This is a genomic window from Streptomyces sp. NPDC055140 (assembly GCF_053607285.1).
The window spans coordinates 168,268-223,352 of the sequence record NZ_JBSGTG010000010.1; the positions used below are offsets into that span (position 1 = coordinate 168,268).

Below are 55,085 nucleotides of genomic sequence, written 5' to 3' on the forward strand. Positions count from 1 at the left end.
TCCGGTCGCCGTGGACCGGGCCCCTGCTGGTGTGGACCGTGCCCTCTTCGACGCCGTTGACGTTCGTGCCCCACACCACGGTGACGTTGGGCTGTATGGACAGCCATGCGGCCAGGTCCGGGGCGGCCTCTCGGGGGTTGACGCGCAGGTCGTCCGGAAGGAAGGCGCCGCCCACGATGTCGCTGGCGTCGGCGCCCCGGCCCAGTTCTCCCGCGACCTCCTCGCGGGTCCGCAGCCGGACGGTGTCCGCGCCGCGCTCCTCGCGCAGCTCCTCCAGGACCGCCAGTTCCGCCTCCGACCTCGCCACCACGAGGGCGCCGGCCTCCTTGGCCCACAGGCCGGAGCTCTTCGCGGCCTCCAACCACCCAGCCCGCGAGCGGTAGGCGAGTTCCAGCAGGTCGCCGCGCTGTGCCGTGATGCAGCAGTGCCCGAAGTTGCGTACCGAAGCGCCTACGGGCTGCCAGTCGCGCTCGATGACCGTGACGGTCAGGCCGCGTCGGGTGGCCTCGAAGGCGTGGGCGAGGCCGACGACCCCGGCACCGACGATGACCAGGTCGCTGCGGCCGCTGGGCAGGTCGGCGGCGGGCGAAGGGGCGGACGAGGGCGCTGTTGTGATGCTCATGGATTGCAGCGTGCGAGGCTTCGGGCGCATGGGGCAAGACTTGTGTGTACAAGTTTTCCGTCTGTTTACCTTCCGTGCCCCGGAGCGGGGGTGGGCGACCGCGAAACGTCATCACGCGGCCCCGTGCTGGACACGTGCGGGCCTTGAGGAGAGATGGGTCGAGCTGCGATAGTCATCTTGTGAAGACAAGTAAGGGTGTGCCGCTCCATGAGCAGCTCGGCGCCGAGTTCCTGCGGCGTATCGAGTCGGGTGAGTGGCCGGAGGGCGAGCCGGTACCGAGCGAATCCCAGCTCTGCGAAGAGTTCGGGACCTCCCGGGGGCCGGTCAGGCAGGCCTTGTCGATACTGCGGTCGGACGGGCATCTCGTGGGCGGCCGGGGCAAGCCGCCCGTCGCCAGAAGGGCGGCCCCGTCGCAGCCCTTCGCGTCGCTCATGTCGTTCACCCAGTGGGCCAGGTCCATCGGCCGCGAACCCGGTCAGCTGACCGTCGAGGTGGCCCGCCGCCGGGCCTCCCCGGAGGCCGCCGCGCGGCTCGGCCTCGACGAGGGCGAACCCGTGGTCGACCTGGTCCGGCTGCGCCACCTGGACGGTGTGCCGGTCATGGTCGAGCGCTCCACGTTCGTCCTCCACGTCGGCCGGCACCTGTTCGACATGGACCCCGACGCGGGCTCGATCTACGAGGCCCTGTGCGCGCGCGATGTGGACCTGCACCACGCCCGCCACACCATCGACGCCATCGCCGCCGACACGCAGGACTCGGCGCTCCTCGGCATCGAGCCGGGTGAACCCCTGCTGCGCGTAAGGCGGTTGGCGTTCTCGCGGGACGGCGTGCCCCTGGAGTACGCCGACGACCGCTATCTGCCCACACTCGCCAACTTCACCATCGAGAACACCGCCGAGGGACGCACCGTCGTCGGCCGGTACCGCACTGACGAGGAGAACCCCAGTGATTGAACTCGCCGTCTTCGACATGGCAGGCACCACGATCGAGGAGTACGGCGCGGTGTACGAGGCGCTGCGCCACGCCGTCGAGTCGACCGGCGTGACGGTCGACGCGCAGGACCTCCAGACGTGGATGGGCACGGACAAGCGCGAGGCCATCGACGCGCTGGTCCGCCTGGGCGGCGGCACCCCCGACGCGGAGCTGGTCGAGCGGCAGTACGGGGTTTTCCGAACGTTCCTGAAGGAGCGCTACGAAGAGGTCCCGCCGCAGCCCATAGCCCAGGCCGACAAGGCCCTCGCCGAGCTGCGCGCCCGGGGCATCAAGGTCGCCCTGACCACCGGTTTCAGCGCTGACGTCGCCCTGCCGCTGCTCGCGTCGCTCGGCTGGTCCACGGATGAGGGCGGCAACCTCGACGCGGTCGTCACCGCCGACGAGGTGGTCCGCGGCCGCCCCGCCCCGTACATGATCCACCGGGCGATGGAGAAGACCGGCGTCGTGGACGTCCGCAAGGTGCTCGTCGCGGGCGACACCGCGGTCGACCTCCAGGCGGGGCACCACGCGGGCGCGGGTGTCGTCGTGGGCGTGCTCACCGGCCAGCTCCCGCGCACAGAGCTCGAACTGCACCCGCACACCTACGTGTTGGACAGCGTCGCCGAGGTCCCGGGCCTCGTGGAGGCGACGGCCGCGGAGTAGTCGGACGGCGAAGAACGTGGGCGGCAGTGCTGGGGCGAGGGTCCCGCGCGCTGCCGCCCACGTCCCGTCAGTCCTCCGCGAGCGCCGCGTCCACGATCGACTGCGCCTCCGTCTGCACCTGGGCCAGGTGGTCAGGGCCGCGGAACGACTCGGCGTAGATCTTGTACACGTCCTCCGTGCCGCTCGGCCGCGCGGCGAACCAGGCGTTCTCCGTGGTGACCTTCACGCCGCCGATCGCGGCGCCGTTGCCCGGCGCGTGGCTGAGCCGTCCGGTGATGGTCTCGCCCGCGAGGGTGTCCGCGGTGATCGCGTCGCCGCTGAGCTCGGCGAGACGGGCCTTCTGCTGCTTGGTCGCCTTCGCGTCGACGCGCGCGTACGAGGACGAGCCGTGCTCCGCGGCGAGTTCGGCGTAGTACTGCGACGGGGTCTTCCCGGTCACCGCGGTGATCTCGGCCGCGAGCAGCGCGAGCAGAATGCCGTCCTTGTCGGTCGTCCAGACGCCGCCGTCCTTGCGCACGAAGCTCGCGCCCGCGCTCTCCTCGCCACCGAAGGCGACCGACCCGTCGACGAGCCCCGGCACGAACCACTTGAACCCGACAGGGACTTCGAGCAGCTCGCGGCCGAGCGACGCGACGATCCGGTCGATGACGGCGCTCGACACCAGCGTCTTGCCGATCGCGGCGTCGGACCGCCAGCCGGTGCGGTGCGTCGCCAGGTAGTGGATCGCGACGGCCAGATAGTGGTTCGGGTTCATGAGCCCGGCGTCGGGCGTGACGATGCCGTGCCGGTCGGCGTCCGCGTCGTTCCCCGTCAGCAGGTCGTAGTCGTGCCGCTTCGCGAGGACGGACGCCATCGCGGGGGCCGACGAGGGATCCATCCGGATCTTGCCGTCCCAGTCGAGCGTCATGAACCGCCAGGTCGGGTCCACCTCGGGGTTGACCACCGTCAGGTCGAGTCCGTACATCTCCGCGATCCGTGCCCAGTAGTGCACACTCGCCCCGCCGAGCGGGTCCGCGCCGATGCGCAGCCCCGACGCCCGGATGACGTCGGTGTCGATGACGGTGCTCAGCTCCTCGACGTACCGCTCACGGAAGTCGTACGTCTCCGGAGCCACGTCCTTCGTGGTGCGCACCTCCCGATTGCCGTCGGCGAGCAGCTCGTTGGCGCGGCGCGCGATCCAGGACGTCGCCGTGGAGTCGGCGGGGCCGCCGTGCGGCGGGTTGTATTTGAAGCCGCCGTCGCGCGGCGGGTTGTGGCTCGGCGTGATGACGATGCCGTCCGCCTGGCCGAGCTCGTCGGACGCGGTGCTGTTCCAGCGCAGGATGGCGTGGCTGAGCGCGGGGGTCGGCACGTAGCCGTCGTGGACGTCGGCGAAGACGCGTACGCCGTTCGCCGCGAGGACGCCGAGTGCCGTGTCGAGCGCTGGGCGCGAGAGGGCGTGGGTGTCGGGCCCGATGAACAGCGGGCCCGTGATGCCCTCGGCCGTGCGGTACTCGACGATGGCCTGCGTGATCGCCGCGATGTGCCGTTCGTTGAACGCGCCGTCCAGGCTGGAGCCTCGGTGCCCGCTCGTGCCGAAGACGACGCGCTGCTCGGGTCGGTCCACGTCGGGGACCTTGGTGAAATACGCGTCGACGAGTTCATCGATGTCGACGAGGTCCTCCGGCCGGGCCTGGGTTCCTGCGCGCTCAGTCATGGGGGGCATTCTCCCATCAGGGCCGCGCGCGACGCAGGACCGCAAAGGTGTCCCGAAGCGCCGCGAGCACTCCGGGACACCCGATCGGCAGACGGCCCGTCAGGACTGTCGCTTCGCCCGCTCCTTGACGATCGCGGCCAGCGTGTCCGCGATGTGCGCCTCGGACGCGGCCTTGTCGATACCCGACTCGGTGAGGGTGCCCGAGCCGTTCTCCTGCTCCAGCAGGGCCAGCAGGATGTGCTCCGTACCGATGTAGTTGTGGCCCAGGCGCAGCGCCTCGCGGAAGGTCAGCTCCAGGGCCTTCTTCGCGTTCGCGTCGAACTTGACGAGGCCGGGCACGTCGGAGACGGCCGGGGGCAGCGTGGCCGTCGCGTTCTGCCGGACGGTGTCGAGGAGCACGCCCTGCGCCCGGATGGCCTGCGCGCCGAGCCCCTCGGGCTCGGCGAGGAGGCCGAGGACGAGGTGTTCGGGCCTGATCTCGTCGTTGCCGGCGGCCTGGGCCTCGTTCTGTGCGGACATCACGACGTTGCGCGCCCGGGGGGTGTAGCGGCCGAAGCCCGAGCTGGGATCGAGTTCACCGACCTCGCCGGAGGCCTTGGGCACGAACCGCTTCTGGGCGGCCTGCCGGGTGACCCCCATGCTCCTGCCGATGTCGGTCCAGGACGCCCCGGAGCGGCGTGCCTGGTCCACGAAGTGGCCGATCAGATGGTCCGCGACGTCGCCGAGGTGGTCCGCGGCGATCACGGCGTCGGAGAGCTGGTCGAGTGCGTCGGTGTGGACCTTCTTGATGGCGTCGATCAGGTCGTCGAGGCGTACAGGTGTGGTCATGCCTACTGGCTTCGCAGATTCCGTCATGTGACAACCGTAGGTTGACAGTGCAGTGGGTGTCAACCTTCAGTTGACAGTCGTTGGGGATGCCCTCGCGCACGCCGTAGGCTGCGAAGTCCACGACGTACCAACCGCCGAAAGAGGAGAGCCATGCCGTCGGGCCGAGTGTCACTTGCGGACGTGCTGCGCACCGCGGACGAGTCCCGGACGGGCGCCCTGTGGAAGCTCGACGGCGCGGCACGGCAGCTCGACGCGAACCTCGTCCGGCTGCGGCCGGGCACCGTCGTCGCCGAGCACGTCGAGCCGGACCTCGACGTCCTGCTCGTCGTCCTCGAAGGCGGTGGGTCGCTCCGGCGCGCCGACGAAGAGGAGCAACTCACGCCCGGCGCCCTGGTGTTCATCGCGCGCGGTGAACGACGCTCCGTGACGGCCGGCGCCGACGGTCTCGCCTACCTCACCGCCCACCGCAGACGCCCCGGCCTGACCATCGCGCGGCCCCCGGCCCGCGAGGGCGGTGAACCGGCCTGCCTGCTCGGCCGGATCTGTCCCGCCTGCGACCGGGTCTCCGAGGATTCCGCGGCGGCCTACTGCGCCCGCTGCGGCGGACGCCTGCCCACTCCCTGACGCGACCGAGCGGGCGTTCATGCCCGCCCGACGGTCCGGCCTGCGCCGCCCCGCGCCCCCTCGCCCGTACGGTGCCGGGGACGAGCAGGACCGGGCGACCGCAGCGAGGGAGAACCACCCGACATGGCCGACTACCGCATCGAGACCGTCCGCAACGGCTTCCGCGACTGGACCGCACGCAACGACCGCGGCGCCGAGGTCCGCATCGGCGCCGCCGAAGACCCTGACGTGCAGCCGTCGTTCACCCCGGTCGAGCTGCTCCTCGCCGCCCTCGGCGGCTGCGGCGGCCTCGTCACCGACCGCACGGCCCGCACCGTCGAACACGACGGACTGCGCATCGTCGTGGAGTCCGTGTCACGCCCCGAGGACGACGGCCGCGTCGGCGCGGTCCGCGTCAGCTACGAACTGGAGCTGCCCGAGGGCGACGAGCGGGCGGACGACGCCTTCGCCCGCGGTGTGCGTCTGACCCACGAGAAGTACTGCACCGTCAGCCGGACCGTGGAACACGGCGCCCGGATCGAGGCGCGGCTCCCGGACGGCACGCTCGTCTTCATGGCGGGCTGACTCGCCTGCGTGGTGGCGGGGTGGCGAGTCTTCGCGGCGGGGTGTGGCGTCTCCGCGGCAAGGTGTCGCGCCTTCATGACGGGTGAACAGCGCGGTGGCTGGATGTCGCCACTGCAGCCGAAGATCACCGTAGTCTCCCTGAGTGTCCGCGTGATCACTGTGCGCATGCGGACCTGACGATCCGTCGAAGCATCGAGGAGACGACCGCGTGAAGTCCCTACGTCTGGTCCTGGCCGCCCTGGGAGCGGTGGTGGCGCTCACCGCGCCGCCGTCCGCAGCGGCAGCGGAGCCCGTGCCCGCGGCCGCCGCGCACGAGCCCTGCACGGGTGAGTTCCAAGGCGACGCCCGGCTCGGCCCGAAGTACCTGCCCAAGAAGTGGCAGGCCCCGGTCGGCCCGCTTCTGAAGGCCTACCACCGCACCGGCTCCCTCGGCCCGAAGGCGTTCCTGAAGAAGTACTGGGAGGGGGCGGCCGACTCCGGCAAGTGGAAGTACCCGCCGAACGACGGATTCACCGAGACCAACGGCCAGGTCGACCGCCGCCCCACCGAGCTGCGGCCCGGACAGACCCTCGACCGGTTCGGCTCGGAGTACGGCTCCTACCTGGCGCCCGCCGGGGACGCGTACGAGAAGCGAGCGCTGCCCCCGCAGAACCTCAACACCCGTGAGCCCGCCTACGCGTGCGACTATCACGTCTACGAGGTCGCCAAGTCGTTCTTCGTGTGGCAGGGCCCGATCGCTCCCTGGTTCGAGCAGCCCGGCGGGGGCCGTCAGATCAAGCTCGACCAGGTGTTCCTCAACCCCGGTGAGGGCCAGCGCCTCAACGTGAAGTGGCTCCTGGAACACGACTACCTCGAGCCCGCGTAAGCGAGATCGGGACAGGAGGACGGTTTCGTGGACCGGAACGCACTGGAGCGCGCTCTGCGGCAGGCCGCCGTGCCCCCGACCCACTACTGGATCGAGGGCGTCCACGAACCGTCCCCCACCCCCACCGACTTCCTCTATGTGCGCGAGGACCCCGGCGGAGGGTGGGAGACCGGAGCGTACGAGCGCGGCACCCACGAGACGATCGCGCGGCATCCCACGGAGGACGCCGCCTGCGCCCACCTGTGGCAGCTGCTGAACTGAGTGCCGCCGTGCACACCGCAGGGCGCTTACGGGAGTGAATGCACCTTGGGGCCAACGCTGTTCGACCAGGCGTTGCCCGCCGTCGCGTCCCAGTTCGTGGACCAGGTCATCGCGCCCCGCAGGCCCGGATAGGTCCTCGCGGGCTTGAAGGAGCCGCAGCCGGTGCCGCGCGTCAGGCAGTCGAGCGCGTTGTTGACGACCGACGGGTCCACGTAGCCACTGCCCGCTCCGCGCGTCGACGCCGGGACGCCGAGGCCGACCTGCGACGGGTCGAGACCGCCCTCCAGCTGGATGCAGGCGAGCGCGGTCAGGAAGTCGACCGAGCCCTGGCTGTACACCTTGCCGTCGCAGCCGAGCATCGAACCGCTGTTGTAGTACTGCATGTTGACGACCGTGAGGATGTCCTTCACGTTCAGCGCCGTCTTGAAGTACTCGCCGGACGTCGACTGCATGTCGATGGTCTGCGGCGCCATCGTGAGGACCAGCTTCGCGCCGGCCTTCGCGGAGAGCTGGTGCAGGGCCTTCGACATATAGGTGGAGTTGAGGCCGTTCTCGAGGTCGATGTCGACGCCGTCGAACCCGTACTGCTGCATCAGGGAGTAGGCGCTGTCGGCGAACGCGGTGGCCGACGCGTCACTGTTGACGGACACGCTGCCCTTCTCGCCGCCGACCGAGAGGATCACGGACTTGCCCGCGGCCTGCTTCACGGCGATGTCGGCCTTGAAGTCGGCGGCCGACGCGTATCCGACGGCGGGGTCGAGCGTGAAGGAGATCTGGCCCGGCGTGCTGGTGGCGTCGGCGAAGGACACCGCGATGATGTCGTACTGGGAGGGCACGTCCCGCAGCTTCTGTACGGTCGCGCCGTTGTTGAAGTTCTGCCAGTAGCCGGTCACCGCGTGCTTGGGCACGGTGCCGCCGCCACCGCTCCCGGAGGTCGCGGTCCTGGCGGTGACGGCCGCCGACTTCGCGGACTCACCGGCCGAGTTGGTCGCGCTGACCTGGAAGCTGTACGAGGTGGCGGCGGCGAGTCCGGTGACGGTGGCGGACGCGCCGCTGACGGAGGCGACCTTCGAGCCGTCGCGGTACACGTTGTAGCCGGTGGCGTTGGAGACCGGGTTCCAGGAGAGGTCGACCGAGGAGGACGTCGCGGTGCCCGCCGCGAGTCCCGCGGGGACCGCCGGAATGACGACGGGATCGCCGCCGCCACCGCCGCCGTCGGGACCGAGCACGCTCACGTCGTCGGCGTAGTACGCGCTCTGCCCGTACCAGCCGTGGGTGTAGACGGTCACGGACGTCGTGTTCGCGCCGGTCGTGAACGTGGTGCTCAGCTGTTGCCAGCCGGAGGATCCCGGTGTCCACGTCGACACGTCGGTGGTGCCCGTGCCGCTCGCGCCGAGGTACACGTAACTGCCCTGGACCCAGGAGCTCAGCGTGTACGTCGAGTTGGGCTTGACCGCGACGGCCTGGGAACACTGGGCGGTGTCCTGCGCGGTCGGTGTGCCCTTGAGCGCCTTGGCGCCGCCGTGCACGGGGGAGCCGACCACGGAACCGGTGCCGGCGGAGCACGTCCAGTTGCTCAGGTCCGATTCGAACCCGGCGTTCTTCGCGACGTTGATGTCGGCGGCCTGCGCCGTGGTCGCCAGAGCGGTGACGCCGAGCGTTGCGGCCGCGGTGACGGCCAGTGCGCCCTTGATCCATCTGCGTGCACGGTCCACTTACTGCCTCCGGTGGGGAGTGAAGGGGGCGGGAGTGAACGGTGGCCACCGCTGTAGGGCCCAAAGCTGGTCCAGACCAATCGAGTTGTCAAGACCTCAACCACGCCGGGGAGGGCCGGCGGAGCGCTCCGGGTGCGATGAGTTCCGCGCGCGCGGCAGGTCTTCAGTGATGACGGGGAACCCCCGAGGAGGCAGAGATGAGTACGTCCAGCACCCTGAACGAGGAGTTCGGCGCCGTCCTGGAGAGGAGTCCGAACGAAGGTGGTTGGACCTATGTCGTATGGCCCGAATCGGCCGCCTTCTTCGGGACGCGCGGCCTGGTCAAGGTCAGGGGCACGGTCGACGGCCATCCGTTCCGGAGCTCGTTCATGGCTCTTGGGGACGGGCGGCACAAGCTGCCCGTCAAGGCCGACGTACGTAAGGCGATCGGCAAGGAGGCGGGGGACCGCGTCACGATCCGGCTCGAGGAGCGGCTCGGGAGCTGACGCCGGGGAGTGGGTGAACGGGGCCGCCGGCCTGGGCGTGGGTAGGGAGTGGCCGGCAGCCCCTCCGCGCAGGAGCCGTCGATCCTGTGCGGGGTTCCCCTCGTAGTGGACTGCGTCGTTCCGATGGCTGGAAGCGTGCGAACGCAGTGACTGGGTGCGCCCGATTCACACGGGGCGCGCGCCCGGCCTCAGAGGCGCTCGAGAATCCCGCGCACATAGGCGGCCTGCCCCGAGTGCTGGAGATCGTCCGAGATGACGCTCACCAGCCGCACGCCCAGCGTGACCGCCGGCGACCAGGTGTCGTCGATCACCTGGTCCAGGTCCGCGTCGGTCAGTTCTGCCATGTGGGCGAGGGTGCGCTCGTGCACGGCGTCGAAGTAGCCGAGCAGCAGATCGGCCGACGGGACCTGCACCTTGGCCACCTGTTTGCCGCTGTGGCCGTACCCCGTGTCGGAGGGTGGCAGGGCGAGATCGAGGCGGTCGGCCCAGCCGTCGGCGAGCCAGACCTGATCGGTGTGGAAGGCGTCGGAGATGTGATCGTCCTGCACGCGTGTGAGGTGCCAGATCAGCCACGCGATCGAGTTCGAGTCGTCATTGAGCCGGGTGTTGAGTTCCTCGGCGGAAAGATCTTCCACCACCGAGTGAACCGTTTCGTGGATCCGTCCGAACGCGTCGGTGAGAACGTCCTTGGAGTGCATGACGTGCTGCTTCCTCGATGGCGGGGATTTCACACCCGCGCACCCGTTCCATTCCGGCCATTCGACGCCCTGAATATGCCAGGAGACTGGCCAGAAAGGCATGGTGACAGCGCGTCGGAAGAGTCGATACTCGTCTTCTGAGGAAGTTGAATGATGCCCATCCAATAGATCATTTCGCCGGTCCGACCCGGCGCACCCGCACGGATCACGCACATCGCACGGAATGAAAGTGAGGCCCGCAGGGCGGCGAACGACGCGACGGGGGAGAACGTGCACGAGGAATTCCTGTGCCATGTCACCGCGTACGGAATCTGCGGCGGTCAGCGCGTCGGCGTACCGCTCGGAACGTACCGCGCGCCCACTCTGCCGCTCGCGATGTGGTGGCTGCGCGACCGAGCTTCCTGGATAGCCGAACGGCTCGATCCGCGCCCCGGCAATCCGCATTTCCCCGAACACGCCATTGCCCCGGTCGCCGACACCGTCCCCGATGTGCCGGGCGCGCTGCGCGACTGGTGCGGCGATATCGAGCGGCAGGAACAAGCGGCCGAGGAACTCGCGGACGGGAAACTCGTCCGGCTGATCACTCGCGACGACACCACGGAATACGAGTTCCTCGCCGAATCGGTCGACGCCCTGCGGATGCAGCGCACCCGCGCGTCCAAGGCCGCGCTCGTTCCCCACCCGTGATCGACGCGGCGCCGATATGACTAGTAGCCGGTACGGGTGGCGCCGCGCTTACCTGCATAAACGCCGGGGGAGTGTGGTCAAGCACAGCGCCGTCACCACACTTTCGGAGCCGCTCGAATGCACCGCAGCACCGCCTTGCTCACCACCGCTCTCGCCGGCGTCGCCGCCGCGCTGACCCTCGCCGCCCCGACCGCCGTCGCCACCGCGCCGGCCGGTTCCGCGCGCGCTGCGGGCCCCGGCCAGGTCTGCTTCTGGACCGAGCCGGGCCAGCACGGCCAGGCCTGGTGTTACGCGCCACCCGGCTACGCCGAGGCGGAGAACGGTACCCAGCGCCATGCCTACTCCTTCGACTCCCGCGTCGACGGCACCGTCTATGCGATCAGCTACGGACCGGGAAACAGCTGCCTCTACCGGGAGATCCGCAAGGACGACTACGACGAGAACTGGGAGGCGTGGGCCACCAAGCTCGACGGCGTCAGCGACAACAAGATGGGATGCGAAGCGGGCTGATCCGCCGATGACGCACCGACCGCGCCCCTGGGCACGGCCTTTCCTGGCGCTCGCCGTGCTCGGCCCGCTGTCCCTGGCCGGGCTGCTCGTCACCGGCTGCGCGGCCCCGGACCCCGGGCCCGCACTCTCCCCGGACGACACCGTCAAGGCCGCCACCCAGCTCCTGACCGACCGCTGCCTCACCGCGCAGGGACTCACGCCGCCGCGCCCCGGCAGGCGGCCCGGTACGCAGGCCCAGGAGGAACGCCTGTCCGACGCCCTGTTCGGCGCCGGGCGCACGGAACTCTCCCTGAGGCTGCCGACCGGATACTCCGTGCGCGCCCACACCGACGGCTGCCTGGCCTCGGCGCAGCGCGCGCTCTACGGCGACCAGCGCCGCTGGTTCCAGGTCTCGACCGTCGTCAACAACCTCAAGCCGGAAGCGGCCTACCGCAAGACCAGCCTCGCCTCGGTACGGGCCGGACACCGCGCCGACGTCACGGACTGGCAGCGCCTTCGGGAACGCGCCCTGAACCGCGCGAGGGACCTCCTCACCCAGCAGAAGCAGCAGAAACAGCAACAGCCGATTCAGCAGCAAGAGAAAGAGACGCAGTGATCATCAAGAACTCCGCCGCGCTCCTCGCGGCCGTCGCCCTCGCCTTCGGCGGCGCCGTCGCCACTTCGTCCTCCGCCTTCGGCGCCTCGTGCCCCAGCGGCCAGTTCTGTGCCTGGACGGACGCGAACTTCGGCGGTCAGCGCACCAACTGGTCGGGCGACGACCACGACTGGGAGGACCCCATCCAGGACCAGGACTCCTCCTGGGCGAACCATGGCATTTCGGGCCCCGGCATCAAGGACCACGTACAGGTCTACGAGAACCCGGGCCTCGTCGGTCTCGGCACTGTCTGCCTCGCCCCGGGGCAGGAGATCGCCTCCGACAGCTGGGGCAACGACAGCGGCGACTCCCATACGTGGAAAATGAGCTGCTGACCTCGCGCACCGCGTGGCCGGACCGGAACGGGCGGCATTCCCTGCCGCCCGTTCCGGCCGGTTATGACTGCCGCACGCGCCACTGGGTATCAGGAGGTCTGCAGGGGAGTTACTGTGCCGATCGATCCCATTGAGAGAACCGCATGACCGAGTACCTGGACGGAGCTTTGATGCCGACCGGTGCTGCCGACCCCGCCGAGCCGCTGCGCCGGGCGACGCAGTACACCGGCGAGCCGGGCTGCATCGCAGACGCGCGCGCCTTCGCCGAGGTGTTCCTCGAGCAGCTGCGGGCCGAGTGGTGCGCCCTGATCGACGCCAGGTCCCGCGGTGATCTGCTGCTCCTGGTCAGCGAGCTCGTCACCAACGCGGACCGCCACAGCCATGGTCCGTACGTACTCGATCTCGAGGGATCGAAGGACGAGGTGGCCGTCACCGTCTACGACAGCAGCGCCGCCGTGCCCCGCCTCTTCGTCAAGGACCCCGCGCGCATCGGCGGGCACGGCCTCGAGATAGTCCACGCCCTCGCCACCGAGGTCATAGTGGAGCGGGTACCGGTCGGGAAGTGGATCAAGGCCGTCTTTAGACTGCGACCGTAATCGAACGGTTCTCGCCCGAGGAGACGACGACATCGACACGGCACCCGACCGCGAGCTCCTGAACGACCTGGCCGAGGCGCTGCCGGGCCTCACCCTGATCGAGGACGGCGACGTGCTGTCCGGGCTCAGCCACGACGACGCGGAATGGGCGCCGGTGGGCCGGGCGCTCGCGGCGGTCCGGGTGGCGGACGCCGGCGAAGTGCAGCAGGTGGTGCGCGCCTGTGCCGCGCTGTCCGTACCCGTCGTGACCCGTGGCGCCGGCACCGGGCTCTCGGGCGGCGCGAACGCCACCGACGGCTGCCTGGTCCTCGACCTCTCGCGGATGAACCGCATCCTGGAGATCGACACCGAGAACCTGCTCGCCGTCGTACAGCCCGGCGTCGTCAACAACGACCTGAAGGCGGCCGTCGCCGAGCACGGCCTCTGGTACCCGCCGGACCCGGCCAGCGCCCCCTGGTCGACCATCGGCGGCAACGTCTCCACGAACGCCGGCGGCCTGTGCTGCCTCAAGTACGGCGTCACCCGTGACTACGTCCTCGGCCTCGAAGCCGTGATGGGCGGGCCCGCGGGCGAGTACGGCAGCCGCGTCCGGTTCGGCCGGCGCACCACGAAGGGCGTCAGCGGCTACGACCTGACCGGCCTGTTCGTCGGCTCGGAAGGCACCTTCGGAGTGATCACCGAGATCACGCTGCGCCTCCGTCCCGCGCCCGCCGCCGAACCCCGCACCGTCGTCGGCGCCTTCGACGGGCTCGTCGCAGCGGGCGCCGCCGTCGCGCTGTGCACCCGGCGCGGCCTCCAGCCCGCCGCCCTGGAACTCCTCGACCGGCACTGCATGCAGGCGGTCGAGGACTGGAAGCACCTCGGGATCGAACCCGGCGCCGCCGCGCTGCTCCTGGCGCGGATCGACGCGCCGGGCGACGCGGGCGCGGCGGAGGCGGCGGCGGTCGCCGAGGCGTTCACGGACGCCGGAGCGCTCTGGGCCGAACAGTCCACCGACGCCGTCGAGGCAGAGGCCCTGTTCGACGTCCGCAGGCTCGCCTACCCGGCCCTCGAACGTCTGGGCCCCGTGCTGACCGAGGACATCTGCGTACCCCGCTCGGCCGTGCCCGCCATGCTCGCCACCGTCGAGGAGATCGGGCAGCGGCACGGAGTGCGGATCGCGACCATCGCGCACGCGGGGGACGGCAACCTCCACCCGCTCCTGATCACCCCGCCGGGCGACGCCGGGGCGCGCCGCGCGGCGCAGGCCGCGTTCGAAGAGCTGCTCGGCGCCGCGGTCGCCGCGGGCGGCACGGTCACCGGGGAGCACGGCGTCGGCCTGCTCAAGCGGGGCGGCATGCGGCAGGAACTCGGCCCCGAGGTCTGCGCGGTGCAGCGCGCGGTGAAGAACACCCTTGACCCGCTGGACCTGTTCAACCCGGGGAAGGTCGTCGGCGACCCCGACGCGAGCTGACCCGACATCGGTACCCCCTCCCGGCCTGCGGGCTCCGGCCCGGCCGGCGCTTTACGCAGCGCTTTGTCCGCCACGCCGACCCAAATGCACTATTTGTATGCTTATCCGACTTACGGTGCGTGTGTTGTCTGGGGGGTTGCGCAACGCGTCCCTCGCGGACGCGGGTTGGGATGCCGATGAGTGAGATCACCCGCAGAGGAGCCGTGGGACTGGGACTCGGGATCGGTCTGGGCGCCGCTGCCGCGGGCCTTGCCGGATGCGGAACGGGCAACGACGAGGCCCGCCCGCCCGGGGGCCCCGGCCGCTACCCCGACCAGGGCGCCCACTCAGGCAGGAAGGCTGCGCCCCAGCTGATCGGTGACGGCTCGACGGCGTACACCGGCAGGCAGCCGAACCAGCCCACGGCGCCCGTCCCCCTCGAACCAGGCCAGACGCCGCCGCAGTTCGTGATCTTCTCCTGGGACGGCGCGGGCGAGATCGGCAAAGGCTACTTCCCACGCTTCCTCGAACTGGCCGCGAACCACGGCGCCCGCATGACGTTCTTCCTGTCGGGTCTCTATCTGCTGCCCGAGTCGAAGAAGCGTCTCTACGACCCGCCGAACAACCCCGTCGGCGCCTCCGACGTCGGGTACCTCACCGACGCGCACCTCAAGGAGACGCTGAAGTACACCCGGCAGGCCTGGCTCGACGGCCACGAGATCGGCACGCACTTCAACGGCCACTTCTGCGCCGGCTCGGGTTCCGTCGCCAACTGGACGCCCGCGCAGTGGCGCAGCGAGATCGAGCAGGCGCGTTCCTTCGTCAAGACCTGGCGTACGAACACGGGTTGGCACCAGGACGACCCCCTGCCGTTCGACTACGACCAGGAACTCATCGGCGGCCGCACACCCTGTCTGCTCGGCCGGGACAACCTGCTGCCCACCGCCCGCGAGCTGGGCTGGCGCTACGACGCCTCGTCGCCCGGCGGTGTCCAGCGCTGGCCCGAGAAGCGACAGGGGCTGTGGGACCTGCCGCTCCAGGCCATCCCGTTCCCCGGCCACAAGTTCGAGGTCCTCTCGATGGACTACAACATCCTGGCCAACCAGTCGAAGAACTCCACGCGAGGGCCGTCCTACAACTACGCGGCCTGGCGCCAACAGGCCACCGAGTCCTACGTCGCGGGTTTCAACAGGACGTACGAGACGAACCGGGCGCCGTTCTTCATCGGCAACCACTTCGAGGACTGGAACGGCGGGATCTACATGGACGCCGTCGAGGCCGCGTTCAAGGAGATCGCCGGCAAGAAGGACGTACGTCTCGTCTCCTTCCGGCAGTTCGTCGACTGGCTGGACGCCCAGGACCCGAACGTGCTCGACCGGCTCCGCTCGCTGGAAGTCGGAGAGGCACCCAAGGGTGGCTGGTCGCAGTTCCTCGGCGACGTGGTCGCGGAACCCACCAACGCCGCACGCAGCCGCGCCTAGGGTGCTCTGACGTGTTGCCTGCCTCGCTGACGCACACTGGTCGGGACCTGATCAGTGACGGAGAGGCAGGCGCATGGACCGCTGGATCACCGCGGGAGTGGACGGATCGCCGGAGAGCTCGGCCGCTGCGGCGTGGGCGGCGCGCGAAGCGGTCCGCCGTGGGTACGGGCTGCGCCTGCTGCACGCCTGGTCCCCGCTGCCGGACGTGGCGGCGTCCGCGCCCGATGCCGCGGCGCAGGCCGATTGGGCCAGAAGTGTGGCCGATGAGGCCGCGCGCGCCGTGGCGAGCGGTCACCCCCGGCTGCCGGTGTCGGTCGAGTCCCCGTCCGACGCAGCCGTTCCCGCGCTCCTCGACGCCGCCGCAGACGCGGAGTTCCTGGTCCTCGGCTCGCGGGGACACGGCGCGCTCGTCGGCTTCCTCGTCGGGTCGGTCGGGCAGCAGGTCATCGCCGAGTCGGCGCGGCCCGTCGTCCTGGTGAGGGCCGACGACCGCGCCGAACCGGAGGCGGCGGGCCGCGAGATCGTCGTCGGCCAGGAGGGCGCGCCCGAGGACAGCAGGGCGGTCCTCGAGTTCGCCTTCGCCATCGCGTCCGCACGCGGCGCGACCCTCAAGGTCGTCCGCGCGTGGACTCTGCCGCCCCTGTACGCGTACAGCCCCGCCTCACTGAAGTTGCTCGACGAGGCCGGCGGCATGGAGCCGTACGAGAGGAAGGCGCTCGGCGAGGCGCTCGAACCGCTGCGCGCGCGGTATCCCGACGTGCCGGTGGTCGAGCACGTCGAGATCGGCAGCGCCGGCCAGGTCCTTCTCGCGTCGGGTGCGGGGGCCCAGCTGGTGGTCGTGGGCCGCCGCGCCCGCCGCTCGGCCGTAGGGTCCCGCATCGGGTCCGTCGCGCACGCCGTGATGCACCACGCGCCGTGCCCGGTGGCCGTCGTACCGCCTGCCTGAGCAGGGGACCTCAGCTGTCGGCGACGGTGATGGCCCGCACCGGACAGGCGCGGGCCGCCTCCCGCGCCAGCGGGTCGCCGGCGCCGTCTTCGCGGCCCTCCAGCACCTCGCTGAAGCCGTCGTCGTCCTGCGTGAACACGTTCGGCGCCGTCAGTGCGCACATGCCCGCACCCACACAGCTGTCCTTGTCGATCCGGATCTGCACGGTCTGCGCCTCTCTCACGGCTCGGGTTGGGTTCTCAGAGGTCGGTTCTCGGGTGTCGGTTGTGAACGCCCGGGATCGGTTCTGACGGCTCGGGCACTCACCAGGTGATCGGGAGTTCGAGCATGCCCTGGATCGTGTCGCCCGGCTTGAACGGGATCTCCTCGGCGGGCGCCGCGAGGCGCAGCCCCGGCAGTCGCGCGAACAGCGACCGCAGCGCGATCTCCATCTCGGCCCGTGCCAGGTTCTGCCCCAGGCACTGGTGCACTCCGTAGCCGAACGCGAGGTGGTGGCGCGTGGGGCGGTGCCAGTCGAGGGAGTCGGGGGCCGTGAAGCTGTCGTCGTCGCGGTTGATGAGCGAGGTGGAGAAGACGACCCCGTCGTCCGCCCGGATGGTCTCGCCCGCGACCTCGATGTCCTCGGTGGCGACGCGCAGGATGCCGTCCGCGATGGACAGGAAGCGCAGCAGCTCCTCGACCGCGGCGGGCAGCAGCGAGTCGGCGGAGCGCAGCTCCTCCAGCCGGTCCGGATGGCGGAGCAGGGTGAACGTGCCGAGCGAGATCATGTTCGCCGTGGTCTCGTGCCCCGCGATCAGCAGGATCGTGGCGAGGCTGATCAGTTCCTCGCGGTCGATCTCCTTCTCGTCCGGCCTGCGGTGGATGAGGTCGTCGAGGAGTCCGTCGCCCGGCTCACGCCGCTTGCGGTCGATCAACGAGCCCAAGTACGCGTCGAGCTGCTCGCGCGCGGCCTCCGTGTCCGTCACGTCCGGCCCGCGCAGCAGCCGCCGTGACTGCTCCTCGAAGAAGTCGTGATCGGCGTAGGGCACCCCGAGCAGTGAGCAGATCACGATCGATGGCACGGGCAGCGCGAACGCGCTCACCAGGTCGGCCGGCGGGCCCTGCTCGACCATCGCGTCGAGGAGCCGGTCGACGGTCTCCTGGATGCGGGGCCGCAGTGCCGTGATCCGCTTGAGGGTGAAGCTCGGGATCAGCATGCGGCGCTGGGCGTTGTGCTCGGGGTCGTCGACTCCGAGGAGGGCGATGCGCCGTTTGCGTGAGAGGGCGAAGCGCTCCGTGGGCATCGGGAAGGCGCGGTTCTCCCGGTCGGTGGACAGGCGCGGGTCGATGAGCAGGTCGCGCGCGACCGACTGGCCGGTGACCACCCACACGGTCCGCCCGTCGAAGAGCGAGACACGGGAGAGGGGCCGGGCCGAGCGCAGCGGATCGTAGGAGGCCGGCGGGTGGTAGGGACACGTGCGGTCCTGGGGGAAGGCGACGGTGTCCGGCGTGGGGGGTGTCACGGTCATGGTGACCTCGCAGGCGGTGAGTCTTCCTCGGTGATCTTCATTAGATGCCTCGGGCATCCAGTCGTCCACGCGAGGATCGGCCAGTCCGCCCATCAGGGACATCTGGCCGAACCCTGTTGTTCGGGTCCGGTCGAGGGTGCGTTCTGTCTGGTCGGGGCCTGTGGTCGGACCGGCGAGGCGGACGGGGCACGTGCCGTACGGCCGGAGCCGGTGGGGTGCCCTCGGGCGTGGCGCGGCTTGTTCGCGCCCCGTAGACCGCACGGGTGACGACTGCGTCCACGGGGAAATGCGGATGCTTGTGCGAGCGGTGGTGGGTATCGTCGCCGCACGTGGAACCACTGAACGAGAAACAGATCCGGGCGTCCTTCGTGAACTGCACGAAGGGTGAGGCCGCCCGGATGAAGCTCCCCCTCGACTTCGCCGAGCTCCCCTGGGAGGACCTGGACTTCCTCGGCTGGATCGACCCGGGAGCGCCGCTGCGGGCCCACCTCGTGCGCCCCGGCCCCGACGGGCCGCTCGGCATCACCCTGCGGGTCCCCTCGGTGAGCCGGACCAGCGCCGTGAAGTCCAGCATCTGCCAGGTGTGCCTGACCGGGCACGCCTCCTCCGGTGTCGCCCTCCTCGCGGCGCCCCTGGCCGGAGCGCGCGGGCGGGAGGGCAACACCGTCGGCATCTACCTCTGCGCCGACCTCGCCTGCTCGCTCTATCTGCGCGGCAAGCGGCAGCCCAAGCTGAGGGCGGGCCGTTACGAGGAGTCACTCTCGCTCGACGAGCGGATCGCCCGCGCCATGAGCAACCTGGACGCCTTCACAGGGAGGGTCACCGAGGTCGCCTGACCGGTCTTCGGGCGGGGCGCCTTGTCGTGACCGGGTTGCGGCAGGACGCCTTGTCGTGACCGGCTTCGCGGCACGGGGCCTTGACGTGACGGGGTTCGGGGCAGGACGCCCTACATCGCTGCCGCGTCGAGGAGGGGGATGAGCTGTTCCTCCTCGTGGAGCAGGTGCCTCTCCAGTTCGTCCGTGAGCCGTTCCACCTCGGGGAGCACCAGGCCGGGGTCAGCGCCGTCGGTGGAGACCGTCTCCTGCAATCGTGCGAGGAGTGCGGCGATCCGCTCGTGCTCCTCGCGCATCAGCTCCAGGACCGCGCCGAGCTCGGGGTGGCGCGAACCGATGAACGGGAACAGGGCGGCGTCCTCTCCGGCGTGATGGTTGTGCAGTCCCTTGCAGAGCGTGAGGCAGTTGATACGGAGCTGGGCGCCGAGGCCGGGGCCCGACTCCGCGATCTCCTTGCGGATCAGGCCCAGTTCACGCCGGATGCCGTCGTGGACGGCCTTGAGCCCGTCACCCCAAGATGTCGCTCCCGTCACGTTCGGCGGGCCGCTGTCGATCGCGCGCAGGGCGACCACGGGGATGACGCGGGACGTCTTCGCCTGGTACTCGGCCCAGCCCGGATCGCGCTCGACGGCCCGGGCGAACGCGGCGTCGCGCTCCGCGCCCGCCAGGACCTCGGCCTCCGCCGCGTAGGTGAACACGCCGTCCTCGACGGTGACGCGCGGGGTGGCCGCGAGATTGTGGAACCAGTCCGGGTGGCCGGGCGCTCCGCCGGCCGAGGCGATCACCAGGACGCGCTCGCCGCCGTCAGGGAGGAAGCCGATGGGGGTGGTGTGTGCGGCGCCCGAGCGGGCTCCCGTGGTGGTGAGGAGGAGGATCCGGCCACCTTCGAAGGGGCCTGAGAGCCGGCCGCGATTGGCTCGGAACTCGTCGATGACGTGCTGATTGAAATCGTTGGGCATTCTCTTCTTTCGTCTCCGGGACTTACGAGAAATCTGGATCGCGGAAGCAAAAGAAGATCGGCGGGCCTCGCGCCCGCCTCGGCCTCACTCGGAGGCCGGGTGCCCTACTCGTTGATGGCCCAAGGCCGACCCGGCAGTCACGGGGCGAGACCTTAGTTCATCCGGACGGGGGGCGGCAATGCGTTTTCGGGTGCGGGTTCGGTGCGGGCTGCTCAGGTTCGTTTTCGGGTGCCGGCTCGGGGGCGTTGCTCAGGTGCGTTTTTCTGGGTGCGGGGCCTCGGGGGCATGTACGTGCTCGCTGTTCTATGGGCCACCGTCAGCTAGCTGATTGCCTGTACGTGGTGCTGGTGGCTGCGCGCGCACATGCCCCCACGTCCCCTTCCGTTTCGTACGCGGCTGATCGCCGGTGGGGCTTCTACTGGACCTTCGCCTGGATCGCCGAGATGCAGGAGGCGATGGCCTGCTGGAGGTCTTCGAGCCGCTTGAGCATGTCGTCCTCGTAGACGTCGTCCTCGGCGTCGTCGAGGGTGAGCTCCTCGAAGACCTTCGTCGCCTTCTGCAGGCTGTTGTAGAACTTCGCCCTGCGCTCCTTCACCCGGAGGTCGGGGTCGCTCTCGACGGTCTTGGTGACGAGCTCGCGGACGCTGTCGTACGCCTCACGCGCCCACTCGCCGGCCTCCTCGCCGTCGTCCAGCTCGTCGATCAGGGAGAGATGGCGTTCGGCCTCCTCGCGCAGTTCGCGCGGCGCTTCGATCTTCTGACCGGCCGGTGTCTTGATCTGGCCGTTCTCCGCGATCTGACGCACGTACTCGACCCGGTCGCCGGCCTTCGCCTCGGCGGCGACGGCCTTCTTGAGGTCGTCTGCCCGGACGATGTCCCTGACCAGCTCGGTGCGCAGGGCGGGGTCCTCCTCCAGGCGGTCCATCAGGGCCTTCCTGGCCGCCTCGGCGGTGCCGGGGTCGGCGAGGATCGCGGCGCGCAGCGCGGTCGGGTTCTCGGCGACCTCCAGGGCCTTGGTCGGGCGGATGCCCTCGGCCTCGGCTGCCGCCGAGATCGCGTGACCGCGTGGCGACACGGCGATGGAGCGCGACGCGTAGTACGACAACCAGACGTCGGAGTCCGGGAGTTCGACGTCCTGGCCCGGGGCGAGCGCCTCGAAGTGCGGCACGAGTCCGTCGTCGGCGGCCTTGTCCCAGGCCTTGTAGTAGCGCATGACGCGCTCGGCCGAGCAGCCCGCCAGTTCGCTGAACCGGCGGGCCGAGATCTTGGGCGTCTCACCCACGGCCTGCCCGCCGGGACGCACACTGCGCGCCACCATGAGGGCGAACGCCCAGCCGCCGGTCCGGGCGTAGACACCGAAGGCGCGCGCGTCCTCGGCGATCGGCTCGGAGACCTCCGCCGTGTCCTCCGATGTGCCCTCCGGCGTCTCGTCCGTCATCTCGTCCGGGGTACCGCCCGGCACCCAGATGTTCGCCTCGGCCTCGACGGGCCCGGCCTGCGCCGGGACGGCCTCTTCGGAGGTGACGTCCGTTGCGGCGGATTCGGTCGATTCGGTCGGGGCGATCGCTGAGGTCACGTAGGTTCTCCTGAGGCGTCTCGGGCGGACGAAGGTTGACGCGCTACTTTATCCCTCCTAATCGACCCTTTTGTGTGCGGGTTCGTGTGGGGGTTCTCAGGCGCGGTGCTCGATCTTGCCGGCCACGACGACGGTCTCCGCCACGGTGTCCGGGATGTCCTCGGGCGCGGCGCTCAGGATGTCGCGGGACAGGACCACGAAGTCCGCAACCTTGCCCACGCTCAGTGAACCCCGCTCGTGCTCCAGGAAGTTGGCGTACGCGGAGCCCATGGTGTACCCGTACACCGCGGTCTCCACGTCCACGGTCTCGCCGGGCATCCAGGGCTCGCCGCCGGCCAGCGGGCGGCGCGTGACAGCCGTGTAGATGCCGACCATGGGGTCCATCTCGGCCACGTTCCAGTCGCTGGAGAAGGCGAGGACCGCGCCCGACTCGTGGAGGCTGCGCATGGGCCAGGCCTTGTGCCAGCGGTCGGTGCCGACGTTCTCGGCCCAGTCCTTGCCGGGGCCGGCGACCTCGGGCGCGCAGTGCCTCGGCTGCATGCAGGCGACCACGCCGAGTGCGGCGAAGCGCGCGGTGTCGGCCGGGTCGAGGCATTCGACGTGGACGACCTGGTGGCGGGCGTCCCGCTGACCGTTGACCGTACGGGCGTGCTCGACCGCGTCGAGGACCGTGCGGATGCCGCGGTCACCGGTCGCGTGGACGAAGCACTGGAAGCCGCGCGCGTCGAGCTTGGCGAGGAGGTCCGCGAACTCCTCCGGCGGGTAGAAGGTCTCGCCGCGGTGGTGGCCGCACCCCGTGTACGGCTCCAGGAGTGCGGCGGTGCGCGGCTCGACGACGTCGTCGATGTAGAGCTTCAGCGGTCCGACGCGCAGCCGGTCGTCGGCGTGGCGGTCCGCGGCGGCGGCGAAGTCGTCGAGGTCGGCGTCGGTGGTGCCGCGCGGGTGGAAGAGCGCGGCGACGATCCGCGAGCGGAGCCGGCCCTCGGCGCGGGCGCGCTCGAACAGGGCGAGGTCGTCGATGGAGTTCTGCGGTTCGACGACGGTCGTGATGCCGAAACGGATCGCGTCGTCGAGCGACTTGGCGAGGCGCCCGTACTGGCGGTCGGCCGAGGCCCACGGCACGCCGAGCTGCCCGAGCGCGCGGTGCCCGTCGCGCGACAGGCCCTTGACGGCGAAGTCCTTGATGAATCCGGTGGGTTCACCGGTTTCCGGGTCAGTGGCGGCCTCGCCGAACGGCAGGCTCGTACGGTCCTTGTCGATGCCGAGGCGGCGCAGCGCGGCCGTGTTCAGCCACGCGGTGTGGACGTCGTAGCTGAGGACGAACGCGGGGGTGTCGCCGGTCACCGGGTCGAGGTCGGCGGCGGTGGGCATCCGGCCGCCGGGGATCGCCGAGTAGTCGAACGCCTCCGCCTCGATCCAGGCGGCCCCGGGGTGCGCCGCCCGCCACACGCGGATCCGGTCGTGGATCTCGTCGAGCGTGTCCGCGCCGGACAGCTGGACGCAGGCGTCGTCGGAGCCGAGCCGTACGTGGTTGTGCGCGTCGATGAAGCCGGGCAGGACCAGCTTCCCGCCGGCGTCGACGACCTCGGTGCCGGGCCCCGTCCAGGCCTCGGCGTCCGCGTCGGCCCCGAGCCAGACGATCTTGCCGTCGCGCACGGCGAGCGCCTGCGCCTCGGGCAGCGCCGGGTCGACGGTGTGGACGCGTGCGCCGCGCAGGACGAGGTCGGCGGGGGCGGGGGAGTGGGACATGAGGGGTAACTCCTCTGGTGATACGGGTGGTTCGGGAGAAGGTCTACGCGGCGGGGGCGACGGCCCGCCGGGCGAGCGCCCAGTACACGAGGGCGGAGACGACCGAGCCGAGCAGGGTCAGGTCGGCGCCGCCGAGCGGGGCCACCAGCGGGCCGGTCCAGAGCTCGGAGTCGCAGGTCAGCGAGGCGAAGACGATGCCGGAGAGCAGCGCGACGACACCGGCCGGGTGGTAACCGCCCCGGTACCAGTACGCGCCGTCGCGGCCGGTGTGCAGGGAGGGAGCGTCGTACCGGCAGCGGCGCATCACCATGTCGGCGAGGAAGACGCCGCCCCACGGCGCGAACACGATGATCAGCAGGGACAGGAACGACAGCAGCGAGTCGGTGAAGTCCGTGAGGAACAGTGCGTAGAGCGAGCCGGCCACGGTGACGCCCGCGCTGATGAGGATCGCCTTGGACCGGCTCCACGGGATGCCGAGGACCTGGAGGTTCAGGCTCGACGAGTAGAGCGTGATGATCGAGTTCGTGACCGAGCCGCCGAGCACCAGGGCCAGGAAGAGCGGCTGGAACCAGCCCGGCAGCAGCCCCTCGGTACCGGCCACCGCGTCCGACATGTCGGCCTGGGTGGCGGCGGCGACACCCGCGACGCCGAGCGCGACCGAGGAGACGAGCCCGCCGAGCGCTCCGCTCCAGGTGATCGAGCGCAGCGAGGTGGTGCGCGGCAGGTAGCGGGTGTAGTCGGCGGGCATCGGGACGTACGAGAACGGGCCCGCCAGCATCACGACGAACGCGAGGCTCCAGCCCGAGGCGCCGGGGACGCCGCCGGTCGACGTGCCGGTGTCGGCGCCCGGGATCAGGAAGACGAGGAGCGCGGCGAAGCCCACGGCGAGGACGTACGCCATCCAGCGCTCGGCGAACTGCACGGTGGCGTGGCCCCACAGGGCGACGGCGAAGGTGAGCACCATGGTGACGGCCAGCGCGAAGGCGCGGGCGGTGGAGCCGTGCCAGCCGAGGTCCGCGCAGAACGCTTCGAGGGCGAGCGCGCCGACCACCGTGTTCACGATCGTGTAGCCGATCGAGACGATCCAGTTGAGCAGGCCGGCGGGCCAGTTCCCGCGGACGCCGAAGGGCGCGCGGGAGATCACCAGGGTTGCGGTGCCGGTGCGGATTCCGCTCAGTCCGGCGGCGCTGATCGCGAAGAACGCAAGGCCGCCGATGACGACGGCCGCGGTCGCCTGCCAGAACGAGAGCCCGAAGGACACGGCGAGCGCGCCGTTGATCACGTACGTGAAGGTGAGGTTCGAGCCGAACCAGAGCCAGAAGAGGTCCTTGGCGCCGCCGTGCCGCTCCGCGTCGGGGATGGGGTCGATGCCGTGGGTCTCGACCTGGAAGACCTCGTCACCGGTGGCGGCGACCGTCGGTCCGGCCTCCACGGGTCCGGGGTCCGCGGTGTGCTGCTGTGTCATCCCGCCGTCCTTGAATGTCGTTCTAACTTCTTGAACGGCATTCAAGATGCGCCTCCTCGCCGCATACGTCAAGACCCCTCGTGGAAATCGCCGGATAGGGTCATGGAGTCGGGACCACGGATCAGGGAGGCGCGGCTGTGGCGGCTACGGCGCGACGGCGCGACGGGCAGGTCGCCCAGGAGCGGATGCTCGAAGAGGCGATGGCGGCGATCGCCGAGGACGGCCTGGCATCCCTCACGATGTCGGCGCTCGGCAAGCGTCTGGGCACCAGCGGCGGCCACATCCTGTACTACTTCGGCAGCAAGGACCGCCTCCTCCTCGAAGCCCTGCGCTGGAGTGAGAGCGGCCTCGCCGACGAACGCCGGGCGCTCCTTTCCCGGCGCCTCACCGCCGAGCGCAAGCTCGACCAGTTCGTCGAGCTGTACCTGCCGCGCGGCCCGCGCGACCCGCGCTGGACGCTGTGGATCGAGCTGTGGGCCCGCACCTCCTCCGACGAGGCGCTGCGCGAGGCCCAGGACGAGCTGGACCGGGGCTGGCAGGAGGACCTCGAAACACTCCTCTCCAAGGGGGTCAGGCAGGGGCGGTTCGCCCCTCTCGACACCGCCGAGCGCGCATCCCAACTCCTCGCCCTGCTCGACGGGTTGAGCACCCGCATCGTGATCGGTCAGCGCGGCGCCGAGCGGTCCGCGGTACTCGCCACCGCGCGCTCCGCGGCCGAACGGCTGGTGGAGCGGGCCTGACGGCCGGTGCCGTCGCGTCCGCGTGCGTGTCAGGGGTGGGCGACGGGGTGTGGCGTTCGGCGCTCACCGGCACTGGCATGATCGGTGTCATGGCAGATCGCGTAATCGCCGCGTGTGACGGGGCGTCGAAAGGAAATCCAGGGCCCGCCGGCTGGGCCTGGGTCATCGCCGACGGCGGGGAGACCCCGGTCCGCTGGGAGGCGGGCGCGCTGGGCACGGCGACGAACAACGTCGCGGAGCTCACCGCTCTGGAGCGCCTCCTCGCCGCCACGGACCCCGGCGAGCGGCTCGAGGTCCGGATGGACTCCCAGTACGCGATGAAGGCGGTCACGACGTGGCTGCCCGGCTGGAAGCGCAACGGCTGGAAGACCGCGGCGGGCAAGCCGGTCGCCAACCAGGAACTCGTCACCCGCATCGACGCTCTGCTAGAAGGGCGCGCCGTCGAGTTCCGGTACGTCCCCGCGCACCAGGTCGACGGCGACCGGCTGAACGACTTCGCCGACCGGGCCGCGAGCCAGGCCGCCGTCGTCCAGGAACCGGCGGGCACCGACTACGGGTCCCCGGAACCCCCGGCGTCACCTGACACGGTCGCCGGCCCGTCGAAGAGGAAGCCCAAGTCGGCCTCGGCCCGATCGAAGACGGCCTCGACCCGCACGCTCAACGCCAAGTTCCCCGGCCGCTGCGTCTGTGGCCGGTCCTACGCGGCCGGCGAGCCCATCGCCAAGAACCCGAAGGGCTGGGGCCACCCGGAATGCCGTACGGGCGCGGGCGCCGCGGAGTGACGCGGGCGGGCTGCCGGGCCGGTGGGTGACGTGACGCGGGCGGGATCCGCGTGACGCCGGCCCCGGACGTCGCGCCCGGACCGGACCTCGCCGCCGATCCCGCGGCTCCGGCGACTCCGGGTCCCTGGGACGGCCGCCCGTCCCTGTGGCTGCTCAGGACCCCGGGGCGCGGAGAACCGCAGCCCCCACTGGACGACTCCGCTCTCGACGCGGACGAGCGCGCCCGGGCGGCCGCCTTCGTGCGGAGCTCGGACCGCGACCTGTACCTGGCCGCACACATCTCCCTGCGTCGGCTCCTGGGCGCCTGTCTGGGGACCTCGCCGGGGAGTGTCCGGCTCACCCGCGAGCCGTGTCCGCAGTGCGGCGGCCCGCACGGGCGCCCGGCCCTGCCCGGCCCCCACCCGCCGCTGCACTTCTCGCTCTCGCACTGCGCGGGGCTCGTCCTGATCGGCGTGGCGGGAAGCCCGGTGGGTGCGGACGCCGAGCGGGTGCCGGACCCCGGGACCGTGGACGACCTGGTGAAGGTGCTGCACCCGGCGGAACGCGCCGATCTCGCCGCGCTCCCGACGGAGGCACGCGCCGCGGCCTTCTGCCGGGTGTGGTCCCGCAAGGAGGCCTACCTCAAGGGCGTCGGCGTCGGCCTGGGCCGCGCCCTGGACGCCGACTACGTGGGTGACCGTCCACGCCACGACGCCGTCCACCCCTCCGGCTGGTGCCTGCGCTCCCTCGACCTCGGACCGCTGCGCGGCACATACGCCGCCGCGGTCGCCCTGCGGGACACCGCGCCGCCGGCCCTGCGCATCCTGCCCGACGCGTACCCGCACACCCCTCAACAGGTGCGCCGCACATAACCGTCGCTGCCGGGATTCGTCACGTCGTGGTCCCTGCGGACGATGTCCAATCGCTTTCCGAACGCGCGGCAGGCCTTGCGCAGGCCGGCGTCGGTGTACTCGATCACCACGACCCGGTCGCCGAAGGCCTTCGCGTACACACCGCACTCGTCGTAGGCGCCGCATTCCTCGGCGACGGCGAAGTCGGCTCCCAACCGATGGCTGTCGGGGGCCAGTTCGGCGGTGTTCTTCTGGCCGACGGCGAGCCCGGCCCGGTGTCCGCGCTTCACCAGCAACGACATGAACGCCTTCGCGTCCCGCGCGCTCAGCAGGCCCTTCGAGCGCGTGTAACTGTCGTAGTTGTCCGGCTCAACCGCGTCGAAGCCATGGTCTGCGCAGCCGTCGATCCAGGGGCCGACACGGGCGGCCACCCGCTCGCGCTTCCTCGCCGTGCCGATGTCGAGGAGCGGCTCGTCCCAGTCCCGGTCGACGACGACCCGGCCGTTCCGGTCGCGCAGCAGCAAGTCGTCGGGCCAGGCGTCCCGTTCGTCGGGCTGCGCCTGGAAAGCGTTGACGTAACAGATGTTGTACAGGCCGGGGGCGGGCCGTGCCGCCCGGTCGCGGCTCACGACGCCGACGTCTTTCGCAGGCGGATAGGCACCACCGATCTGGTAGTCGAAGCCCGCGTGCCGGGGCGGCGGACTCCAGTGGCCCCCGCCGCCTCCGCCCTTCCCGGCACCGGACGAGCACCCGGCGACGAGCGAGGACAGCAGGCCGGTGATCAGGACAGGGATGAGTATGTTCGTGTCGCGTGACGCCATGCCCCATTTGATCACCGCCCCACCCTGCGGGACGGGTCAGGCGTTCACCTGGACGGCGTCCGACTTCACGGTGCCGCCCGATCCGCACATGACCAGCTGCATGTCGATGGTCTCGCCGGGGGAGCCACTAGTGTTTCCGGTACCGGACCTTTCAGGGGAGTTGCGTTGACCAGACTGCGCTGCGCCGTGCTCGACGACTACCAAGGCGTGGCCTTGTCCATGGCGGACTGGACCAGAGTGGGGACGGACGTCGAAGTCCGCTCCCTGCAGCGCTACTTGCCGACGGAGGACGCCGTCGTCGCGGCGGCCGGCGACTGCGAGATCGTGGTCGCGATGAGGGAGCGCACCCCCTTCACGGACACCCTCTTCGCCCGCCTTCCGCAGCTGCGTCTCCTCATCACCTCGGGGATGCGCAACGCCTCCATCGACCTGGCCGCAGCGGCTCGGCACGGCGTCACGGTGTGCGGCACCGCCAGCAACTCCGAGCCGCCCGTGGAACTGACGTGGGCGATCATCCTCGGCCTCGCCCGGAACGTGGTGCGAGAGAGCAACGCCCTGCGCGACGCGGGCCCCTGGCAGAGCACCCTCGGCGCCGACCTGCACGGACGCCGCCTCGGCCTCCTCGGGCTCGGGAAGATCGGCACCAAGGTCGCCCGCGTCGGCCAGGCCTTCGGCATGGAGGTGGCCGCGTGGAGCGAGAACCTCACCGAAGAGCGTGCGGCGGCTGCCGGTGTCACCTTCGCGCCCTCCAAGGAGGAGCTCCTGGAGAGCAGCGACTTCGTCTCCGTCCACCTCGTACTCGGCGACCGCACGCGCGGCCTGATCGGCGCGGACGAAATCAAGCGCATGCGCTCCACCGCCTACCTGGTCAACACCTCGCGCGCCGCGATCGTCGACCAGGACGCCCTGGTACGTGCCCTGCACGACGGCTGGATCGCGGGCGCGGGCGCCGACGTCTTCGAGACGGAACCGCTCCCGGCCGACCACCCGCTGCGCACCGCCCCGAACTTCCTCGGCCTGCCACACCTCGGCCATGTCACCCGCCGCAACTACGAGGGCTATTTCGAGGGCGCGGTCGAGGACATCGAGGCGTTCCTCGCGGGGAGCCCTGTGCGCACCCTGACGGCCTGAGCCGGGAGAGAGGAGGGCCGGGCCGGGCGCGGGGCGAACGGCCCGGCCGGGTAGGGTCCGGCGGTACGTGTGAGGCCACGGGGGCCGCACGTTTTCGGCGGTGACGGGGGCAGGGACGATGCGGCGCTGGATCAAGGTGGCGGTGGCGGCCGCGGCAGTCCTCGGCCTGGGTGGCTACATCGCCGAGCCGTATGCGCAGGACTGGTGGCTCGTCGGACGCGCCTGCGACGGTGCCCTGCCCCGCGACTCCGTCGCACAACTCACGCCCGACGACGCGCAGTTCACCGAGGAGGAGTCGCACGGCGTTCCGGAACTCGGCTTCTACGGTTGCAGTCTCGCGTTCGACGGGGACCACTCCGAGGGTGTGGCGCTGTTCGCCATGTCGGCGTACACCGGCCGTGACGACCAGGACCGGGAGTTCAAGCGGGCCTTCACGGAGGGCGGCTTCGCCCCGCAGACCGTGTTGTCGGGCGGGCTGCCCGGAATCGTCGACGACTTCGGAGTCATTCGGATCGTGACGCCGTGCCCCGCGCTGGGCAAGGACGCCGAGGGCCGGCAGCGGAAGATGCTGGTCCGCGTCGGGATGTCCCGGAACGCCGACAGGAGTGACTTCGAGGCCGTCTACCGTACGACCGTGGCCCTCGCCAACTCGGCTTCGAAGAAGCTCAGTTGCGGCGCCCGCCCCCTCAAGGTGCCGCACAGGACCACCGGGTTCGACACCGAAGAGCGATGGCGGCGAGCCGTGTCCCCGGCGAAGGCGGAAGGCACGGGGTGTGACTGGCTGGCCCGGGCCGGTCTCACGGAGGACAAGGGATGGCGCCTCGCGGCGGAGGCGAACGACGCGGCGCCCGTGAGCGCCTGCGACCTGCGCACCGAAGAGGGCGAGGGCGCGTACCGGGCAGGTATGACGTTCGGCGCCTGGTACGGGGACTGGAGCAACCGCCTCACGGCATCGGACGACAACGGCGTACGCCGGCCCCTGACCGCCACGGCCCGCTGCGACGGCGAGGCGGCCAACTTCGCGCTCGACGCGACGAAGGACACCCCCGGCGTCGACAAGGCGGACCGGCGGAGACTGCTCAAGGAGTTCGCCGAGGACCAGGTGCGGCGGCGCGGCTGCTCCGGACTGCGGCTCTTCTGAGCGACAGCGACGCAGCCCGGCCCTTCTGAGCGATAGCGAAGCAGCCTCGGTTCTTCCGAGCCGGAGCGATGCGGCGCCGCCTGTCAGAAACGCTCGACGTTGACCATCCACAGGGCCCGAACGTAGTAGTCGTCCATCAACTGCCGCATGGCCGTCGCGCGTTCGGTAGGAACGCCACGTTCCTTCGCCCATCGGTCGAGCACCGTGAACATCTGGCGACGGCCGTCCATCACGTTGCCGCGCAGAGGTCCCGACGGGGCCCGGTCGGCGATGTCGCCCATCGGCGGACGGGTCGTGAGCCGGCGCGACGCGGGACGGAAGGTGCCGCGGCTGTGCTTGCCCACCGACGCGTCGAACGCCGCGACGTCCTTGATCGTGCCGTCCTTCGCGTAGCCGGACCGCAAGGCCATGAGGGTGCCGATGTGGTCGGCCAGGTCCTGGAGGTCGTTGTCGGTCCAGGTCGTGGGGGTCGCGTACTTGTCGCCGGGCCGGTACGAGGGGTCCCCGCCCTGCCGGGTCAGCCGCTCCAGATAGTGCGCGAGCTGGGCGCGGTGCGCGTCGTAGAGGATGGCGAACGCCTCGGGATCCTTGGCGAGTTCGACGATCAGATCGGGGATGTCGGCACTCACGTCCGCGTACCGGTCGCCGTACTCGAAGGTGGCGTGGGCCTCGCCGGGGGAGAGGAAGCGGCCCAGCCGGACCCAGCCGTGGCTGTCCAGGGCGGCTTCGGCCGGGGGCGCGGCAGGTCCGGTCGCGTCGTCTGCCCTGAACCCCCCGAAGTCGTCGTCGCGCAGAGCGTCCACCTCGTACTCGGCGAGCATCCGCGCCACCGAGGGTGCGAGGGCCGCCGGGATCTCGCGGTCGCTGAGGGCCGCGGCCACGGCGTAGGCGCTGCGGGCCTGCGCCATGGTGTGCGGCCTTCCGGGACCGGACGCGCGCGTGCCCGCGTCGATGACCCGGCCGAGGGCGCGGGCCCCGTCCCCGCAGAACCCGTCGTGCGCGAGAAGCTTCTTCGCGCCACCGAAATGATCCATGCTGTCACCGGGATCCAGCGCCTTGGTGGCGGCGGCGGGATCGCCCACGAGGGCGCGCGTCGCGTCCGACACCGGGGTGCAGGGTTCGGCGTCGGCACCGGATCCGGCGAGGACCAGCGGCACGGCGACCGCCGCGACGACGGCGACCGCCACCGCCGAGGACAACAGCCGGTGAGCACGCAACCGGCCGGTCAGGCGCCGCACCGCGGTGGCACCGGCACCGCTCGCCGGTGCCGCGTCGCCGTGATCGTCATCGCTCTTGTCGTCGTTCTCGCTCACGGCGCTGCCGCCGCTTCCCCCATCGCGCATCCGGGCAGAGTAGCGGCCGGTGGGGCTGCGGGCGCGGGCGGGGGAGCGCGCCGAGGACACGTGGACCGCACGCCTGGCGAAGAACCGACTGTCGTCGTGCCACCCGCTGATGAACTACCTCCGGGTGCACGGCAGTTGACGCCACGGGATTTGCGCCCCACCGACCGCAGCGACACCGGACAGAGAGACCCTGGGCGCTCGAACGCCCCCTGCGCTTCGAGGAGATCGGCCCCGAGGCGGCGAAACATGCCGTGTTGTCCCGCCGCGCCTGGAGGGAGGAAGCGGCGGTCGACTCGCTCATGACCTGTCTGGCCCGCTCGGTCGGGCGCCCCGCGCCGGTCACCGACGAGGTCCCGCGCGTCCTCAGCCGCCCGGTCCGCACCTTCACGCAGTGGGCCGCGGAGCATGCGGGCGCGTTCCGACACTGAGAGGCACGTGCGCTGCCCGGCGAAACCCGGAAATCCGACGGCAAAACCGCAGCTCAAGGGTTCTCGCAGGTCACGATGGGTGGCGTAACTTCGGCGTAACACGGCAGGTCTGGGCGGTGGGGTAGCTTCAGGTCCGGAAAGCAGGTGACGAACGGTGGCGAACCACCCCACGCGTGACGAACAGCCTCAGCAGCCGGGCCGGCCCCCGCACCCCGGCGGCACCCCGCCCCGGGCCGAGCGGGCGCGGCGGGCCGCCGACACGCTTCGTCAGCAGATCACCTCCGGCGTCTACGCGCACGGGATGTTGCCCGACGAACGCGAGCTCGGCCATGCGCTCGGCGCCACCCGCAATGTCATCAGGGAATCCCTCGCGCTGCTGAGCGACGAGGGACTGATCATCCGCAGGCGTGGCGTCGGCACCCGCATCGTGACGGCGAAGTACGGGCACGGCCTCGAACGCCTCACCGGCCTCGCGGAGACGCTCGTCGACTACGGCACCGTGACGAACGAGGTGCGTGCGGCCCGGATCGTGCCGCACGCACCGAAGGCGGTCACCGAACGGCTCCGGCTCCCCGACGGGTCCGGGGCCGTGTACCTGGAGCGCCTGCGGAGCCTGGACGGCCGTCCCCTCTCCGTCGACTCGACCTGGCTCGCCCCCGACATCGGCCGGCCCCTGCTCGACCGCGATCTGGCCCACCGGGACGTCTTCGACCTCATCGAGGAGGCGACGGGACACCGCCTCGGCAGTGCGGAGGTCACCGTGCACGCCGTCACCGCCGAACCGGACACCGCGCGGCTCCTCGAAATCCCCGCGGGCGCAGCCCTGTTCGCGATCGACCGCCTCACGTGTCTTGCCGACGGCCGCCCCGTGGACGCGGAGACCCTGCGGGTGCGCGCCGACCGGTTCGCCCTGCAGGCCCTGGTCCACCGGAGCCCCGTACCGCCCCGCACTTGACCGAAGTCCCCCGCACGCACCGCCCTCTTCCGGAGGCACCCCCATGTCCATGGACCTCGATGTCCTCACCCTGTTGCTCCTCGCCCTGTTCGGGCTCGCGGGAGGCATCGGGATCACCGCGGTGGGGCCCGGCGGTGTGCTGCCCACGATCGGGATGTTCCTGCTGACGGGGCTCTCCCCGGCCGGCGTCGCGGGCACCGCCATCGCCACCCATGTGGCGACCGGCGCGCTCGGCACGGCCGCGTACACCCGCTCGGGACAGCTGCGGGACGCGGTCACGCGGCGCACGGCGACGGTCCTCGCCGTGGCCGCACTCGTCGGCACACCTCTCGGTGTCCTGCTCAACACCCTTGTATCGGGGCGGGGGTTCGGAATGCTGCTCGCGTGCGCCGTCACGGTGACGGGAGTCCTGGTGTGGGTGCGCGAGCACCGTACGCCGGTCGCGGGGAGCGAGCCGGTGAGTGTGCCGCGCGCGCTGACCGCCTTGGTGGGCTTCGGAGTTGCCGTCATGGCCGGGCTCTTCGGCCTCGGCGGTCCGATGCTGAGCGTGCCTCTCCTGGTCGTCTGCGGGCTCCCGGTGCTGTCCGCGCTGGCCGCGGCGCAGGCGCAGTCCGTGGTGATCGCGGCGATCGGCACGGTCGGGTACGTGCTGCACGGTTCCGTCGACTGGGGGCTCGCCGCGCTGGTCGGAGTGCCGGAGCTGGTCGGTGTGATCGTGGGCTGGAGGATCGCCCACGCCGTGCCCGCACGCCGGCTCACGTACGTCCTCGTAGGAACACTCCTGGCGCTGGCTCCGTACCTCGCCCTCCACTCCTGAGGTCCGGGCCCGCCCTTCCCGGTGGCTGAAGGGCGGGCCCGGCATAACGAGCTCAGCCCTGCTCGGGGCGCGGCTGGAACGTGCCGCCGTACATCGGCAGTCGCACGCTGGAGCCGTACCTCTCCAGCTGGGCCCAGGGCCGGTTGAGGCCCGAGGAGCCGAACTCGCGGACGCGGGTGACGGCGTCCAGGTCGAGGACGTCCGCCAGGAGTTCCTGGCCGGGGCCCGCCTGCTGGCGGACAGTGCCCTCGGGGTCGACGATGACGCTGGTGCCGACGGCGGCGGGGTCCGAGGCGTTGACGTTCACCACGTACACCTGGTTCGTCCAGGCGTTGGCGCGGGCACAGACGATCTCCATGTCGCGGTCCCTGGTGGTGGTGAGGGTGGGCTGGACGATCACTTCGGCGCCCAGCCAGGCGAGCTGGCGCGCGGTCTCGGGGAACGAGCCGTCGTAACAGATCGCGAGGCCGATCCTGCCGATGCCGGGCATGTCGAAGACGACGAACTCGCTGCCGGGCGCCGTCGTTTCGTATGGCTGCCAGGGGAAGACCTTGCGGTAGCGCGCGACGATCTCGCCCTGTGGGGAGACCGCGAGGGCGGTGTTGTAGACGGTGCCGTCGGCGGCGCGCTCGTAGACGCTGCCGGGTATGAGCCACAGGCCCGTCTCGCGGGCGAGGTCGCAGATACGGTCGGTGAGCGGCCCGGGGACGGTGACGGCCGCCTTGTCCATCCAGTCCTCGCGGGCGTCGAACAGGGGCGCCTCCGCGGACAGCATCAGCTCGGGAACCACGACGAGCTGGACGTGCGGAAGCATGGCGCGGGTCGCGCGGACCCGGTCGGCGAACAGCGCCCACGTGGCCTCGGGATCGAAGGGGACGGGCGCGGTCTGTACGGCGGCGATGCTGAGCGTGCGCATGGATCAGTCCTCGGTGACAGTCAGTCGGGTGACGGCGGTGCGGCCGTCGCGGAAGAAGGGGCGGAAGCGGTGGCGCAGCGCCAGCATCACGACCAGGCCGAGCAGGACGGAGCCGATGCCCAGCAGGAGCACGCCGCCGACGCCGAACAGTGAGGTGGAACCGTACGAGGGATCGGTCATGTCGACCGCGCTGCGGACGAACGCGGCGAGCATCATCAGTCCGCCGACGAGCGGCAGCACACCCTTGAGGAGCGCGTCGCGCCAGGACCGGCGCAGCTGCCCGCGGAACAGCCAGGCGCAGGCCAGGCCGGTGACGCCGTAGTAGAGCGCGATGAGCAGGCCGATCGAGAGGATCGCGTCGCCGAGGAAGGCGGGCGAGAGCCAGGTCAGGGCCGCGAGGAGAGCCGCGGCCGCCGCGCCCATGAAGACGGTGCCGAACGACGGCGTGCGGTGGCGAGGGTGGATGCGGGCGAACGCCCGGGGCAGCGCGCCGTGGACGCTCATGGACAGCGTGGCCCGCGAACTGCCGACGACGCAGGTGAGCAGCGCGGAGATCGCGGACACGCACACGGCGAGCTGGACGCCCTTCGCGAGTGCCGTGCCGAGCACGGGCGGTCCGAGTGCGGACAGGACGTCGGCCGCGTTGCCGGCGTTGCCGAGTCCCAGGCCCGAGGTGCCCGTCCCCGCGAAGCTGATCGCGGCGACCGCCGTGAACAGATACGTGACCAGGAGGACGAGCGTCGAGATGAGCGCGGCTCTGCCGGGGGTGCGCGCGCTGTCGCGCGTCTCTTCGTTGACGGTGAGCAGCGCGTCCCAGCCCCAGTAGATGTAGAGGCAGAGCAGGACCGCCTTGGCGAACGCGCCGAAGCTGTCGAAGCCGAACGGGTCGAACCAGGCGAGCGAGGGCGTGAGCGCCCCGTGCCGGGCGAGCGCGGCGGCGCCGAAGCCGAAGAGGGCGACGAGTTGGAGCCCGAGCAGGACGTACTGGACGACCGCGGCGAGCTGGAGGCCGCGGTACGCGATGACGGTGATGGCCCCGATGAGCAGCGCCGCGGTGACGGCGACCGCGGTCTCGTCGGAGGCCAGTGAGTCCAGGCCGAGGAGCCCGAGGAGGTATCCGGCGCCCACCTGGGAGAGCGCGGCCATGGCCGTCACCGTGGCGAACTGGGTGACCCAGCCGCCCAGAAGCCAGCCGGACGAGGGGCCGAAGGCGCGCGTCGTCCACACGAAGGTGGTCCCGCAGTCCGGCATCTCCTTGTTGAGCTCGCGGAAGGCGAACGCCGTCAGCAGGATCGGCACGAATCCGAGGAGCAGCGCGGCGGGCGCGAGGTGGCCGACGGCCACCGTCACGAAGCCGAGGGTCACGGCGATGCTGTAGGCGGGGGCGACCGAGGAGAGGCCGAGCGCCACGGAGGCGAGCAGTCCGACGGACCCGCTCCGCAGGCCCTTGGAGGGCGGCGGGGACGTGGTGGTAGGGGCGAGTGTCTGAGGGGGATCAGGGTTCACGGCGGCCTTCTGGTCAGCGGCGACGTTTCGTTAAACCGAGATTTAACGAACGGGCCATGAGACCTGTCAAGAGCGAGTTCGGTATCTTTACCCCGGCATCAGTGAATCGGGGTGGACCCGGGTCGGACGGAGGCGGTCGTGGGACGGCGCAAGGACCAGGAGGCGCGGCGCGCGCAACTGCACCAGGCCACGCTGCGCGCCCTGCACAGCCGCGGCCTCGAGGGCCTGCGACTGCGCGATGTCGCCGAAGAGGCCGGGGTCACGTCGGCCGCGGTGCTCTACTACTACGACGACCTCGACGAGCTGACGTACGAGACGTTCCAGCGGGCCATCGAGCGCTTCAGCCGCGAGCGTGAGGAGAGCGCCGAGAAGTTCCCGGACGCCCGGGACCGGCTGCGGGCCTGTGTCGAGCACGGCGTCGCCGACGGGCCGGACGATCTGCTGCCTCGGCTGCTCTTCGAGTACTGGCCGCGCAGCCTGCGCGATCCCCGGGCGGCGGCCCTCGATGCCACGCTGACCGAGCGTCAAATCGCCGTGTACTACGCCACGTTGGTCCTCGGTGAGGCGCAGGGGCACTTCGTGCTCGCCGAGCCCGCGGGTCAACTGGCCGCCGGGTTCGTGGCGATGGAGGACGGCTTCCAGATGGAGGTGCTCGCGGGGCGCCGCACACGCACCGAGGTGATCGCCATGCTGCACGCGTACGCCCGGATGGCTACGGGGTTCGACCCGTCGGCGTGAGGTGCCGGGCCCCGGCGCCGGTCGTCAGAGCCCGAACCGGCGCGCCGAGTGTTCCTCCTGGGCGAGCCTGCGCAGCGTGAGCAGCACCGGCTCGAGGAGGACCGCCGCCGCGACAGCGGCCTCGACCTTCTCCACTTCCTCGGGAAACGTGTCGAGGCGGTCGATGTCGTGTTCCGCGACCCGCTCCATGTGCCGGGCGTACGGGGCGAGTTCGGGCGTGCCAAAGGTGTAGCCGAGGCGGTTGAGCGTGGCCACCGTCGTGACGAGGGTGCGGTACGAGGGGGAGCGGCTGCCGATCTCGCGCGAGGTGTCCCAGCCGAGCTCCTCCAGGAGCCGGTCGACGACCGACATCGCCTCGGCCGTGGCCGGGTCGTCCTCCGGGGCGTCGGGTGGCTGCGGCAGCGCCCACAGCGCCGCGCCCAGGCGGATCGTGCGCCCCAGAGAGTCGTCGTCCACGGCCGCGAGCACCTCGCGTGCGGTCGCCACCGGTACCCGTCCGACCTGGATCAGCGCCCGTACGAGACGCAGCCGGCGCAGATGGGAGTCGTCGTACTCGGCCTGGGTGGCCGTGATCCGCCGCCCGGGGGGCAGGAGTTGCTCCCGCAGGTAGTACTTGATCGTGGGGATGGAGACCCCGCTCAGCTCGCTGAGTTCCGCGAGTCGCATCTCTTGCCCCCTTCCTTGGACAGTGTCACTATCCAAGCACGGGTGCCTGGGCAGCGGCACCGTCCCACACACTCCAACCCAGCCGAATCGAGGGTGACATGGGCGCGAAGACACATGCCGGACGGATGACCGCGGGCCCGCAGGGGGACGTGGTGGTCTTCCTCATCGGCATGCGCATCAACCGCTTCTGGGCCGTCCACCGGTGGTTCCCGGTGTTCGTCGCGATGCCCCTGATGCTCAAGGAGCTGAACAGCGACCGCTCCCTCGGCCTCCTGCACCACATCCTGCTCACGGCCTCGCCGCGGACCTACATGGTCGTCCAGTACTGGGAGTCGAAGGAGAAGCTGCTCGCCTACGCCGCGGCCCCGGACAAGCGCCATCACCCGTGGTGGGCGCGGATGAACCGGTACGCCCGCACGAGCAAGGGACACGTGGGGATCTGGCACGAGACGTACGTCGTCCCCGAGGGCTCCTACGAGACGATCTACGGCGACATGCCCGCCGAGGGACTCGGCAAGGCGTTCGGCGTGGCGGGTCTCGGGGACGGGGTGCATGCGCAGGACCGGCTGCGGGTGTGAGGGGGAGCCCTTGATCCCTGGCGCTGCCGTCGCCTCCGGTCGATTGTCAGTGCCACCAGGCACGATGACAGCATGACAACGACTTCTGGTGAGTTCGTCCTGGCCGATGCCGCTGCCTATGCCCAGGCCGTCGCCGACGCGTCCCTGGCGGCGGGCGCCTACTACACGGGCGGGACGTCCGCCCTCGACGACGACGCGTACGACCGGCTGGTTCGGGCCGTCGCCGCGTACGAGACGGACCACCCCGACGAGGTGCTGCCGCACTCGCCGACCGGCAAGGTCGGGGGCGGCGCCGTCGAGGGGGACGTGCCGCACACGGTCCCGATGCTGAGCCTGGACAACGTGTTCGACGGTGAGCAGTTCACCACCTGGACCGCGTCGGTGGCCCGTCGCATCGGCCACGACGTGACCCGGTGGAACGTCCAGCCCAAGCTGGACGGCCTCGCCATCGCCGCGCGCTACCACGAGGGTCGCCTCACGCAGCTGATCACCCGCGGCGACGGGACGGCCGGGGAGGACGTCTCGCACGCGATCGGCACCATCGAGGGCCTGCCCGACCGCCTCACCGAGCCGCACACGGTCGAGGTGCGGGGCGAAGTCCTCATGACCATCGGCCAGTTCGAGCACGCGAACGAGGTACGTACGGAGCACGGTGGCGCCCCCTTCGCCAACCCGAGGAACGCCGCCGCGGGCACACTCAGGGCCAAGGAGCGCGCCTACACGGTGCCGATGACGTTCTTCGCGTACGGCCTGCTGCCCCTGCCCGGCACGTCGGCCGAGCACGCCGAGGCGCTGCGCTCACTGGCCCACGGCGAACTGATGGACCGCGCGGCCACGCTCGGCGTCAACACGCCCGCCACGACGGCCGTTTCGGGAGTCGCCGTCGACACCGTCGAGGAGGTGCTCGCCCGGGTCGAGCACATCGCGGGCCTGCGCGCCGAGCTGCCGTTCGGCATCGACGGGATCGTCGTCAAGGCGGATCTCGCGGCCGACCAGGTGGCCGCCGGATCGGGCACGCGCGCCCCGCGCTGGGCCATCGCCTTCAAGCTGCCGGCCGTCGAGAAGATCACCCGCCTCCTCGACGTCGAGTGGAACGTCGGCCGTACGGGCATCATCGCCCCGCGTGCCGTCCTCGAACCCGTCGACATCGACGGCAGCACGGTCACGTACGCCACGCTGCACAACCCGGCCGACATCACCCGGCGCGACCTGCGGCTCGGAGACCACGTGATGGTCTACAAGGCGGGCGACATCATCCCCCGCATCGAGGCGCCCGTGGCCCACCTGCGCACCGGCGACGAAAGGCCGATCGCGTTCCCCGACGTGTGCCCGCAGTGCGGCTCCGGCATCGACACGAGCGAGCAGCGCTGGCGCTGCGAACGCGGCCGGAACTGCCACCTGGTGGCCTCGCTCTCCTACGCGGCGGGCCGCGACCAGCTCGACATCGAGGGCCTCGGTGCCACCCGCGTCGTCCAGCTCGTCGAGGCGGGCCTGGTCGCCGATCTCGCCGACCTGTTCGCCCTCACCCGTGACGGGCTCCTGGCGCTCGACCGGATGGGGGAGACGAGTACGGACAACCTCCTCGCCGCGATCGAGGCCGCCAAGGCCCAGCCGCTGTCCCGGGTGCTGTGCGCCCTCGGGGTGCGCGGCACCGGACGGTCCATGTCCCGCCGTATCGCCCGCCACTTCGCCACGATGGACCACATCCGCGCGGCGGGCGCCGAGGCGATGCAGCGGGTGGAGGGGATCGGCGCCGAGAAGGCCCCGGTGATCGTCTCCGAACTGGCCGAACTCGCCCCGCTCATCGACCGGCTGGCCGCGGCGGGGGTGAACATGACGGAACCCGGAGCCACCCCGCCCGCTCCGGAGACCGAGACGGACGGAGCGGGCGAACCGGCGGCCGCCGCGGGCCCGCTGGACGGCATGACCGTCGTCGTCACGGGAGCCATGACCGGCCCCCTGGAGAAGCTCAGCCGCAACCAGATGAACGAACTCATCGAGCGGGCCGGTGGCAAGTCCTCCTCCAGCGTCTCCAAGCGCACCTCGCTCGTCGTCGCCGGTGAGGGCGCGGGTTCCAAGCGGGCCAAGGCCGAGGCCCTGGGCATCCGCCTCGCCACACCGGACGAGTTCGCCGAACTCGTCGCGGACCTCCTTGAGTGAGGTGACGCCGTCTGTGGAGAGGCTGCGCAGATGACTGTCGTGGCCGAGAAGGTGTTCCAGGCTTTTCCGCCGATGAGGCGCTCGACCATGCGCCGCACAGGAGACAAGGGCCGTCGACGGCGCTGCGTGGAGGACACATGGCATCGGGGGATGGGGACCGGACAACGGCCCCGGAAACAACGGCGGGCAGCCACCCGCGGGTCCGGGCTGGGCGGTGGCGGTCTTCAACCTGATCGACGAGGGCATGCCGGAAGGCCCGGTTGCGGCACAGCTCTGCTCCCTGCTGGGCGGCCCGCTGTCGGTCACGGCCGTCTCCCTGTGGGAGTTGCGGAGGATGCGAATCCGCCACGGAGTCGTCCTGCGTGGCTGATCTCGGGCGCATCGTGCTGCCCGGCAAGGGAGTTGATCCTGCGTGATCCAGTCGCACGGACAGCAGGTCCCCATCGACCCCGCAGGCCCGCATCGCGGTGGGCATCGACCTCAGGTGGAGCGCCGGCCCCGGCCCTGGTGTGAGTACGGCACCCTTTTGATGGCAGTCGTGGGGCTCTCCCTGTCGCTGAGCACTTTCCTGGCCGCGGCTCTGCGCTGACAGCACCCGGCCGCAGGAGTGCCGCACGACTCCAGGAGCGCCGAAGGCGTCGGCGCTCCTGGAGTCTCCTGGCCCTGCGCACCCCGATCTGGATGCCACGAGGAGGCACGCGGCGTGATCATCGTGGCGGGCCCGGGGCGGGCACAGACGCGCGGATCGCCCGGATGCAGAGAAAGCTCTCACCTTCTTCACAATTTGTTGCAACGTCCACACCTGGAGTGGCGGACGTGACAAGGCCCCGACAGCCGCCCGCCGGGGAGCCGTAGACTCGAGACATGGACACCACGCGGCTCGCGCGGCTCGGCGCCGGGAAGTACTTGCTGGTCACCAGCTTCCGGAAGAACGGGAGCCCGGTGGCCACCCCCGTCTGGGTGGTCAGGGACGGGTCCGCGCTCGGTGCCTGGACCCCTGCCGACTCGTGGAAGGTCAAGCGGATCCGCAATCGCGCGGACGTCCTGGTGGGGCCGTGCGACGCGCGCGGCAACCCGACCGGCGATCAGTCGCCCGCCACGGCGGAGATCTGCTCCCCCGAGGTGACGGCCCGCTATCGCAACCTGATCGGGAGCAAGTACGGCCTGCTCGGCAAGGTGACGCTGTTCGGCAGCCGCCTGCGCCGCGGCCTCGACGGCACCGTGGGTATCCGCATCACGCTCGACGAGTGACCGAGGCGGTCAGGCCGCTTCACGGTCCCCGGGCCGAAGGGCACCCCGAGCCGTCTCCGCGCGGAACGCGACCACCATCTCTCGCGCGTGCCGCAGCCCGATCCGCCTGAAGTCGGCCTCGAGAAGGTCGAGTTCGGCGAGCGTGTCATGCCGGTCGCGGCCCAGCCGGGCGCGCGACTTGACCAGCCCCAGCCGGCACAGCGCGACACCGCGCGGCTCGTGCAGATGGCGGAACTCTGCGAGTGTCGATGCGTAGGTGTCCCGGGCTGCCTCATAACGCCCGTCCCGGTAAAGGACGTTGGCGCGCATCTTGTGGTTGTACGCGAGCGCGCTCGCCAGATCCATCGCGCGGCACATGCCCTCGGCCTCCGTGAGCAGGGACAACGCCCGGTCGGGTTCGCCCCGCACGGACAGCACATCGGCCACGCCGCGCAGCGACCAGGCGCGGCCCCGCGTGTCGCCCGCCTCGGTGGCCACCTTGACCGACTCCTCGAAGAGTTCCAGGGCCTTGGCGTGGTCGCCGGTGTTGCGGTGCATCTGGGCGATGCCGGACATCGCCCAGACCATGTGCCGCGGTTCGCCGTGGGCGCGGCCCTGTTCGAGCAGCTCCTCGTGGAGGGCGGCGACCGCCGCGTAGTCGCCCTGGATGCGGCCCGTCTCCGCCAGGCCCGCGAGCGCGTAGCCGTGGGCGAGCCGGTCGTCGCTGTGGGCGGCCAGGGTGACGGCGTGCCCGAGCAGCCGCCGGGCCAGGCGCAATGAGCCGCACTGGCGGGCGAGTGTGCCGCCGCTCCACAGCGCCCAGGCCATCGCCCCCGTGTGCCCGGCGGTGCGCGCGCTTCGATAGCTGCCGCGCCACGCGTCGCCCGCCTCGCGGACGCGGCCGAGCCGCCGGTTCGCCTCGGCGAGCGCCAGTGCGGCGCGTGCCCGCTCCAGGGGGCCGGCCGCCGTTTCGAGGGACCGGCCCGCCGCCGCGCGTACGTCCTCGTAGGAGGAGTTCACCCCGAGGGCCGTGCGCAACTCGCCCTGATACTCCGGGGCGAATGCCTTGCGGTACATGTAGTCGTGTCCCTTCGCCGGTCCCGTCGTGCCGCTGCGTTCCGATCAAGAACGTACGAGCGGCGAGGGTCCCGGCGGATCCGTCCACGTATGTGTTGTGCCGTACGACTTGAGTGCTACCTGGCGTCGGCCGGTCATCAAATGGACGTACGGGAAGTACGGAAGGCCGCCCGTCTCCGAAGGGGTGGGGAGGCGGGCGGCCTGGTTCGGATGTTCTTTGACGCTCCTCCGCGTCGACGGCCCTACTCGTCGATGGCCGCGCCGAACAGCGCGTCCGCGGCCGGTGCGCCGAGCGAGCCCGCGCCGTACGTCCACGAGCCGGAGGCGGTGACGCCGCCGGAGCCCGCCGAGAACACCCAGACCACACCGTCGTTCGTGTTCTCGCCCGGTGCCGCCGCGAGCAGGCCGAAGCGGCCGTCGCGGTTCGGGTCGGTGAGGCGTACCTGGCCGCCCCACTTGTCGCCCTTCTCCGGCACGCCCGGCACGTTCGCCGAGTTCTGGTCCCAGGACTGCGCGCCGGTCGCGGTCAGGCCCGAGGCCGCACCGCGCAGCACCCACACGGCGCCCGCGTCGGCGACCGTGCCGATGTCCTCGCCGGCCGCGCCGATCGCCACGTCGGCGTACCCGTCCCCGTTCGTGTCCGCGACGGACAGGTCCGTGCCCCAGCCGTCGCCGCGCTCGGCGGTGCCGGGCACACCCGGGGAGTCCTGCGTCCACCACTGCACGTCGGACGACGGCCCGTCGGGGCCACCGAGGCGCACGCCCGCCAGGCCGCCGGTCATCGAAGCGCCGCCGTCGTCGGGGGAGTTGGGCTCGCCGGTCACGAGGTCGTCGTACCCGTCGCCGTTGATGTCGCCCGACGCCGCCACGGGGCCGCCGCGCAGATCGCGCTCGTAGGTGAGGCCGTCGGCGTGCCCGGACAGGTACGACGACCAGCCGTGTCCCGGCTCGGAGCCCGCCGTCACGCCCGAGACGACGAGGTCCGCGAAACCATTGTTGTCGTAGTCCCCCGTGGTCAGCGACATGGGCACGATGTCGCGCTCGTCGGCGAGCTTGGACAGGCGGCTCGTGGAGCGGCGCTCCAGCGGTGCCTTCGACGCTGGCTGCGGTGCGGAGTCGTAGGCGAAGAGCTCCAGGTCGTCCCGGTCGAGGACGGCTAGGACGTCGCCCGGTGTGTCGTTCGTGAAGTGCGCCGCTGTGACGCCCGTGCCGAACTTCTCGCCGGCGGTGGGTTCCTGGGTCTCCAGCCAGTCGCTGGCGGCGCCGGCGAGGCCGGCCTTGGAGCCCCAGAGGATGGCCACTCCGCCCGCGTCCGTGGTCGTGCCGATGTCCTCGCCGGGGATGCCGACGATCGCGTCGTCGTAGCCGTCCCCGTCCAGGTCGCCCGTGGCCACGGCCTTCCCGAACGCGTCACCGGTCTCGGCGGCGCCGGCCACGCCGGAGGTGGACTGGCTGAAGCGGGCGACGTTGGTGGTCCCGATGCCTCTCGACGACCCGTACTGCACGGTGACGAGGCCGGCGCCCTTCTTCCCGCTGACGGTGGCGCCGGGCGCGCCGACCAGGACGTCCTCGTAACCGTCGCCGTTGAAATCGCTGTTGCGGTCGTTCGCGTGCGTGCCTCCGGGCGTTCCGGCGTAGGCGGAGGGGGCGGTGGCGATGGCCGCACCGGACAGAAGGAGGAATGACGCCGCGGCCAGGGCGGCGGAACGGTTCTTGCGCACGAGCGGCTCCTGACGAGAAGGACGACCGGGCAGCGCGGGGGATGTCCGGAAAGGGCCCGTTCCTTGTCCGGCGCCCTGTTTGACAGCGCATGAGGAGGAAGGGTTGTACGGGAGTTTGCCCCAGGTTCACCGACGCTCCGGGGATCAACTGGCAAACGATCAGGGCGAATTGGAGCATATGGCGTCGAACCGCCCCACCGATTGATTGTTTGTGCAAGAAATCGTCATACATCTTGCAGAAACGAGCTTCCCTCGGCACGGTATCCCCGTCGCGTCATCCCCGGCGCGCTCGTAGACGCTCGTAGACGGGAGATCCCTTGTCCGGGAGAGCTCACAGAGAGCACAGATCCGCACGGCGCCGCACCACCCCGCACCCCTCGCGCCATGGCCGGGCCCGCGCCGTTCGCGCCCTGTCCGTGGCCGCCACCGCCGCGGCACTCGCGCTCGGTGGCCTCGCGGGACCGTCCGCCGCACCCGCCGCCGCGGCCACCACCCCGTACCCCAACCTCACCCCGACCCCGCCCATGGGCTGGAACAACTGGTCCTACTACGGCTGCGACATCAGCGAGGAAACCGTCCTCGCCAACGCCCGCGCACTCGTCTCCTCCGGCCTGGCAGCCAAGGGCTACGACACCGTCACCACCGACGACTGCTGGATGACGCACACCCGCGACGCCGACGGCAACCTCGTCCCCGACCCCACCCGCTTCCCGCACGGCATGGCCTACGTCGGCGAGCAACTGCACGCCATGGGCCTCAAGTTCGGCATCTACGAGGACGCCGGCACAGCCACGTGCGGCGGCTACCCCGGCTCGTACGGCCACATCAAGCAGGACGCCGACCTCTTCGCCAAGTGGAAGGTCGACTATCTGAAGCTGGACGGCTGCAACGTGCCCGTCCCCACAGGCCAGAGCGCGGACGACGTCTACCACAAGCTCTACGGCGACATGAGCCAGGCGCTCCTCGACACCGGCCGGCCCATCGTCTACTCCGTCTCCGCGCCCGCCTACTTCGAGGGCGAGAAGGACTGGCACCACGTCATCTCCTGGTCCGCCGAGGTCGGCAACCTGTGGCGGGAGGGCGCCGACGTCGCCATGGAGTCGTCGTCCGCGCGCGGCAAGTGGGCCTCCATCAAGTACAACTACGCCTACAACGTGCCGCTCGCCGACCTGCAGAGCCCCGGCCGGTGGAACGACCCCGACTTCCTGCTCGCCGGGCAGTCTCAGCTCACCGGCGACGAGATCCGCAGCCAGATGTCGCTGTGGTCCGTGATGGCCGCCCCCCTCATCTCCAGCACCGACCTGACGAAGGCTTCGCCCGGGGCGCTCGCCGTCCTCGGCAACAAGGACGTCATCGCCGTCGACCAGGACGCCAAGGGTCTCCAGGGACGCATCGTCCAGCAGGGCGACGGCTACGACGTCCTGTCCAAGCCCCTCGCGAACGGCGACCGCGCCGTGGCCCTGTTCAACTCGTCCGACGAGGCACGGACCATCACGACGACGGCCGCCAAGGCCGGGCTGCCCGCCGGATCCTCGTACCTCCTCAAGGACCTCTGGTCGAAGCGGACCACGCAGACCACGGGGACGATTGCCGCGAACGTGCCCGCCCACGCGACCGTGCTGTACCGCGTCCACGCCGGCACCGCCCACCGTGTGCAGCCCGCCACCGCGATCACCTGGACACGGACCGGCGGTGAAGGCGCCACGTCCACCTGGAAGGTCGCGCTCGCGGACCACGGCCCGACCGGACTCACCGGTGCGCAACTGCGTATCAGCGCCCCCGAAGGCTGGCGCCTCAGCACGTCGAAGGTGTCCCTCGGCAAGGTCGGGCCCGGCGGCTCGGCCACCGCGACCCTCACGGCGAAGGGCCCCGACGCCAAGCCCGGCACCACTGTCACGACCCTGACCGCGACGGCACGCTACCGCGCGGGTGGCGCCGGTGACGGCTCCGTATCGGGACGCGCCTCGATCGTCACCGAGGTGCCGTACCCGAGCCTGGACGCCGCCTTCAACAACGTCGGCGTGACCAACGAGGCGGCGCCGCCCGCCGAGGGCAACTACACGACCGGCAACTTCGACGGCGGCGGCGACAGCTACTCGGCGCAGGCGCTCGCCGCGGCCGGGGTCACTCCCGGGGCAAAGGTCAGCAAGGACGGCGTGACCTGGACGTTCCCGGCCGCCAAGCCGGGCACCCCGAACAACGTCGAACTTGCCGGCCAGTCGATCACCCTCACCGGCAGCGGCTCCAAGCTCTGGTTCCTCGGCGCGGAGGCCGGCTTCGCCTCGGGCCAGGTCAAGGTCACCTACACCGACGGCACCACGAGCACGGGCAGCCTCGGCTTCCCCAACTGGTGCTGCACGGCGGGCACGGAGTACGGCGCGACGACGGTCGCCACGTCCGACCACCGCAACACCCCGACCGGCCCCGCCAACTTCGGCACCGGCTACAAGCTGTTCGGCAACTCCGTCCCGCTCACCGCGGGCAAGACGATCCGCACGGTCACCCTGCCCGACGCGGACGCGATCCACGTGTTCGCGATCACCGTTCAGTAGAGCCTGGGCGGGCCGGTGCGCCGGATGCCGTGGTCGCGGTGTCCTGCGCACCGGCGTGGACATAAGGTGACGCGATGGACAGACTCCGCGAACCCCTGACCGCGACGGACATCGCGAACAAAAGGCTCGAACTCCTTCCGCTCCAGGTGGAGTTCGCCGACGAGATGGCCGCGGTGCTCGGCGACCCGGCTCTGCATACGTTCATCGGCGGCGCGCCGCTGTCGGCGCGGGAGCTGCGCGAACGCTACGGGCGCCTGGTCGTGGGCTCCCCGGACCCGGCCGTCTCGTGGTGCAACTGGGTGCTCCGGATCAGGGACGAAGAGTGTCTGGCCGGCACGGTCCAGGCCACGGTCGGCCCCGGAGGCGACGGGCTCGAAGCCGAGATCGCCTGGGTCGTCGGAGTGCCGTGGCAGGGGCGCGGCCTCGCCACGGAGGCGGCGCTTGCACTGGTCGACTGGCTCGGGCAGCAGCCCGTACGCACCGTCGTCGCGCACATCCACCCGGAACACGGCGCGTCGGCGGCCGTCGCCACGGCGTGCGGACTGGCGCCCACGGACCGGATGCACGACGGCGAGGTCAGATGGCAGCGCGCCTTGAGATGACGCGCCTTGAGATGACGCACCTTGGGATGACGCACCTCGAGGCGACGGCTCACAGGATCCCGGGCCCGCCACCTCGAAGCGCGCGGGGACAGCAGGGCGTCAGTGCTGTTGGGCCTTCTGCGGAGTCGCCTCGCTGGGACGCACGACGGCGTACCCCTCACCCTCCGGCTTCAGCTGGACGGCCTCGCCCGAACCGCCACGGATCATCGACCCGATGGACTGCGATCGGTGCAACGAGGTGTTCGGATGGGCGGTCCAGCCCACGACCGCGTCCGTGTCCACGAACACCGGCTGCTGCGGCGATGCGGGGATGACCAGCGGGTTGCCCTCGCAGATGAGCCCCAGCCCGCCCTGACCGGTGAAGACGCTGTTGAACAGCAGGGCACAACTCGCCTGTCAGGCGCGGGTCTTCGCCAGGAGTTCGGTGATCTCCTCGGTCGTGCCGGTCTCGCCGAGGCGCGGGAAGATCCGCTCGATGCTGTTGCGGTGCGCCTCCACGTCCAGGTCCGTCATCGCGTCGGTGGCCAGGGTGACGTGGTAGCCGTGCTCGTGGGCGGCGCGGGCGCTGGACTCGACACCGATGCTGGTGGCGACGCCGGTCATCACGACCTGCGTGATGCCGCGGCGGCGGAGCTGGAGGTCCAGGTCCGTACCGAAGAAGGCGCCCCAGTTGCGCTTGGTGACCGTGATGTCCTCGGGGTGGCCGGACAGTTCGTCCACGATGACGTCCCAGCCCTCGGGCCGGGCGCCGGTGCGGCCCTGGGTCTCGTTGCGCCCCGGTACGGCGTCCGCACCGTCGGGGGCGGCGCTGACGCGCACGAGGACGACCGGCAGGCCGTGCGAGCGGAAGGCGTCCGCCAACTCGGCCGAGCGGGCGACGACTTCGGCGCCGGTGTACGGGATGGTGGGTGCGCCGACAATGCCCTTCTGGAGGTCGATGACGACGAGGGCGGTGCGCTCGTCGAGGGTGGTGAGAGCCATGAGTCGGGCCTTTCGGAGTGGATCGATTGCTTTTTGGAGAGTGTGAAGCGCCGGTGACGGGTGTTCCGGTCAGGCTTCGGTGAGCCGCTCCAGCAGGGTCAGCGCGGTGACGACGGTCCGGCGCTCCTCTTCCGAGTAGTTGTCCTGGAAGGCGCGGGCCAGCCATTCCCCGCGGGCCTGCCGGGTGCCCTCCGCGCTCTCGCGGCCGGCGTCGGTGAGGGTGACCAGCTGACGGCGGCCGTCCTCGGGGTCGGGCCGGCGCTCGATCAGCCCGTGCTGGTCGAGCGCGGCGAGCGTGGCGGCCATCGACTGCGGCCGCACGCCCTCGGAGGCGGCGAGACCGCTGGCCGTGGCGGCCCCCGCCTTGCTGAGCCGGTTGAGCGCGGAGACCTGGGACGGGGTGAGGTCCTGGCTGTCGGAGACCTCGCGCAGGCGGCGCCGGAGGCGGCTGAACATCACGCGCAGTTCGCGCGCGGCACGGTCCGCGGATTCTGAGATGCCCTCGGCGTTGTTCATGCGTCCACGCTAAAACCTTCAGCCCAGGCTGTCCAGTCTGGGCTGAAGATCTGGAGAGGGTCCGGGGCACGGCTGCGTGCGGCCTGGAGGGGGTCACGCCAGGTCTCCAGCCGATCACCAGGCCCCGCGCCTCCGCCGTGACGAACGCATGGAGCGCGCCGCCACCAGGGCGATCAGACTCCCGCCGATGACCAGCAGGCCCGGGCCGACGCTCCGGCTGTCCACGACCCTGGAGATCGCGGCGACCGGGCCGGTGCCGGCGCTGGTTCCCGTGCCGGAGGCGGTGCCGTCCCCGGTGTCGGTGGCCCCGCCCATGTTCGTCCCCGTGCCCACTCCCGTGCCCGTCCCGGCCCCACCCGGAGCCCCCGCCTCGGAGCCTGCGGGCGGCGCGGACGGTGCCACGTCGCCGCCGCCGGGCCGCGGCTGTCCGGAACCGGCCCCCGCCTCCGGCCCGTCGCCCCCTGACGTGCCGGTCAGACGTACGCCGAGAGCCGTCATCGCCGCTCCGACGGGCTGGAAGAACGTCGTGCCCCCGGCATCGCAGTTCCCGTTGCCGCCCGACGTCAGGCCCAGGGCGAGCCCGTCGGCGAACAGCGGGCCGCCGCTGTCGCCCGGTTCGGCGCACACCGTGGTCTGGACGAGGCCCGTGACCGTGCCCTCCGGGTAGTTCACCGTCGCGTTCAAGCCGGTCACCCGGCCGGAGTGCAGCCCCGTGGTGCTGCCACTGCGGAAGACCCGCTGGCCCACCACGGGGTCGGCCGCCCCGGTGATGCGCACGCCACGGCCTCCGCCGATGGCGACGACGTCGCTCTGGGCACGCGGCACCCCATCCCCGTAACGCACGAGGGAGAAGTCGTTCCCGGGGAACGTGCCGCTCACCGTGGTGCCCAGTGCAGTGGCGTCGCCGGGCCGTGCGAACCACGTCGTGCCGACCGGGCCGCAATGCCCGGCCGTCAGCAGGAACGCGTCCCTGCCGTCGGTCACGTCGAAGCCCGCCGAGCAACGCCCGCCGCTCGCGAAGATCGGCGAGGCGCCGTCGACGCGAGTGGTGAACGTGCCCGGGGTGCGCTCCATGCGGACGGGCGCGCCGATGGTCCTGGCGACGCCGGCCAGCCGCGACCAGTCGCCCGCGGAGACGGTCGAATCGGCCCGCACCACGACCTCGTTCGAGCCGTAGTCCATCGACCACGCCGTACCCGACACCCGGGGAGCCGCCCGCAGGGTCGCGGCGGCCGAGCGCAGGTCGCGCATGCTGTGGCGCACGACCTCGGCCCGCGCCCCGGCCCGCCGCACGTCCGCCGCCGCGCCCGCGTCGGTCACCGCGACCACCGTCCGCCCGTCCGCGCCGAGCCAGCTGCCCGCCGTGCGGGCGGCGCCGAGCTGCGCCACCAGCCGTTCGCCCACCGGGACGGGTGGACCGGAGGCGCCGGGTTCGTTCGCGATCGCGCGCGTGACCAGCAGGCTTCCGCAGAGCAGGCCACCGACGGCAGCAAGGCGTGTGATCCGCCGGGCGGTGCGTCGCGCGTGCCTCATCCAGACTCCCCAACGTGCGGAACGGCGTACGGGCAAAAGGTCAACGACCTTGAGGGGAACGGGCGTTGAGAACACCGCCCGGCTCGTCCCCTCGCTTCACGTACGTACAGACGGGGCGCCTCGTTCAGCGGGGCGCTGCCCGGTCGCCGCGCCGTCGCCGATCCGGGGGCGGGCCGATCGAGTGGACGCGCGGCCCGTGCGACCTGCGAAAGCCCGGCCCGAGGAGCGCTCGGGCCATGGGGAGTGCAAGGATGTCGCCATGGCAATCAAGGCATATTTCGACATCACCATCGACGACAAGCCCGCCGGGCGCATCAGCTTCAACCTCTTCGACGACGTCGTCCCGAAGACGGTGGAGAACTTCCGTGCCCTGGCCACGGGCGAGAAGGGCTACGGCTACGCGGGGTCGTCGTTCCACCGCATCATCCCGCAGTTCATGCTCCAGGGCGGCGACTTCACCGCCGGCAACGGCACGGGCGGCAAGAGCATCTACGGCGAGAAGTTCGCCGACGAGAACTTCCAGCTCAAGCACACCAAGCCGGGCCTGCTCTCCATGGCCAACGCGGGCCCGAACACGAACGGCTCGCAGTTCTTCATCACCACGATCGTGACCGACTGGCTCGACGGCAAGCACGTCGTGTTCGGTGAGGTCGCCGACGAGTCCAGCATGGAGCTCGTCAAGAAGATCGAGGCCCTCGGCTCCCGCAGCGGCGCGCCCTCGGCGAAGGTCACCATCTCCGAGTCCGGCGTTCTCTAGCCTCCGGAACGACGCCTGACCGCCGGCCGCTCGACAGCCGGCGGACGGACACGGTCGACGGACCGGGGCAGCCGATCAGGCCGCCCCGGCCCGCTCCGTGCCCGCGTCCTCACAACGCCGCAGCGCTCAGCGCCGGCGCCCCGCGACCGGCACATCGAGCGGCCGGGCGAGACCCACGACTCCCTCGTCGAGTCGCTGCAGATGCCGCAGCACGCGGAAGGTGACCGTGCCCGAGCGCAGCGCTCCGGGTCCGTCCGCCTCCAGCATCGAGGCGATGCTCGCGCCCGCCTGGACCTCCCCGCCGGTCTTCTCGTCCCGCACATGCGCGTCGATCACGTCGATGTTGTGCGCGATACGCACCCCGGCCCGCTCGAGCCGCGGATCCGCCGCGATGGTCTTGCTGTACGGCACCAGTTCGGCCGTCGCCGCCAGGGACCGGGCGTGATAGGCGCAGGTCTCCAGGAGCGCCACCAGATAGCGGGCCGTCTGCCGCCGCACGCGGAGCGGCGTGATCGGGTGCGTCAGCGGCTTCGTGGAGGCGCGCAGATCGTCGAGGGCCGTGTCCAGGTCCCGCGCCTTGTCGAGCAGATCGACCGCGGGTCCACCGCTGAGCTGCTCCACGGCCGCCGACACGACGTCCCCGAGCCTGACCAGGACCGTGCTGAGGAGTTCGTCGGTACGGCGGTCCGTGTGCACCGGCAGCACGAGCACCGCGGCGACGATGCCGCACGCGGCGCCGAGCGCCGTCTCCTCGATCCGCAGGACCAGCACGTCCAGGCTGTAGGTGTTCAGCAGCGTGTAGAGCAGGCCCAGCATCGCGGTGACGAAGAACGACATCAGGGCGTACGACAGCGGCGCGGTGAAGAACATCGCGAAGATGAAGACCAGGACTAGGGCGAACGCCGTCCAGGTGTGGTTGCCGACCACGCCCGCGAGCGCGACACCGGCGACCACGCCGAACACGGTGCCGAGGAGCCGGCGGTAGCCCTTGACGAGGATCTCGCCCGTGGACGCGGTGTTGAGGAAGACCACCCAGCACGTCAGGACCGCCCAGTACCAGCGCTGACTGGACAGGAACTCGCCGCCGACGATGGCCAGGGACGAGCCCACCGCGACCTGGAACGCGGCCCGCGTCGTGGGCCGCTGGAGCCCGGTGCGGTCGTCCGCGTCGTCCTCGTCCTGCTCGGAGCCGGTGATCGCGAGGTCCTCGGCGTCGAGTTCCTCGCGGGAACGCGTCGTCGCCGGGGTGTCGTCGGACTCGTCCTGCGGTCCGTCGAGGGCGACCCGCAGACCCATGACGGCGCGCGCCGCCTCACCGATCCCGCGGAAGACGTCCTGCACGGCGGCGGAGCCGCGCGGCAGGTTGTCCTCGTCGCGGTAGGCGAGCAGCCGGTTGCGTACGTGCGCGAGCGCCGTCCCGCGGTCGCCCGACACGGGGCGGGCGACGAGCAGGTGCAGAGCGTTGAGGTCGCGGCGCAGGGTCGCGGTCGCGTCGTCGTCGGCGTACAGGCGTTTCGACGGCTCCGGTACGGGTGCGTGCGGCAGGTGCAGGGTGAGGGTGTCGGCGCGTTCGGCGCTGCGGGCGTTGAGCAGCAGGACGCCGAGCCGTTCGGCGGCGATCTCGGCGTCGGCGACCCTGCGTTGTACGAGGGCGGCCGTGGCCGAGTTCCGGGTTCCTTCCTCCAGGCGGCCCTGAATCATCAGCGCCGTCTCGTGCAGGCGTGCGGTGCCCCGACGCAGATCGTCGAGGACCTTCTCCAGCTGGTCGGGTTCGGCGTCGAGCAGTTCGGCCTGCGTGTCCACCAGCTGCGCGAGCCGCGCCCTGAACGCGTCACGCAGCCGGCCGAGGACCCGCTCCGGTGTCTCGGGCACGACGGCGAAGCGCACGACCGCGCTGCACGTGAAGGCGATGGCCAGCGTCGCGTACAGCCGTGGCAGCGACGACACCGTCGCGCTCACGAACAGGGAGACGAAGTAGATCTGAAAGCCGATCAGACCCAGCGCGGTGCCGCGGTCACCGAACCTGCGGCTGTAGACGGCACCGAAGATCAGGGCGATGAAGAAGAGGTCACCCGCGATGACCTGGTTGTGCAGCAGCGCGGCGAGCGACACCGCCGCGAGCGCCACGGGCAGGCCCAGGGCGAGGGTGACCGCCTGGCCGCGTACGTCCTTCTCCCTGATCGCGAAGGTGGCCACCATCGCGGCCATGGCGCCGGCGACCATGTGCGTCACATCGGTGTGGAACGCCGCGAGGACGGCAAGCGTGAGCGCGATCGCGCCGACCGTCCGCAGCCCCGCCATCAGCCGCAGCAACCCCGGATCGGACGCCACGAACCGGTCCCACGTGCCACCGATCCCCGTCAGCCGTGTCAACGCCCTCACCCTGCCGCACTCTCCTGATCCAGCCATGATCCGCGGACGCCTCAGCATCCCATGCGCGTCAACAGAGCTCCGAGGCCGGTCGTAGGAGGTGGGAGGCGGTACGGGAGCGTCGGCGGCAACGGCGTCCAGGGCGGTCAGTCACCTTGAAATGTCCGCAGTTGTCATCAAGTGTCGTCAAGTGGCGTCAGATCGGGAGTCCGATCAGGCCACGCCCGCTCCGAGACGCCTCGGTCACCACCTCGCCCCAGTCGCGGACCAGCATGGCGAACTCCTCGAAGTTCGCTATCCAGCGCCCGGGTCTCTCCGCGTGAACCGCGTACGGCGCGCGGAGGTCCTCGAGAAGGGGTGCGGCAACGGCCCACGCGCGCGCCAGGTCCGGGACCTGCTCCGGCGTACGGACGACGAGCAGCCGAGGGTGCCACGGGTCCGGTTCGGCGGGGAAGAGCCAGGCAACCGGCTCATCCTCCGCGCTCGTGTCCGTGTCGGCGTCGTCGAGGCCCAGCCAGAACAGCCCTGCCAGGAACGCGTCGAGCGCCGCCCGCAGGCCGGGCTCGGCGAAGTCGCGGACGTCCTCCCACGCCTCGCCGGCCCAGAAGTGCGGCTTGAACGACCCGAGGGTCCGGAAGAACTCGTACAGGGCGCACCACGGCGTATCGGGCCGCCGCACCCAGCCGTGCTCGACCCGCGCGTCCGAGCCACCGCCACCGTCGTCGCAGTCGTCGTCCGGGTACGCGGCGTCCTCCAGCATTCCGAGGCGCTCCGCGGCAGGCGTCCGCCCGAGGTGGTCCCAGTCGACGACGAGAACGGTGATGTCCAGACCCATGGGGAGAGGCTATAGACCGTCCACGGGGGAGCGGCCGGAGCTCACCTCACGGGCCTGCGTACCCACACCTGCCTGTCGCTCGCCCCGGATACGTCGCCGGGGCCCGATGTGCCGAGATCCAGCCAGCCCCAGGAGCGCAGCAGCGCGGAGCCCGGTGCCTCGGGTGCGGCGGGGCCGGGCCGGGGCACCACCGCGACGATCAGGTCGGTGTCGTGGCGCGCGAGGAGCCGTGTCTGCAGGTCCGTCGCTACGCCGTGGCGCCGATGGAGGGGCAGCACCATCAGCTCGGCGAGGACGAAGGCCCGGCCGGACGCGGTGAGTTCCTCGAACTCGGTCGGCAGGTCACCCCGGAAGCCCGCCCACCAGTCACCGGTGCGGTCGGCCCGGTACCCGTAGAGGCAGCCGACAAGCCCGCCCGAGTCGGCCACCACCATGTCGAAGTCGGGCCGCTGACCGTGTTTCTCGAACCGGGTCAAGAACCCCTGCCGGTCGCGGTACTCGGCTCCCGCGGCCCCGTGGTACGCCGAGACGTACACGTCAGCGACGGCTTCCCGCTGCTGTTCCGCCTGCCACCGAGACAGCCGCCGCAAGTACACCTGAGCCATACGAGCCTCCCGTCGGGCCGCGGGACATGCCCGGGGCTCAGCATGGTGAC

General features: G+C 71.2%; 56 protein-coding genes and 1 pseudogene (1 of these 57 running past the window's edge). 32 read left to right on the top strand and 25 right to left on the bottom strand.

Annotated elements, in window-relative coordinates; all coding sequences use genetic code 11:
* Positions 1-622: the 5' portion of a TIGR03364 family FAD-dependent oxidoreductase gene (locus ACWFR4_RS20980; RefSeq protein WP_453653879.1), read on the bottom strand. Its footprint begins 563 nt before the window's first position; only the first 622 of its 1,185 coding nucleotides appear in the window; the start codon lies at positions 620-622; its stop codon lies beyond the left edge, outside the window.
* Positions 623-801: 179 nt separating this feature from the next.
* Here ACWFR4_RS20980 and ACWFR4_RS20985 point away from each other — a divergent pair, with 179 nt between their 5' ends.
* Both ACWFR4_RS20985 and ACWFR4_RS20990 read left to right on the top strand, forming a co-directional pair.
* Positions 802-1,575: a GntR family transcriptional regulator gene (locus ACWFR4_RS20985; RefSeq protein WP_453468218.1), complete on the top strand. Its 774-nt coding sequence runs from the start codon at positions 802-804 to the stop codon at positions 1,573-1,575.
* Positions 1,568-2,257 (top strand): phosphonatase-like hydrolase, encoded by a 690-nt coding sequence (locus ACWFR4_RS20990; protein WP_453653881.1) that lies wholly within the window; start codon positions 1,568-1,570, stop codon positions 2,255-2,257. The genes ACWFR4_RS20985 and ACWFR4_RS20990 overlap by 8 nt, the downstream gene beginning before the upstream one ends.
* 67 nt (positions 2,258-2,324) lie before the next feature.
* Here ACWFR4_RS20990 and pgm read toward each other — a convergent pair whose 3' ends face one another.
* Both pgm and ACWFR4_RS21000 read right to left on the bottom strand, forming a co-directional pair.
* A complete protein-coding gene (pgm, locus tag ACWFR4_RS20995; protein WP_453653883.1) occupies positions 2,325-3,962 on the bottom strand; it encodes a phosphoglucomutase (alpha-D-glucose-1,6-bisphosphate-dependent) in 1,638 nt (545 codons plus the stop codon).
* A gap of 90 nt (positions 3,963-4,052) precedes the next feature.
* The gene (locus ACWFR4_RS21000; RefSeq protein WP_453468221.1) at positions 4,053-4,808 is read right to left on the bottom strand and encodes a Clp protease N-terminal domain-containing protein; all 756 of its coding nucleotides are present in this window, start codon (positions 4,806-4,808) and stop codon (positions 4,053-4,055) included.
* 123 nt (positions 4,809-4,931) lie between these two features.
* Here ACWFR4_RS21000 and ACWFR4_RS21005 point away from each other — a divergent pair, with 123 nt between their 5' ends.
* The 4 genes from ACWFR4_RS21005 to ACWFR4_RS21020 all read left to right on the top strand — a co-directional run bounded on the left by ACWFR4_RS21005 (position 4,932) and on the right by ACWFR4_RS21020 (position 7,095).
* Positions 4,932-5,405: a cupin domain-containing protein gene (locus tag ACWFR4_RS21005; protein WP_453653885.1), complete on the top strand. Its 474-nt coding sequence runs from the start codon at positions 4,932-4,934 to the stop codon at positions 5,403-5,405.
* Positions 5,406-5,528: 123 nt separating this feature from the next.
* A complete protein-coding gene (locus ACWFR4_RS21010; protein ID WP_453468223.1) occupies positions 5,529-5,969 on the top strand; it encodes an OsmC family protein in 441 nt (146 codons plus the stop codon).
* A gap of 208 nt (positions 5,970-6,177) precedes the next feature.
* Positions 6,178-6,834: a TNT domain-containing protein gene (locus ACWFR4_RS21015; RefSeq protein ID WP_453468224.1), complete on the top strand. Its 657-nt coding sequence runs from the start codon at positions 6,178-6,180 to the stop codon at positions 6,832-6,834.
* A 27-nt stretch (positions 6,835-6,861) separates the two neighbouring features.
* The gene (locus ACWFR4_RS21020; protein ID WP_453468225.1) at positions 6,862-7,095 is read left to right on the top strand and encodes a hypothetical protein; all 234 of its coding nucleotides are present in this window, start codon (positions 6,862-6,864) and stop codon (positions 7,093-7,095) included.
* 26 nt (positions 7,096-7,121) lie between these two features.
* On the opposite strand, the gene ACWFR4_RS21025 is transcribed toward ACWFR4_RS21020, so the two are convergent.
* Positions 7,122-8,810 (bottom strand): chitinase, encoded by a 1,689-nt coding sequence (locus tag ACWFR4_RS21025; protein WP_453653887.1) that lies wholly within the window; start codon positions 8,808-8,810, stop codon positions 7,122-7,124.
* A gap of 197 nt (positions 8,811-9,007) precedes the next feature.
* On the opposite strand from ACWFR4_RS21025, the gene ACWFR4_RS21030 reads away from it, so the two are divergent.
* Positions 9,008-9,295 carry a DUF1905 domain-containing protein gene (locus tag ACWFR4_RS21030; RefSeq protein ID WP_453469136.1) on the top strand — a complete coding sequence of 96 codons (288 nt, stop codon included), beginning with the start codon at positions 9,008-9,010 and terminating at the stop codon, positions 9,293-9,295.
* 188 nt (positions 9,296-9,483) lie between these two features.
* On the opposite strand, the gene ACWFR4_RS21035 is transcribed toward ACWFR4_RS21030, so the two are convergent.
* A complete protein-coding gene (locus ACWFR4_RS21035) occupies positions 9,484-9,993 on the bottom strand; it encodes a mycothiol transferase (protein ID WP_453469135.1) in 510 nt (169 codons plus the stop codon).
* A gap of 270 nt (positions 9,994-10,263) precedes the next feature.
* Between ACWFR4_RS21035 and ACWFR4_RS21040 the strand changes: the two genes are divergently transcribed.
* From ACWFR4_RS21040 to ACWFR4_RS21075, 8 genes are all read left to right on the top strand, one after another.
* Positions 10,264-10,680 carry a hypothetical protein gene (locus tag ACWFR4_RS21040; protein ID WP_453469134.1) on the top strand — a complete coding sequence of 139 codons (417 nt, stop codon included), beginning with the start codon at positions 10,264-10,266 and terminating at the stop codon, positions 10,678-10,680.
* A gap of 117 nt (positions 10,681-10,797) precedes the next feature.
* Positions 10,798-11,190: a hypothetical protein gene (locus ACWFR4_RS21045; protein ID WP_453653889.1), complete on the top strand. Its 393-nt coding sequence runs from the start codon at positions 10,798-10,800 to the stop codon at positions 11,188-11,190.
* 7 nt (positions 11,191-11,197) lie between these two features.
* On the top strand, positions 11,198-11,785 hold the full coding sequence (locus ACWFR4_RS21050) for a hypothetical protein (protein ID WP_453653891.1): 588 nt from the start codon (positions 11,198-11,200) through the stop codon (positions 11,783-11,785).
* A 2-nt stretch (positions 11,786-11,787) separates the two neighbouring features.
* Positions 11,788-12,159, top strand: coding sequence for a peptidase inhibitor family I36 protein (locus tag ACWFR4_RS21055; protein WP_266570792.1), 372 nt, complete (start codon positions 11,788-11,790; stop codon positions 12,157-12,159).
* A 143-nt stretch (positions 12,160-12,302) separates the two neighbouring features.
* A complete protein-coding gene (locus ACWFR4_RS21060; protein WP_453468510.1) occupies positions 12,303-12,755 on the top strand; it encodes an ATP-binding protein in 453 nt (150 codons plus the stop codon).
* Positions 12,756-12,867: 112 nt separating this feature from the next.
* Entirely contained in the window at positions 12,868-14,208 is a 1,341-nt protein-coding gene (locus ACWFR4_RS21065; protein WP_453653893.1) for an FAD-binding oxidoreductase, read from the top strand.
* A 176-nt stretch (positions 14,209-14,384) separates the two neighbouring features.
* Positions 14,385-15,668: a hypothetical protein gene (locus tag ACWFR4_RS21070; RefSeq protein ID WP_453653895.1), complete on the top strand. Its 1,284-nt coding sequence runs from the start codon at positions 14,385-14,387 to the stop codon at positions 15,666-15,668.
* 73 nt (positions 15,669-15,741) lie between these two features.
* The gene (locus ACWFR4_RS21075) at positions 15,742-16,614 is read left to right on the top strand and encodes a universal stress protein (protein WP_453653897.1); all 873 of its coding nucleotides are present in this window, start codon (positions 15,742-15,744) and stop codon (positions 16,612-16,614) included.
* 10 nt (positions 16,615-16,624) lie between these two features.
* On the opposite strand, the gene ACWFR4_RS21080 is transcribed toward ACWFR4_RS21075, so the two are convergent.
* Both ACWFR4_RS21080 and ACWFR4_RS21085 read right to left on the bottom strand, forming a co-directional pair.
* Positions 16,625-16,819 (bottom strand): ferredoxin, encoded by a 195-nt coding sequence (locus tag ACWFR4_RS21080; protein ID WP_453468517.1) that lies wholly within the window; start codon positions 16,817-16,819, stop codon positions 16,625-16,627.
* A gap of 97 nt (positions 16,820-16,916) precedes the next feature.
* On the bottom strand, positions 16,917-18,122 hold the full coding sequence (locus ACWFR4_RS21085; protein WP_453653899.1) for a cytochrome P450: 1,206 nt from the start codon (positions 18,120-18,122) through the stop codon (positions 16,917-16,919).
* 329 nt (positions 18,123-18,451) lie between these two features.
* Here ACWFR4_RS21085 and ACWFR4_RS21090 point away from each other — a divergent pair, with 329 nt between their 5' ends.
* A complete protein-coding gene (locus tag ACWFR4_RS21090; protein WP_453468515.1) occupies positions 18,452-18,958 on the top strand; it encodes an FBP domain-containing protein in 507 nt (168 codons plus the stop codon).
* Between the two features lie 110 nt (positions 18,959-19,068).
* On the opposite strand, the gene ACWFR4_RS21095 is transcribed toward ACWFR4_RS21090, so the two are convergent.
* From ACWFR4_RS21095 to ACWFR4_RS21110, 4 genes are all read right to left on the bottom strand, one after another.
* On the bottom strand, positions 19,069-19,914 hold the full coding sequence (locus ACWFR4_RS21095) for a nitroreductase/quinone reductase family protein (RefSeq protein ID WP_453653901.1): 846 nt from the start codon (positions 19,912-19,914) through the stop codon (positions 19,069-19,071).
* Positions 19,915-20,329: 415 nt separating this feature from the next.
* Positions 20,330-21,352, bottom strand: coding sequence for a hypothetical protein (locus ACWFR4_RS21100; protein WP_453654032.1), 1,023 nt, complete (start codon positions 21,350-21,352; stop codon positions 20,330-20,332).
* 234 nt (positions 21,353-21,586) lie between these two features.
* Positions 21,587-23,239, bottom strand: a complete 1,653-nt coding sequence (locus ACWFR4_RS21105) for an amidohydrolase (RefSeq protein ID WP_453653903.1) — start codon at positions 23,237-23,239, stop codon at positions 21,587-21,589.
* A gap of 43 nt (positions 23,240-23,282) precedes the next feature.
* Complete coding sequence (locus tag ACWFR4_RS21110; RefSeq protein ID WP_453653905.1) at positions 23,283-24,704, bottom strand: purine-cytosine permease family protein; 1,422 nt, start codon at positions 24,702-24,704, stop codon at positions 23,283-23,285.
* Positions 24,705-24,841: 137 nt separating this feature from the next.
* On the opposite strand from ACWFR4_RS21110, the gene ACWFR4_RS21115 reads away from it, so the two are divergent.
* The 3 genes from ACWFR4_RS21115 (at position 24,842) to ACWFR4_RS21125 (ending at position 27,077) form a co-directional block, all read left to right on the top strand.
* Positions 24,842-25,444, top strand: coding sequence for a TetR/AcrR family transcriptional regulator (locus ACWFR4_RS21115; protein WP_453653907.1), 603 nt, complete (start codon positions 24,842-24,844; stop codon positions 25,442-25,444).
* Between the two features lie 77 nt (positions 25,445-25,521).
* Positions 25,522-26,226 carry a ribonuclease H family protein gene (locus tag ACWFR4_RS21120; protein WP_453653909.1) on the top strand — a complete coding sequence of 235 codons (705 nt, stop codon included), beginning with the start codon at positions 25,522-25,524 and terminating at the stop codon, positions 26,224-26,226.
* Positions 26,227-26,276: 50 nt separating this feature from the next.
* Positions 26,277-27,077 (top strand): 4'-phosphopantetheinyl transferase family protein, encoded by an 801-nt coding sequence (locus ACWFR4_RS21125; RefSeq protein WP_453468724.1) that lies wholly within the window; start codon positions 26,277-26,279, stop codon positions 27,075-27,077.
* Here ACWFR4_RS21125 and ACWFR4_RS21130 read toward each other — a convergent pair.
* Positions 27,056-27,877, bottom strand: coding sequence for an endo alpha-1,4 polygalactosaminidase (locus tag ACWFR4_RS21130; protein WP_453653911.1), 822 nt, complete (start codon positions 27,875-27,877; stop codon positions 27,056-27,058). The genes ACWFR4_RS21125 and ACWFR4_RS21130 overlap by 22 nt on opposite strands.
* 219 nt (positions 27,878-28,096) lie before the next feature.
* On the opposite strand from ACWFR4_RS21130, the gene ACWFR4_RS21135 reads away from it, so the two are divergent.
* Positions 28,097-29,008 (top strand): D-2-hydroxyacid dehydrogenase family protein, encoded by a 912-nt coding sequence (locus ACWFR4_RS21135; protein WP_453654034.1) that lies wholly within the window; start codon positions 28,097-28,099, stop codon positions 29,006-29,008.
* Between the two features lie 100 nt (positions 29,009-29,108).
* A complete protein-coding gene (locus ACWFR4_RS21140) occupies positions 29,109-30,149 on the top strand; it encodes a hypothetical protein (protein WP_453653913.1) in 1,041 nt (346 codons plus the stop codon).
* Positions 30,150-30,232: 83 nt separating this feature from the next.
* Here ACWFR4_RS21140 and ACWFR4_RS21145 read toward each other — a convergent pair whose 3' ends face one another.
* A complete protein-coding gene (locus ACWFR4_RS21145) occupies positions 30,233-31,492 on the bottom strand; it encodes a hypothetical protein (protein WP_453653915.1) in 1,260 nt (419 codons plus the stop codon).
* Between the two features lie 254 nt (positions 31,493-31,746).
* On the opposite strand from ACWFR4_RS21145, the gene ACWFR4_RS21150 reads away from it, so the two are divergent.
* The 3 genes from ACWFR4_RS21150 (at position 31,747) to ACWFR4_RS21160 (ending at position 33,692) form a co-directional block, all read left to right on the top strand.
* A complete protein-coding gene (locus ACWFR4_RS21150; RefSeq protein ID WP_453653917.1) occupies positions 31,747-31,920 on the top strand; it encodes a hypothetical protein in 174 nt (57 codons plus the stop codon).
* Positions 31,921-32,074: 154 nt separating this feature from the next.
* Complete coding sequence (locus tag ACWFR4_RS21155; RefSeq protein ID WP_453653919.1) at positions 32,075-32,875, top strand: GntR family transcriptional regulator; 801 nt, start codon at positions 32,075-32,077, stop codon at positions 32,873-32,875.
* A gap of 43 nt (positions 32,876-32,918) precedes the next feature.
* The gene (locus ACWFR4_RS21160) at positions 32,919-33,692 is read left to right on the top strand and encodes a sulfite exporter TauE/SafE family protein (protein ID WP_453653921.1); all 774 of its coding nucleotides are present in this window, start codon (positions 32,919-32,921) and stop codon (positions 33,690-33,692) included.
* A gap of 52 nt (positions 33,693-33,744) precedes the next feature.
* Here the strand turns inward: ACWFR4_RS21160 and ACWFR4_RS21165 are convergent, their stop codons facing one another.
* Together ACWFR4_RS21165 and ACWFR4_RS21170 are read right to left on the bottom strand one after the other, a co-directional pair.
* Entirely contained in the window at positions 33,745-34,608 is an 864-nt protein-coding gene (locus tag ACWFR4_RS21165; protein ID WP_453653923.1) for a carbon-nitrogen hydrolase family protein, read from the bottom strand.
* A 3-nt stretch (positions 34,609-34,611) separates the two neighbouring features.
* Positions 34,612-36,114: an APC family permease gene (locus ACWFR4_RS21170; RefSeq protein ID WP_453653925.1), complete on the bottom strand. Its 1,503-nt coding sequence runs from the start codon at positions 36,112-36,114 to the stop codon at positions 34,612-34,614.
* A gap of 138 nt (positions 36,115-36,252) precedes the next feature.
* On the opposite strand from ACWFR4_RS21170, the gene ACWFR4_RS21175 reads away from it, so the two are divergent.
* Entirely contained in the window at positions 36,253-36,852 is a 600-nt protein-coding gene (locus tag ACWFR4_RS21175; RefSeq protein ID WP_453468623.1) for a TetR/AcrR family transcriptional regulator, read from the top strand.
* A gap of 24 nt (positions 36,853-36,876) precedes the next feature.
* On the opposite strand, the gene ACWFR4_RS21180 is transcribed toward ACWFR4_RS21175, so the two are convergent.
* Entirely contained in the window at positions 36,877-37,518 is a 642-nt protein-coding gene (locus tag ACWFR4_RS21180) for a MerR family transcriptional regulator (RefSeq protein WP_453653927.1), read from the bottom strand.
* 98 nt (positions 37,519-37,616) lie between these two features.
* On the opposite strand from ACWFR4_RS21180, the gene ACWFR4_RS21185 reads away from it, so the two are divergent.
* The 4 genes from ACWFR4_RS21185 (at position 37,617) to ACWFR4_RS21200 (ending at position 41,507) form a co-directional block, all read left to right on the top strand.
* Positions 37,617-38,096, top strand: a complete 480-nt coding sequence (locus ACWFR4_RS21185; protein ID WP_453653929.1) for a DUF4188 domain-containing protein — start codon at positions 37,617-37,619, stop codon at positions 38,094-38,096.
* A gap of 72 nt (positions 38,097-38,168) precedes the next feature.
* Positions 38,169-40,256 carry an NAD-dependent DNA ligase LigA gene (gene ligA / locus ACWFR4_RS21190; RefSeq protein WP_453653931.1) on the top strand — a complete coding sequence of 696 codons (2,088 nt, stop codon included), beginning with the start codon at positions 38,169-38,171 and terminating at the stop codon, positions 40,254-40,256.
* Between the two features lie 214 nt (positions 40,257-40,470).
* A complete protein-coding gene (locus ACWFR4_RS21195) occupies positions 40,471-40,626 on the top strand; it encodes a hypothetical protein (protein ID WP_453468627.1) in 156 nt (51 codons plus the stop codon).
* 494 nt (positions 40,627-41,120) lie between these two features.
* Entirely contained in the window at positions 41,121-41,507 is a 387-nt protein-coding gene (locus ACWFR4_RS21200) for a PPOX class F420-dependent oxidoreductase (RefSeq protein ID WP_383082714.1), read from the top strand.
* 9 nt (positions 41,508-41,516) lie between these two features.
* On the opposite strand, the gene ACWFR4_RS21205 is transcribed toward ACWFR4_RS21200, so the two are convergent.
* Positions 41,517-42,563, bottom strand: coding sequence for a tetratricopeptide repeat protein (locus ACWFR4_RS21205; RefSeq protein WP_453653933.1), 1,047 nt, complete (start codon positions 42,561-42,563; stop codon positions 41,517-41,519).
* 242 nt (positions 42,564-42,805) lie between these two features.
* Positions 42,806-44,284, bottom strand: a complete 1,479-nt coding sequence (locus tag ACWFR4_RS21210; protein WP_453653935.1) for an esterase — start codon at positions 44,282-44,284, stop codon at positions 42,806-42,808.
* 416 nt (positions 44,285-44,700) lie between these two features.
* Between ACWFR4_RS21210 and ACWFR4_RS21215 the strand changes: the two genes are divergently transcribed.
* Entirely contained in the window at positions 44,701-46,836 is a 2,136-nt protein-coding gene (locus ACWFR4_RS21215; RefSeq protein WP_453468804.1) for an NEW3 domain-containing protein, read from the top strand.
* Between the two features lie 74 nt (positions 46,837-46,910).
* A complete protein-coding gene (locus ACWFR4_RS21220; protein WP_453468803.1) occupies positions 46,911-47,438 on the top strand; it encodes a GNAT family N-acetyltransferase in 528 nt (175 codons plus the stop codon).
* A gap of 99 nt (positions 47,439-47,537) precedes the next feature.
* Here ACWFR4_RS21220 and ACWFR4_RS21225 read toward each other — a convergent pair.
* From ACWFR4_RS21225 to ACWFR4_RS21240, 4 genes and pseudogenes are all read right to left on the bottom strand, one after another.
* Positions 47,538-47,816 (bottom strand): annotated as a pseudogene (locus tag ACWFR4_RS21225) (AIM24 family protein); the annotation flags it as partial.
* Positions 47,817-47,834: 18 nt separating this feature from the next.
* Positions 47,835-48,419: a hydrolase gene (locus ACWFR4_RS21230; protein ID WP_453468802.1), complete on the bottom strand. Its 585-nt coding sequence runs from the start codon at positions 48,417-48,419 to the stop codon at positions 47,835-47,837.
* Between the two features lie 69 nt (positions 48,420-48,488).
* On the bottom strand, positions 48,489-48,935 hold the full coding sequence (locus ACWFR4_RS21235; RefSeq protein ID WP_453468801.1) for a MarR family winged helix-turn-helix transcriptional regulator: 447 nt from the start codon (positions 48,933-48,935) through the stop codon (positions 48,489-48,491).
* A 114-nt stretch (positions 48,936-49,049) separates the two neighbouring features.
* Positions 49,050-50,468, bottom strand: coding sequence for a S1 family peptidase (locus ACWFR4_RS21240; RefSeq protein ID WP_453653936.1), 1,419 nt, complete (start codon positions 50,466-50,468; stop codon positions 49,050-49,052).
* Between the two features lie 259 nt (positions 50,469-50,727).
* Between ACWFR4_RS21240 and ACWFR4_RS21245 the strand changes: the two genes are divergently transcribed.
* Positions 50,728-51,225 carry a peptidylprolyl isomerase gene (locus ACWFR4_RS21245; RefSeq protein WP_116505392.1) on the top strand — a complete coding sequence of 166 codons (498 nt, stop codon included), beginning with the start codon at positions 50,728-50,730 and terminating at the stop codon, positions 51,223-51,225.
* Positions 51,226-51,351: 126 nt separating this feature from the next.
* On the opposite strand, the gene ACWFR4_RS21250 is transcribed toward ACWFR4_RS21245, so the two are convergent.
* The 3 genes from ACWFR4_RS21250 to ACWFR4_RS21260 all read right to left on the bottom strand — a co-directional run bounded on the left by ACWFR4_RS21250 (position 51,352) and on the right by ACWFR4_RS21260 (position 55,035).
* A complete protein-coding gene (locus ACWFR4_RS21250) occupies positions 51,352-53,526 on the bottom strand; it encodes an FUSC family protein (RefSeq protein ID WP_453468167.1) in 2,175 nt (724 codons plus the stop codon).
* Positions 53,527-53,791: 265 nt separating this feature from the next.
* Positions 53,792-54,430: a hypothetical protein gene (locus ACWFR4_RS21255; protein ID WP_453468164.1), complete on the bottom strand. Its 639-nt coding sequence runs from the start codon at positions 54,428-54,430 to the stop codon at positions 53,792-53,794.
* A gap of 41 nt (positions 54,431-54,471) precedes the next feature.
* Positions 54,472-55,035 carry a GNAT family N-acetyltransferase gene (locus tag ACWFR4_RS21260; RefSeq protein ID WP_453468162.1) on the bottom strand — a complete coding sequence of 188 codons (564 nt, stop codon included), beginning with the start codon at positions 55,033-55,035 and terminating at the stop codon, positions 54,472-54,474.
* Positions 55,036-55,085: the final 50 nt, after the last annotated feature.

Excerpts from the sequence above, each read along its gene's own strand:
- ACWFR4_RS21235 (WP_453468801.1), bottom strand. The coding sequence starts at position 48,935 with ATGAACAACGCCGAGGGCATCTCAGAATCCGCGGACCGTGCCGCGCGC.
- ACWFR4_RS21165 (WP_453653923.1), bottom strand. The coding sequence starts at position 34,608 with ATGCGCACGCTCAGCATCGCCGCCGTACAGACCGCGCCCGTCCCCTTC.
- ACWFR4_RS21250 (WP_453468167.1), bottom strand. The coding sequence starts at position 53,526 with ATGGCGGGGCTGCGGACGGTCGGCGCGATCGCGCTCACGCTTGCCGTC.
- ACWFR4_RS21105 (WP_453653903.1), bottom strand. The coding sequence starts at position 23,239 with ATGTCCCACTCCCCCGCCCCCGCCGACCTCGTCCTGCGCGGCGCACGC.
- ACWFR4_RS21180 (WP_453653927.1), bottom strand. The coding sequence starts at position 37,518 with ATGCGACTCGCGGAACTCAGCGAGCTGAGCGGGGTCTCCATCCCCACG.
- ACWFR4_RS21135 (WP_453654034.1), top strand. The coding sequence starts at position 28,097 with ATGGCGGACTGGACCAGAGTGGGGACGGACGTCGAAGTCCGCTCCCTG.
- ACWFR4_RS21255 (WP_453468164.1), bottom strand. The coding sequence starts at position 54,430 with ATGGGTCTGGACATCACCGTTCTCGTCGTCGACTGGGACCACCTCGGG.
- ACWFR4_RS21205 (WP_453653933.1), bottom strand. The coding sequence starts at position 42,563 with ATGTACCGCAAGGCATTCGCCCCGGAGTATCAGGGCGAGTTGCGCACG.
- ACWFR4_RS21240 (WP_453653936.1), bottom strand. The coding sequence starts at position 50,468 with ATGAGGCACGCGCGACGCACCGCCCGGCGGATCACACGCCTTGCTGCC.
- ACWFR4_RS21110 (WP_453653905.1), bottom strand. The coding sequence starts at position 24,704 with ATGACACAGCAGCACACCGCGGACCCCGGACCCGTGGAGGCCGGACCG.
- ACWFR4_RS21245 (WP_116505392.1), top strand. The coding sequence starts at position 50,728 with ATGGCAATCAAGGCATATTTCGACATCACCATCGACGACAAGCCCGCC.
- ACWFR4_RS21005 (WP_453653885.1), top strand. The coding sequence starts at position 4,932 with ATGCCGTCGGGCCGAGTGTCACTTGCGGACGTGCTGCGCACCGCGGAC.
- ACWFR4_RS21200 (WP_383082714.1), top strand. The coding sequence starts at position 41,121 with ATGGACACCACGCGGCTCGCGCGGCTCGGCGCCGGGAAGTACTTGCTG.
- ACWFR4_RS21260 (WP_453468162.1), bottom strand. The coding sequence starts at position 55,035 with ATGGCTCAGGTGTACTTGCGGCGGCTGTCTCGGTGGCAGGCGGAACAG.
- ACWFR4_RS21095 (WP_453653901.1), bottom strand. The coding sequence starts at position 19,914 with ATGCCCAACGATTTCAATCAGCACGTCATCGACGAGTTCCGAGCCAAT.
- ACWFR4_RS21045 (WP_453653889.1), top strand. The coding sequence starts at position 10,798 with ATGCACCGCAGCACCGCCTTGCTCACCACCGCTCTCGCCGGCGTCGCC.
- ACWFR4_RS21070 (WP_453653895.1), top strand. The coding sequence starts at position 14,385 with ATGAGTGAGATCACCCGCAGAGGAGCCGTGGGACTGGGACTCGGGATC.
- ACWFR4_RS21160 (WP_453653921.1), top strand. The coding sequence starts at position 32,919 with ATGTCCATGGACCTCGATGTCCTCACCCTGTTGCTCCTCGCCCTGTTC.
- ACWFR4_RS21050 (WP_453653891.1), top strand. The coding sequence starts at position 11,198 with ATGACGCACCGACCGCGCCCCTGGGCACGGCCTTTCCTGGCGCTCGCC.
- ligA (WP_453653931.1), top strand. The coding sequence starts at position 38,169 with ATGACAACGACTTCTGGTGAGTTCGTCCTGGCCGATGCCGCTGCCTAT.
- ACWFR4_RS21230 (WP_453468802.1), bottom strand. The coding sequence starts at position 48,419 with ATGGCTCTCACCACCCTCGACGAGCGCACCGCCCTCGTCGTCATCGAC.
- ACWFR4_RS21120 (WP_453653909.1), top strand. The coding sequence starts at position 25,522 with ATGATCGGTGTCATGGCAGATCGCGTAATCGCCGCGTGTGACGGGGCG.
- ACWFR4_RS21220 (WP_453468803.1), top strand. The coding sequence starts at position 46,911 with ATGGACAGACTCCGCGAACCCCTGACCGCGACGGACATCGCGAACAAA.
- ACWFR4_RS21145 (WP_453653915.1), bottom strand. The coding sequence starts at position 31,492 with ATGCGCGATGGGGGAAGCGGCGGCAGCGCCGTGAGCGAGAACGACGAC.
- ACWFR4_RS21085 (WP_453653899.1), bottom strand. The coding sequence starts at position 18,122 with ATGACCGTGACACCCCCCACGCCGGACACCGTCGCCTTCCCCCAGGAC.
- ACWFR4_RS21100 (WP_453654032.1), bottom strand. The coding sequence starts at position 21,352 with ATGACGGACGAGACGCCGGAGGGCACATCGGAGGACACGGCGGAGGTC.
- ACWFR4_RS21035 (WP_453469135.1), bottom strand. The coding sequence starts at position 9,993 with ATGCACTCCAAGGACGTTCTCACCGACGCGTTCGGACGGATCCACGAA.
- ACWFR4_RS21075 (WP_453653897.1), top strand. The coding sequence starts at position 15,742 with ATGGACCGCTGGATCACCGCGGGAGTGGACGGATCGCCGGAGAGCTCG.
- pgm (WP_453653883.1), bottom strand. The coding sequence starts at position 3,962 with ATGCCCCCCATGACTGAGCGCGCAGGAACCCAGGCCCGGCCGGAGGAC.
- ACWFR4_RS21130 (WP_453653911.1), bottom strand. The coding sequence starts at position 27,877 with ATGGCGTCACGCGACACGAACATACTCATCCCTGTCCTGATCACCGGC.
- ACWFR4_RS21030 (WP_453469136.1), top strand. The coding sequence starts at position 9,008 with ATGAGTACGTCCAGCACCCTGAACGAGGAGTTCGGCGCCGTCCTGGAG.
- ACWFR4_RS21010 (WP_453468223.1), top strand. The coding sequence starts at position 5,529 with ATGGCCGACTACCGCATCGAGACCGTCCGCAACGGCTTCCGCGACTGG.
- ACWFR4_RS21185 (WP_453653929.1), top strand. The coding sequence starts at position 37,617 with ATGGGCGCGAAGACACATGCCGGACGGATGACCGCGGGCCCGCAGGGG.
- ACWFR4_RS21000 (WP_453468221.1), bottom strand. The coding sequence starts at position 4,808 with ATGACGGAATCTGCGAAGCCAGTAGGCATGACCACACCTGTACGCCTC.
- ACWFR4_RS21060 (WP_453468510.1), top strand. The coding sequence starts at position 12,303 with ATGACCGAGTACCTGGACGGAGCTTTGATGCCGACCGGTGCTGCCGAC.